The organism is Streptomyces sp. NPDC027962 (genome assembly GCF_055566095.1).
The window spans coordinates 1-56,290 of sequence record NZ_JBVHTA010000033.1 but is presented as its reverse complement, the minus strand read 5'-3'; the positions used below and the strand labels follow the sequence as shown (position 1 = coordinate 56,290).

Genomic DNA, 56,290 nt, shown 5'->3' with positions numbered 1-56,290 from the left:
GTGGCGCCGGGACCGGAGGTGGCCATGCACACCCCGACCTTGCCGGTGGCCTGGGCGTATCCGGTGGCCGCGTGCCCCGCGCCCTGCTCGTGACGGACCAGGACGTGGCGAACCTTCGAGGAGTCCATCATCGGGTCGTACGCCGGGAGGATCGCGCCGCCCGGAATGCCGAACACCGTGTCGGCCCCCACTTCCTCGAGAGAGCGAATGAGGGACTGCGCGCCCGTGACGTGTTCGACGGTGGCGGACGGCTGTCCGCCGCTACGGGCCCGCGGCTGCGGATGGTGGGCCCCGGAGGCCTGCTCGGTCATCGGCGTTCTCTTCTCGAAGCTGAGGGTTTTGAGAGGGTTTGGTACGCGTTCAATACGTGCCGGTGCAACAAAAAACCCCTCGTGCCGTGAGGCAGGCGAGGGGAGCGCGTCGGGAGGTGTCTGCAGAGCTGTCAGTGCGGCTCTGCTCAGCCGACGCGCTGGCCAAGTACGAGAATTCGGGTGCGCATGGCACTGACCCTCCCCCCGGCGCGGCATCACTGTCAAGCGGGTGGGACGCGCGTCTCATTATTTGAGCCATTCCGGGCAGAGGGAACGCCGCCCGTCAGCACCGGCACGGCCATGCCGTCGGGCACCGGATACTCGTCCCTGACCAGGGCACGGCGCAGCCTGTACTCGTCCAGCGGTCCGGAGAAGGCCATGCCCTGGCCGTGTGTGCAGCCCATGGCGCGCAGCGCCATCACCTGCTCCGGGACGTCCACGCCGTCCGCCACCGACTGCATGCCGAGATCGCCCGCGATCCGCAGCAGCCCGCTGGTGATCTTGTGCAGTCTCGCCGACTCGACGACGCCCTCCACCAGTCCTCTGTCCAGTTTCAGTACGTCCACCGGGAGCCGGCGCAGCGCGTTGATCGCCGCGTATCCGCTGCCGAAGCCGTCCAGGGCGATGCGTACGCCCAACCTGCGCAGGGCGGTCAACCGCTGCTCCAGCTCGTCGAAGGAGATCCGGGGGTCGCTGTCCGCGAGCTCGATGACCAGTGCGCCCGACGGCAGCCCGTGGCGCGTGAGCAGGGCCTCGATGGAGCCGAGCGGGAGCGATCTGTCCAGCAGGAGACGGGCCGACAGACGCACGGAGACCGGCGTCCTGCGCCCGGGTCCGCCGCGCTCCGCCGCCTGCCCGACGGCCTCCTCGAGCAGCCAGCGGCCGAGCTCGGCGGTCCGGTCGCCCTCGTCGGAGACCCGCAGGAACTCGGCCGGCGTGAACAGGATGCCCTGGGCGGAGCGCCAGCGGGCCTGCGCGGAGACCGCCGCGATCCGGCCGGTGGTGAGGCTCACGACCGGCTGGTGCAACAGCGCGAACTCGCCCTCGTGGAGCGCGCTGCGCAGCCGGGCGTCCAGTTCCGTGCGGCGGACGACCTCGGCCTGCATCTGGGGCACGTACAGCTCGACGCGGTCCTTGCCGGCGGCCTTGGCCCGGTACATGGCGAGGTCGGCGTTGCGCATGAGGTCAGTGGGGCTTATCGCGGGCTCGGCGAAGGCGACACCGATGGAGGCGGCGACCCGCACCTCGGCGCCGTCGACGCGGTACGGCTGGGAGAGCATCAGCCGCAGCCGGTCGGCGATCTCGTGGACCTGGGACTCGCGGGCGGACCGGTCGCGGGAGCCGTCGCCGACGATGAGCGCCGCGAACTCGTCGCCGCCGAGCCGGGCCGCCGTGTCCCCGGCCCGTACGGATTCGGCCAGTCGCCGCGCCGCCTGGATGAGCAGCTCGTCGCCCGCCTGATGGCCGAGCCGGTCGTTGACGCCCTTGAAGCCGTCCAGGTCGATGAAGAGCACCGCCGTGCCCTCGTCACCCGATCTGCGGCCGGTGAGCGCCCCTCTGACCCGCTTGGTGAACAGGGCCCTGTTGGGCAGGTCGGTGAGCGGGTCGTGCTCCGCGTTGTGCTGCAGCTGAGCCTGGAGCCGCACCCGCTCGGTGACGTCCCGGCTGTTGAAGATCAGGCCGCCGTGATGGCGGCTGACGGTCGACTCCACATTGAGCCACTCCCCCGAGCCCGACCGGAACCGGCACTCCATGCGGGTCGTGGACTCCTCCGAGGGAGAGGCCGCGAGGAAGCGGCGCAGCTCGTGCACGACGCGGCCGAGGTCCTCCGGGTGGATGAGCGAGGCCAGCTCGGAGCCGACCAGTTCCTCCGCGTCGCGGCCGTAGACCCCGGCGGCGGCGGGTGAGACGTAGCGCAGCACCCCTGAGGGCGCGGCGATCATGATGACGTCGCTCGACCCCTGGACCAGCGAACGGAAGTGGTTCTCCTTCTGCGCCAGTTCGTGGGTGAGGGCGATGTTGTCCAGGAGCATGATGCCCTGCCGTACGACGAGGGCGAGGACGACGGTGCACCCGGTGAGGACGACGACCCGGTCGACCCGGCGGCCCTCGATGACGTTGTAGAGGATGCCCAGCGTGCAGACGGCGGCGGCGAGGTACGGCGTGAGCGCGGAGAGCGAGCTCGTGACGGGGCGGCCCTGGTGCCTCGGACCCCTGGGCGGCCGGACGGTGTCTGACATCCTGCGCGCTCCCCAGGGGGCGTATGCGAGCAGCAGCGAGCCCGCGAACCAGCCGGCGTCGAGCAGCTGACCGGAGCGGTAGCTCTCGCGCAGCAGCGGTGAGGTGAAAAGGGCGTCGCACAACACGGTCAGCGCGAGGCCCGCGATGGCCGTGTTGACCGCGGACCGGTTGGCGGACGAGCGCCGGAAGTGCAGCGCGAGGATCATGCTGACCAGCACGATGTCCAGCAGCGGATATGCGAGAGCAAGCGCGGCCGGTGCGACGCTCTCGCCCTGGGCCTGGGCGGTGTGGGCGAGTGCCAGGCTCCAGGAGAGAGTGAGCAGCGAGCCGCCGATCAGCCAGGCGTCGAGCCCGAGGCAGACCCAGCCGGCCTTGGACACGGGCCGCTTGGCGAGGACCAGGAGTCCGACGATGGCGGGCGGGGCGAAGCACAGGAAGAACACGTCGGCCACGGACGGGCTCGGCACCTCGCGGCCGAGTACCGCCTCGTACCAGCCCCAGACGGCGTTCCCCGCGGCCGCCATGCCGGAGGAGATTGCGAACAGCAGCCAGGCGGGCCGGAAATGGCATTTCGCCGTGCGGGCGTAGAGGAGGCACGAGACGGCGGCGATCACGGCGGCGACGCTGAGGCCGAAATCGCCCATGATCACGGCCAGTTCGGGTGAGCCCCAGCCGAAGGCGGCCCCCACCCCGTACCCGGCGCACACGCCCGCCAGGGCGAGCTGGTGAACGAGCGCCGAGCCGCCGCGCGGCCCGGCGTCCTGGAGCATCAACGCTCCCGGCGCGCTCATCGCGCGCTCCAGGGGTGCGCCGCCTGCCCGGGCGGCGGAAGCTGCCTGCGCAGCGGAGCGCGCAGAGGTCGCGGACGGCTGCCCCGCCGCATCGGATCGTGGGTCCATCGGCCCTGCATCGCCCGTCGCCCCCCTCACGCCTGATCGACAATCAGTTCGCGCCACAGCACCACCCCTCGCACGGTGCAGCCCCCAGGTCGGGACGATACACCAATATCGTCACTCAGGGACATAGTCCCTCTACTCTCCGTGACGGACTGCGACGATCAAGGCACGCCATGCATTCGAGTGACTTCGGAGCGTATTCGCAACCGGAACCCCAAGCGCGTTATCCGGTCGTCACGACGACGTTGCGCAGGGCCTCCCCGGCCACGAACCGGCTGACCTGAGCGGCCAGCAGCCGCTTCGCGCGCGGCATGAACGCCGAGGTGGAGCCGCCGACATGGGGACTGATCAGGACTCCGGGCGCGTGCCAGAGCGGATGACCGGCGGGGAGCGGCTCGGGGTCCGTGACGTCGAGCGCGGCGGTGATCCGTCCGCTCTCCACCTCCGCGAGCAGGGCCTTTGTGTCGACGACCGGACCCCGGGAGACGTTGACCAAAAGCGCGCCGTCTTTCATCCGGCCCAGGAACCCGGCTCCCACCAGGCCTTTCGTCTGCTCGGTGAGCGGCGTGGACACGATCACCACGTCCGCGTCGGGGAGCAGGACCGGAAGGTCGGTGAGTGCGCGCACTTCGCCGCGCTCCGTTGTCCGGGCGGAGCGCGCGACGCGCGCCACCCGCGCGCACTCGAAGGGTACGAGCCGGTCCTCGATGGCGGCGCCGATGGAGCCGTAGCCGACGATGAGCACCGACTTGTCGGCGAGGGCCGGATAGAAACCGGCACGCCACACCTCGGCGTCCTGGCCGCGTACGAAACCGGGGATGCCGCGCAGGGAGGCCAGGGTCAGGGCCAGCGTGAGTTCGGCGGTGGAGGCCTCGTGGACACCCCTGGCATTGCACAGCCGTACACCGGCGGGCAGGGACGAAAGCCCTGGTTCCACATGGTCGATTCCTGCGGAGAGGGCCTGCACGACCCGTACGGACTTCATCGCGGCGAGCGGCCGTATGGCGACCTCCATGCCCTTCATGTAAGGGACCGCGTAGAAGACGCAGTCGGCGGGGTCGGCCGGGAACTCGGGTCCGCCGTCCCAGAAGCGGTAATTCAGGCCCGTCGCGGAAGGCGCGGGAAGCCCTTCGATCTCGTCGGCGGGAACGGGAAGCCACACGTCAGCAGTCATGGTCAGGAGGCTATGCGAAGGCCGGCGCGGCGCATTGGTTAGCTTTGTGGAGCGGCCGAGGGAGAGGTACGGGGAGTTGGAGCGCAGGTCAATCGGTGCGGCGGGCCTCGAAGTGGGCGCGGTGGGCCTCGGCTGCATGCCGATGAGCTGGGCGTACACCGGCTCCCAGCAGCGCGGGGAGCGGTCGCTTCGGACCGTCCACAGCGCTCTCGACTCCGGTGTCAGCCTGCTGGACACGGCCGACATGTACGGGCCGTTCACCAACGAGCTGCTGCTGGGGCGGGTGCTCAAGGAGCGACGGGCCGACGCCTTCGTTTCGACGAAGGTGGGTCTGCTGGTCGGCGACCAGCACATCGTCGCCAACGGCCGCCCCGGGTACGTGAAGCGGGCCTGCGACGCCTCGCTGCGCCGGCTGCAGACAGACGTGATCGACCTGTACCAGCTGCACCGCGCCGACCCCGAGGTTCCGGTCGAGGAGACCTGGGGCGCCATGGCGGAGCTGGTGGGCGCCGGCAAGGTGCGGGCGCTCGGAATGTGCGCGGTAGGTGCGCGGGCGCCGCGCCGCTCGGCGGGCGACCTGTACGAAGGAACGATCCGCCAACTGCAGCGGGTGCAGCAGGTGTTCCCGGTGAGCGCCGTACAGGCGGAGTTGTCGGTGTGGTCTCCGGAGGCGCTGGAGCGGCTGCTCCCGTGGTGCGAGGCACGCGGGGTGGGGTTCCTGGCCGCGATACCGTTGGGGAACGGGTTCCTGAGCGGGACGCTCACGCCGGGGCAGGGGTTCGAACCGGACGACGTGCGGGCGCGCCACCCACGGTTCACGGCGGAGATGATGGCGGCCAACCAGCCGGTGGTGGCGGGGCTGCGCAGGATCGCGCAGCGGCACGGCCCGGGGACGACTCCGGCGCGGGTGGCCCTGGCCTGGGTGCTGGGCGCAGGCCGGCATGTGGTGCCCGTGCCGGGGACGAAGCGTCCCGAGTGGGCGGTGGAGAACGCGGGCGCCACGGCGCTCCGGCTGACGCCGCACGATGTGGCGGAGATCGCGGCGCTGCCGACTGCGCGGGGCTCGTGGGATTGAGGCCACGGACCACCCCGGCACCGGCCCGGACGGTGGCGGGGCCGCCGTGGGCCTGTCGTTCGGATCGGGCGGGCCCGGCACGGTCCAGGCCTTCGGCCTTGCCCGCGCCGCGGGCTTGTCCGGGGCCGTGGGCTGGCCCGGGCCGCGGACTTGTCCGGGGCCGCGGACTTGGCTGCGACTTCTCGGCAAGATCGGGAACCTCGACGGCGGCTGCGGTGTAAGAAGGGCAGGAAGGCAGCTCCAGCCGCCGTCGAAGGGATCAGAACCGTGCACCGTCCTGCAGCAGCCGTCGTGGCCGCCGTCGCCCTCCTGTTCGCGGCCGGGTGCTCGTCGGGCGACAAGACGAACCCGGCCACTGCGACCTCGGACTCCTCCAAGGGGTCGGCCGCCCCTTCGACCCCGGCGTCGAGTGCCGCGCCGAGCCCCACGGGTCCGCCCGCGAAGGGGTCCGTGAAGGTCGTGTCCACCCTGACCGAGGATCTGAAGTCGCCCTGGGGCGTGGCGGCGCTGCCGGGCGGTGACCTGCTCGTCGCCTCGCGGGACGAGGGGACGATCAGCCGGGTCGACGCCGAGAGCGGCAAGAAGACCGAGATCGGCTCCGTGCCGGGGGTCGCTCCGGGCGGCGAAGGCGGCCTGATGGGCCTCGCCGTCTCCCCCTCCTTCGCCTCCGACAAGATGGTCTACGTCTACTTCACCACCGCCTCCGACAACCGCATCGCCCGTCTGCTGTACGACGAGCAGAAGCCGGCCGGGCAGCAGCTGGGGGCTCCGGACACCGTGCTCCGGGGCATTCCCAAGGGAGTCATCCACAACGGCGGACGGATCGCGTTCGGCCCCGACAAGATGCTGTACGCGGGCACGGGCGAGACCGGTGAGACGGGCCTCGCCCAGGACAAGGAGTCCCTGGGCGGCAAGATCCTCCGTATGACACCGGACGGACGGCCCGTCCACGGCAATCCGGACGCCGACTCCGTCGTCTACTCCTACGGCCACCGCAACGTGCAGGGGCTCGCCTGGGACTCCGAGAAGCGCCTGTGGGCGGCCGAGTTCGGGCAGGACACCTGGGACGAGCTCAATCTCGTCGAGCCCGGGAAGAACTACGGCTGGCCGGAGGTCGAGGGCAAGGCCGGCAGGGCCGGGTTCGTCGACCCGGTCGCCCAGTGGAAGACGGCGGACGCATCCCCGAGCGGCATCGCCTACGCCCAGGGATCGATCTGGATGGCAGGGCTGCGCGGCGAGCGCCTGTGGCGCATCCCGCTGGCCGGAGCGGAACCTTCCGCGGACCCCCGGCCGTTCCTCGAAGAGAAGTACGGCCGCCTGCGTACGGTCGTTTCGGCGGGCGGGGACAAGCTCTGGCTCGTCACCAGCGAGACGGACACCCGGGGCACCCCCGGGCCGGGCGACGACAAGATCCTCCGGCTGGAAGTGCGATAGGGCCTCTCAGCCGGCCTTGATCCGTACGAGAGGCCCTGAGAGGTGGTCGATCCGTGTTCAGCGCCTTCGAGGAAGTCTTCGCGCCCGGCCGCAAACACACCGATGACGAGCGCAACCGTCTCGCCCTGACCCGGGTCGACGTCGCCGACGGCGACCCGGGCCGCGGACCGATAGACCTCGCCTCGGGCAAGGTGACGGTCAGGGCATCGGCCGCCGGGCCGTCAGCAGGCCCGTCAGACGGCCCCGCCGTCGGCCGGGTCGGCGAAGAGACGGAGCCGGTGGGCGACGGCGGCGGCCTCGCCGCGGCCGGAGACTCCGAGCTTGGCGAGAATGTTGGAGACGTGGACGCTCGCCGTCTTGGGTGAGATGTACAGCTCCTCGGCTATCCGGCGGTTGGTGTGGCCGGCCGCGACCAGTCGCAGCACGTCCTGCTCACGGCGGGTGAGGCCGAGCGCCGGAGCGGCGGTCGCCGCCCCGGTCACGGCGCCGGCCGCGTCGTCCGCGCGGTCCGGGCCGCCGGTTCCCTCGCTGCCGCCGGTGCCTGCGCCGTCTGTGAGGGAGACGCGGGCGCGCCGGGCCAGCAGCGCGACGTCCTCGCCCAAGGGGCGCGCGCCGAGTTGCTCGGCGACGGTCCGGACCTGACGCAGCAGCCGGCCCGCGTGCGCGCGGTCCGGGTCACCCGTGCCGGCCCCGGCCAGGCGCAGCAGTGACTCCGCCCACCGCAGCCGCACTCTTGCCAGGTCGTAGGGGCGGTCCAGCGCCTCGAACGCCGCTCCCGCTTCCGCCCAGTCGGTGACCGCGTCCCCGTCGTCGGCGCACCGCAGCTCCGCACGTACCCACAGTTCATGAGCACGCCACACGGGCACCGAGGTCACCAGGCATTTCGCCGCCCTGCGGATGCGTTCGACCGCCGCCGCACGGCCCGGCTCCGCCGCGGGCAGCCCCCGGGTGTCGGTCTCGAGGCGCGCGGCGGCGAGAAGCAGGGGCCAGGCGAGGTGGTGGGTGCCGGGCGGGAATCCGGAGCCCATGGCGCGCTCAGCCTCCGCCCTCGCGTCGAACAGCCGCCCTTGCGCCGCGGCGATCTGCAGTGCGACCGTCGCCGCGGGCAGCGCGGTCTGGGGTACGCGGGTGACGGGGCCGAAGTGTTCCTTCGCGGCCTCCAGCAGGGTGGCGGCCGTCGACGTGTCTCCGCGGTGCACGGCGAGTGCCGCGAGCCAGACACCCGCGTACCCCCGGGGTTTGGGGCCGAGCGCGATGTTCAGGGCGATCGTGGCGGACTCCCGCATCTCGTCCCATCGGCCGAGGGACAGACAGGACTCGGCAAGGTTGACCCTGACCCACGCCTCGCTGTCCAGGAGGCCGTACTTCCGCGACTTCTTGATCCCCTGGGCGAGGATGGGCAATGCCTCCTTGGAGCGGCCGAGGCTCTCCAGTACGGACGGCAGATTCACATGAGCGCTGCCGATGTGCGCGGGCAGCCCGAGTGCGACGACACGGTCCCTGACGGCGTACATCTCCGCGAGCCCCGCGTCGATGTCCCCCGCGTCGACCATGAGGCCGCCGAGAGTGAGACGGGCACGCAGCTCGATGTCCTCCTCCCCGACCATCCGCGCGTACTGCACCGCCTGTTCAGCCGTGGCGAGGCTGCCGGGCCCCGGGTCGTAGCGCATCCCCCACACGGCTGCCTCCGCAAGCACCTCCGCATGGACCGCGGACGGCGGCAGACCGTGCACGAACTCCTGGGCGGCGCTGATCTCCGCCCAGCCGTCGCCGCGGCCCAGGGCCGAGATCAGCCGGGAGCGCTGGACCGAGAACCAGGCGGCACGCAGCAGGTCGTTCTCCGCCTCGGCCATCCGCTGACCGCGTTTGGCCGTCTTCAGGGCGCGCTCTCTGTCGCCGCAGAGCCGGCCGGCGACGACGGCTTCCGCCATCAGGTCGAGGAAACGCAGCGGTGTGGTGGCCGGATCGCAGCCGCACGCGGGGTATACCTCGGCGTGGTCGAGGGGCCGCAGCGCGGCGCGCACCTCGGCGGGGGCGCTGTCCCAGAGTTCCATCGCCCTCTCGAGCAGCCGCAGTTGCTCGGCGTAGGCATGGCGACGCCGAGCGCCGACCGAGGCTCTCAGCACCGCGGGGAGCGCCTTGGCGGCGTCGTTGGCGCGGTACCAGTAGGTGGCGAGGCGCGTCGCCCGCTCCTCCTCACGCACCAGTTCGGGCTGGGTCTCCAGGGCCTCGGCGTAAAGGCGGTTGAGTCGCGAGCGTTCCCCGGGCAGCAGGTCGTCACTCACGGCCTCGCGGGCCAGCGAGTGACGAAAACGGTAGCCGTCGCCGTCCGGTGCGGCCAGCAGGATGTTCGCGCCGACGGCGGTGCGCAGCGCCGCGATGAGGTCGTCCTCCGAGAGTCCGGCGACGGCGTGCAGCAGTCCGTGCTCGACGGTCGAGCCGCCCTCCGCGACAACCCGTGCCACGCGCTGCGCGTCCTCGGAAAGGGCCTCGATGCGTACGAGCAGGATGTCGCGCAGCGAGTCGGGCAGACCCGGGCAGTTGCCGCCGCTGAGGCCGGCGGCGAGCTCCTCGACGAAGAAGGCGTTGCCGTCGGACCGCTCGAAGACCTGGTCCACCAGCGCCGGGTCGGGCTCCGCGGCCAGGATTCCGGCCATCTGGCGTTGCACCTCCGCGCGGTTGAAGCGCGGTAGCTCGATCCGCTGGACGGTGCGCATCCGGTCGAGTTCGGCAAGGAAGGGGCGCAGCGGGTGGCGGCGGTGGACGTCGTCGGAGCGGTAGGTGGCGATCAGGACGAGCCGGCCGCGGCGCAGCGTGCGGAACAGGTAGGCGAGCAGATGCCGGGTGGAGGCTCCGGCCCAGTGCAGGTCCTCCAGCACCAGGACGACGGTGCGTCCGGCGGCGAGACGCTCCAGCAGTCGCGCGGTGAGTTCGAAGAGGCGGGCCATGCCGTCCTCGTCGTGCCTGCCGTGCTCGCCGCCCGCCGGCCCCAGTTCGGGCAGGAGCCGCGCCAGTTCCTGCTCCTGGTCTTCGGCGGCTGCGGCGAACTCCCCGGGGAGCCGCCGGTGCAGGGTGCGCAGTGCGGTCGAGAAGGCCGCGAACGGCAGCTCGTCCGCGCCGATCTCGACGCACCCGCCGACGGCGACGACCGCGCCCCGGCGGCACGCCTCGCCCAGCAGCTCCTCGACGAGCCGGGTCTTGCCGACGCCCGCCTCGCCGGAGACGAGCAGGGCCTGCGGCTCGCCCGGGCCGCCTCCGGCGCCGGGCGAGCCGCCGCCGGCGGCGCGGTCGAGCGCGTCGGTGAGAAGGGTCAGCTCACCGGCGCGGCCGACGAACACCGGGCTGACGGACCTGGTTTCCACACCGGGGAGCATCGCACAACCGTCCGGGGCTGGCTTGATCATTATTCGGTCGGGGCATGGTGCGGGTCATGCGGCCCTGGTGAACCGGCTGCTGTCCGGTGAACTCACCCGCCCCCCACCTTCGTTCCTGCCGGATGAACGCGCGGTGCGACGAGCGCGCGGTTTCCGCGGGACGCGGCGCTCCGCCTCGGCCTCGCGGAGCAGGTCGGCACGGCGCAGCTGCTGGATCTCGTAGTCGAACATCTCGTTCCTCCTTGTCGTCGGGGCTCTGCGGCCCCGTGGATGTCTCCACACTCCCGCCTCAGGGCGGACGGCCGCATCGGGCGACTGCCGGATCTTCGGGGGCCGGGGGGCCTTAGACGTCCGGGCGGGGGGTGCTTAGTCCCTGGCGGAGCCCGGGTGCTCGGTACCGGGACCCGGGGTGCCCGGTCCTGCGGGGGCCGGGGTGCCCGGTCCTGCGGGGGCCGGGGTGCCCGGTGCTTGGCCGGGCCCGGTTCCCGCCGGTTCAGGTGCGGGCCACGGTGTCGGGCGTCTGAGGCCGGGCGTCAGGGCGAGGGTGACCGCGGCCGAGGCGGCGGCCATCACGGTCATGGCGGTCGCGGACGAGGTGAACTGCGCGACGCCGCCGGCGACCGCCGCTGCGACGCCCTGCATCGTGAGCATTCCCGAGGAGTGCAGCCCGAAGGCATGACCGCTCAGCTCGCCGGGTGTCAGAGACATCAGGCGTTCCTGGAGCAGCAGACTCGCGGAGAAGCCGATCGATCCCACGGTCACGGCCGCGAGCGCCACCGGCAGGGCGGGGTGCAGTACGAAGATCAGGTACGGGGCGGCCAACAACAGCAGCAGCGGTGGTGCACCGAACCGTTCGCGCCAACGTCTGGGCACGAACCGGCCGGTCAGGGTGTCCCCCGCCAGCATGCCCACAGCCGCGAAGGCGAACAGCAGACCCGCGTGGCGCGGAGCGTAGGACACGAAGAGGGACTCGCAGCCGACGACGAGACCGCCTGGCACCCACAGGGCGAGGTAGACGCGCCGGCGCGGTTTCGCCGCCCACAGGCGGGCGTTGGTCCGCCAGGTCTCGCCCACGGACGGACGGCCCTTCGCACGCGGCGGGCGTCTCGCCAGGCCGACACGGGCGACGGCTGCGGCGACGGCGTACAGGGCGGCGCCGGCGAGCAGGGCACCGCGCGGCGTCAGGACGTTGACGAGTACGCCGCCGATCGCGTAAGCGCAGATCTGCAGGCTGCCCGCGCACATGTTTAGCACCGAACGGCCGAGCAGGTATCCCTCCGGGGGCAGGATCTCGGTGAGGAGGCCGTAGCGGACTCCGCCGCCGACCGAGCCGATCATGCCCTGCACCGCCAGGATCACGAAGATCGCCCACACAGGCAGCCCGGGCAGGGCCAGCACGGCGGTACCGACGGCGAAGGAGAGCGCCAGCCCCACGGTCGCGGCGCGCGGCGGCAGCCGGTCAGCCGCCGACAGCAGGACACTCGCGCCGATCATCTGCGCCAGTAGCGGGCCGAACATGCTGAGGGCGGCGAGCAGCGGCGACCGGGTCGCGCCGTAGACCATTGTGCCGAGGGCGAGTCCGCTCACCGTCAGCGCCGCCACGTGCGCGGCGGAGGCCGCAAGCAGCGGAACGAACTCCGGTGTCCGGAAGAGCTGTTGGTAGGTGCGCATGGACGGAGTGTCCGCAGCCGCCCGGGCGCGGAGTCAATGTTTCGCGCGGAGGCGAAACCGTGGGCTGGTGGTAGGACATGGGGGGCCGCTCGCGGCGGCTCAGGGCTCGTAGACGTACGGCGTCGTGGTGCACAGACGGACGAAACCGAGCCGTTCCAGGATGGGCCTGCTGTCCTCCGACGCGTCGACCTGCAGATAGCGGACGCCCTTGCCCGCGGCAATACGGGCCCGATGCGCCACCAGAGCACGGTAGATGCCTCGGCCCCGCCACGCGGCGAGGGTGCCGCCGCCCCAGAGACCGGCGAACTCCGTGCCCGGGTACAGCTCCATACGTGCCGAGGAGACGGGCAGGTCGCCCGCCATCGCGAGGGTGATGTCGAGTGTGTCGGGGGTACTGGCCAGCTGGGCCGTCAACTGCTCGCCCAGCCGGGCGCTGCCCGTGCCGAACGCCTGCTCGTGGACCTGTGCGACAAGGTCGATGCCTGCCTCGTCGGTCACCCTCTCCAGCCTTACCCCGTCGGGCAGTTCGACGCCGGTGGAGAGGGCGGCCACCTCGCCGACCATCACCGTCTCGTCCGGCTCGGGCGTGAACCCGGCGGCGAGCAGCCGCGCGCCGAGGTCGTGCGGCGTGTCGTAGCTGTACAGCTTCCATTCGAAAGGGCGGTCGAGGGCGGTGAAGTACCGCACCTGCTCGGCGATCACCGCGTCCGCGGCGTCCGGGCCGAGTGAGGACCAGACGACGCCGCTCCAGCCTCCGTCGGCGCCCGTCTGCCGCACCACGTCACCCGCCCGTTCGCCGGGAGAGGCGTCGCGGCGGAGCCGTCGGTCGAAGAGTGCGAGAGCGGCGTCCTGATCGCGGTGGTCCATCGGGGCATTGCAGCACCGGCTGGACCGGACGGCCATCGGTTTTCCGCGGGACGGGCCTCGGCCCGGGCGCCCCTCGGCTCGTCGGCCCGTGTGCGCGTCGGCTCGTGGGGCTATGAGCCGGACGGCGCCTGGTGCCTGTGCCACTCCGATGCCAGCACGGACCAGACCTGGGTGCTCTGCCACACCCCCTGATACAGGAAGTCCTCGCGGCGGGTGCCCTCGTGGGTCATGCCCAGTCGCCTGGCGACGTTGATGCTCGGCTCGTTCGCGGAGGAGACCTGCCACTCCACGCGGTGCAGTCCGCGCTCCCTCAGTGCCCAGTCGATGATCACGGTCACCGCGCGGGTCACCAGGCCCCGGCCGACGGCCGAGGGCTCCAGCCAGCAGCCGGCTTCGCAGGTGCCGCCGGCCGGATCCATGGTGCGGAACAGGACGCCGCCCACGAGGGTGCCGTCCAGCCAGATGCCGTAGATGCGTCCGGCGTCGGCGGCCGCCTTGTCCGCGTACGACTGAAGGAACTCCGCGGCCGAGGCGACATCCTTGGCGCGGTCCGGCAGCCCGATGTGCCGGCCGATGAAGTCGCGTCCACGCTCGATGTGGGCGAAGAACTCGTCGGCCTGCCAGGGTTCCAGCGGACGAAGTTCCGCTCCGTCGTCACCGAGGCTTGTCGCGAACACAGAGATCCTCCATGGGTCGTCGCGCGGGCGCGGATCACACGGCCACACGCACGGTCTGGCGCGCCGCACGGTCACGGTACGCGCACGGTCAGGGCGCGCCGCGCGGATCACGGCACGCGTTCGCCGTCCCCGACGGGGCGCTGCTCCGGGATCTTCGCATGCTCGGCGTCGCGGCATTCCGGCTTTTCGATGCTGATCCGCGGCAGCGCCCGGTCCAACCACCCGGGCAGCCACCAGTTCGCGCCGCCGAGCATGTGCATGAGGGCGGGCACCAGCAGGGTGCGCAGTACGAACGCGTCCAACGCCACGGCCGCGGCGAGCCCGATGCCGAACATGGCGATGACCCGGTCGCCGCTGAGCACGAACGCGAGGAACACGGAGATCATGATGACGGCGGCGGAGTTGATCACCCGGCTGGTCTCGGCCAGACCGACCCGTACCGCACGCCGGTTGTCGCCGGTCTCCAGCCACTCCTCGTACATCCGGCTGACCAGGAAGACCTGGTAGTCCATGGAGAGCCCGAAGAGCACGGACACCATGATGACGGGAAGGAAAGGCTCGATCGGTCCGGCGCTGCCGAGGGCCAGCAGTTCGCTTCCCCAGCCCCACTGGAAGATCGCGACGACGACGCCGAAGGCGGAGGCGACGGCGGCCACGTTCATCACGGCCGCCTTCAGCGGAATGCCGATGGACCGGAAGGCGAGGAGCAGCAGCAGGCAGCCGAGGGCGATCACGACGCCGACGAAGAGCGGCAGCTTTCCGACGATGACGTCGGCGAAGTCGTCGTAGCTCGCAGTGATCCCGCCGACGTGCACCCGCAGCGAGGTGCCGTCCGCGGCGGCCGGCAGGATGTCCGAACGCAGGTGGTCGACCAGCTCGCTCGTCGCCTTCGACTGCGGCGCCGACTCGGGCACGACGGTGAGCAGGGCGGTGTCACCGCTGCCGTTGAACGCGATCGGGCCCACCGAGGAGACACCGTCCGTGGCCTGGAGGTCCTCGCGGAGCCGGGCCATGGCCACCTGGTCGTCGGGGCCGTCCAGTTCGGCGACGAGCGTCAGTGGGCCGTTGACACCAGGGCCGAAGCCGTCCGCGAGCAGGTCGTACGCCTGGCGGGTGGTGGCGGAGGCGGGCCCGTTGCCCTGGTCGGAGGTGCCGAGGTGGAGCGAGAGCGTCGGCAGCGCGAGCACGACCATGACGGCCGAGGCGAGCGCGCCCAGCAGCTTCGGGTGGCGCTCGACGAAGGCGGACCAGCCTGCGGCGAAGCCGGTCGGCGGCTCGGGCTGCGGCCCGTGCGCCGCCAACCGGCGTCGCTCCGTGCGGCTCAGGGCCCGCATGCCGATGAACGACAGCAGGGCGGGCAGCAGCGTCACGGACGCGGCGACGGTGAGGACGACGGTGAGGGAAGCGGCGACCGCGACGCCGTTCAGGAAGCCGAGCCGCAGTATCAGCATGCCGAGGAGGGCGATACAGACGGTGGCGCCGGCGAAGACGACGGCGCGGCCCGTCGTGGCCACGGCTTCGCGGGCCGCTTCCGCCACCGGCAGGCCGCGTTTGAGGCCCTTGCGGTGTCTGGTGACGATGAACAGCGCGTAGTCGATACCGACGCCCAGACCGATCAACAGGCCAAGCATGGGTGCGAAGTCGGCGACGGTCATCACATGGCCGAGCAGCACTATGCCCGCGTAGGCGATGCCCACGGACACGAGGGCGGTGGCTATGGGCAGCACACCGGCGGCGAAGGAGCCGAAGGCGAGGAAGAGGACGACGGCCGCCACCGCGACACCGACGATCTCCGCGGCATGGCCCTCCGGCGCCTCGGTGAGCGCCACGGCGCTGCCGCCGAGTTCCACGTCGACGCCGTCGCCCTCGGCCGCCTTGGCGGTGTCGACGAGAGCCCTGGCCTGTGACTCGGCGATATCCGCTACCGGGTCGTCGAAGAGGACCACGGCGAAGGCGGTGCGGGAGTCCGGGCTGATCTGGGCGGCACTCGCACTGCCGTAGGGGCTCGCGACGGAGGCGATGCCGTCGAGTTCCGCGACGTCGTCGAGCATCAGGGACATGCGGGTCTCGATGTCGGGCGCGCGAACGCTGCCGGTGTCGGTGTGCCAGACGATGGTGTCGCTGTCACCGCCCCGCCCGTGGAAGCCTTCGTCGAGCAGGACGGTGGCACGGCCGGACTCGGTGCCCGGAACCTCGTAGTCGTCGGAGTACGCGGCCCCCGCCGAGACCGCCGCGGCCGCCGCACCGCCGAGGGTGAGCAGCCAGAGCAGGACGACGGCGAGGCGGTGCGCGACACACCACCGGGCGATTGCTGCCAACGGACCGGCTCCCCTGTGGTTCGTTGATCTTTGTTCGGGAACAGCCCGCAAAGAACTCATGACCTGTACAAAGAGATACTCTGACAGTCAATTTCGATCTTTTGCACCATCCGTGGCGTTAGTCACACGGGCGGGACGCATGCATGCGGCTCAGCCGGAGATGTCGGGCGGCCGTTCTGGCGACGGGAATCGGCCTTGGTCCACAAGTCCCGGGGAATTGTCGGTGCCGGCTGGCACCATGGCCGACATGGAAAACAGGGGGATCCACCAGACGGCCCTGACACCCGCGGACGCCGCGGAGTTCGCCCGCATGCTCCATGACGCCCCCGGTCCGCACCTCGGCCGCTCCCCCGTCCCGGTGCTCGTCCACGGCCCCGGAGCGTGGTCCGCCGAGCGGCGCGCCGCCCTCCAGACGGTGTACAACACGATCGTCGCCCGGATCGGTGAGCCCACGCTCTACGGCGGCGCCTCCGAAGCTCCCAGCGTTCGCTGGCGCGACGGCCGCCGGGTCGTGCTGCTCTCCGGGGACCGGCAGCAGGTGAGGCTGTCCGTCCATGACACGGCGACGTTGGAGAGCGAGGAGCACCGCGCCTTCGAGTGGGGCGGCGCGTGGTCCGGTGGCGAGCCTCACGACGTCGCCGCCCTGCCATACATATGGCAGTTGGACCGCAGCGGACCCGGGGAGCGTCCGACCTCCCGTCCGAACGGCCGGCTCGCCGCCGACCTCGCGCAGTTCCAGTACGGGCTGGAGCTGCTGCTCGCGGCGTGGGTGGAGCAGCTGCCGGTGCAGGTCGGCTCCGACTGGGCGAGCTTCTGCCTGACCAGTGCCGCCGACCGCGGCCGTCAACTGCTCGTCTCCTACAGCCTCGAGGACGGTCTGCACGCCTCGATCGACGACCGCGACTGCGAGGACAGCGAGGACCGGGCCCGTGTGATGCTCGCCCGCGGCTGGCAGAGCAGGGACCGCGGCTGGTGGCAGACGGACTTCACCCACCCCGAGCCCGCATGTGCCACGGCCCTGGCCGCCCTGGTCGTCACCGAGCTGCGCGCCCGGGGCACCCGGGCACCGGAGGAGCTGCGCGCACGGGACGTGAGCTGCAAGGACCGCGGCGAGTTGTGGCTACCGGGCCTGGGCATCCGGCACTGATCCGGAAGACCGACCCGCACCGCGGCCCTGCGCACTACTCGAAAGCGCCGACGAGCCCCATGACCGGCTGCGCCTGGCTGGTCACGGGGTCCAGCTCACCCGGCACCTCCGCCAGCCGGTTGAGACCGGCGAGCTGCTGGGAAGCGGTCGGCACCTCGCCGCGGTGCTCCGGCGCAACGGAGCCGGACGTGAGGGAGTCCACCGTGTCCGTGGCGGACAGCGTCCCGATCGGGAGCGGAGAAGGGGCCGCGCTCGCGGCGGGGGCGGCGAGAGCGGACGCACCGGTGGCGAGTGCGAGGGCGGCAAGTACACGTTGTGCTTTGGTCATGCCGTGACAACGGCCCGGCCCACGATCGGTCACGGTGAAGCAGGAGCACGAAGGGCGGCGCACACCGAGTGGTGTGCGCCGCCCCTCACATACGAACGGCCCTCAGCCGCGGCCGTCAGCCCTCGCCGACGCCCAGCTTCTCGAGGATCAGCTCCTTGACGCGCGCCGCGTCCGCCTGGCCTCGCGTGGTCTTCATGACCGCACCCACCAGCGCGCCGACCGCCGCGACCTTGCCGCCGCGGATCTTGTCCGCGATGGCCGCGTTGCCCGCGATGGCCTCGTCGACGGCCGCGCCGAGCGCGCCCTCGTCGGAAACGACCTTCAGACCGCGCTTCTCGACCACGGTGTCCGGGTCGCCCTCGCCGGCGAGCACGCCCTCGATGACCTGGCGGGCCAGCTTGTCGTTGAGCGAGCCCTCCTTGACCAGCGCGGTCACCCGGGCAACCTGCGCCGGGGTGATCGGCAGCGCGTCCAGCGCACGACCGGACTCATTGGCGCTGCGGGCCAGTTCGCCCATCCACCACTTGCGGGCCTGGTCGGCCGGTGCGCCCGCCTCGATCGTGGCGACGATCAGATCGACCGCGCCCGCGTTGAGGATGGACTGCATGTCGTGCTCGGAGACGCCCCACTCCTCGCGGAGCCGGTTGCGCCGCACCCGAGGCAGCTCCGGCAGCGTGGCGCGCAGCTCCTCGACCCACTCACGGGTCGGCGCGACGGGGACCAGGTCGGGCTCGGGGAAGTAGCGGTAGTCCTCCGCCTCCTCCTTGACCCGGCCGGACGTCGTGGAGCCGTCCTCCTCGTGGAAGTGACGGGTCTCCTGGACGATCGTGCCGCCGCCGCCGAGGACCGCGGCGTGCCGCTGGATCTCGAACCGGGCCGCACGCTCCACGCTGCGCAGCGAGTTGACGTTCTTGGTCTCGCTGCGGGTGCCGAACTTCTCGGTGCCGTTCGGGCGCAGCGACAGGTTCACGTCGCAGCGCATCTGGCCCATCTCCATGCGGGCCTCGGAGACGCCGAGGGCCCTGATGAGCTCGCGCAGCTCGGCGACATACGCCTTGGCGACCTCGGGGGCGCGCTCACCGGCGCCGACGATCGGCTTGGTGACGATCTCGATCAGCGGGATGCCGGCTCGGTTGTAGTCGAGCAGGGAGTGGGACGCGCCGTGGATACGGCCGGTGGCTCCGCCGACATGCGTCGACTTGCCGGTGTCCTCCTCCATGTGGGCACGCTCGATCTCCACGCGGAAGACCTCGCCGTCCTCGAGCTGGACGTCCAGATAGCCGTTGAAGGCGATCGGCTCGTCGTACTGCGAGGTCTGGAAGTTCTTCGGCATGTCCGGATAGAAGTAGTTCTTCCGGGCGAAGCGGCACCACTCGGCGATCTCGCAGTGCAGCGCCAGACCGATCTTGACGGCCGACTCGACGGCCACCGCGTTGACGGCCGGGAGCGAGCCGGGCATGCCGAGACAGGTCGGGCAGGTCTGCGAGTTGGGCTCTGCGCCCAGCTCGGTGGAACACCCGCAGAACATCTTGGTCTTGGTGCCGAGCTCGACATGGACCTCGAGGCCCATGACGGGGTCGTAGGACGCGAGAGCGTCCTCGTACGACACCAGTTCAGTGACGGTCACGATGAAACTTTCCCTCTCAGCCCAGCAGAACGTCGTCGTCGCCGAGCCGCTTCAGCTCGCGGTAGAGGATGGCCAGGCCGGTGACGATCGCGGCGGCGGACACGACGGCGTCGGCCAGCCGGAGCATGTCACCGTCCGAGCGGGCGAGCTTGGCCTGCTTGGCGACGCTGATCGCGCCGAACGCGGTGCTGCCGAGCGACACGTACAGCCCGGTCTTGGACTTCTTGAAGTTCTTGGCCTTCTTTGCCATGGCACTCATAGCGACGGAGCCTCCTCGAGCAGCGGGTGCCCCCACCTTTCCACGAAGGCCGCCTCGACGGCGGATCCGACCTTGTACAGGCGGTCGTCCTTCATGGCGGGGGCGATGATCTGCAGGCCGACGGGCAGGCCGTCCTCCGGCGCGAGACCACAGGGCAGCGACATCGCCGCGTTGCCTGCCAGGTTGGTCGGGATGGTGCACAGGTCGGCGAGGTACATCGCCATGGGGTCGTCGGCGCGCTCGCCGATCGGGAAGGCGGTCGTCGGTGTCGTCGGGGAGACGATCACGTCGACCTGCTCGAAGGCCTTCTCGAAGTCCCGCGTGATGAGCGTGCGGACCTTCTGGGCGGAGCCGTAGTACGCGTCGTAGTAGCCGGAGCTGAGCGCATACGTGCCGAGCATGATGCGGCGCTTGACCTCGTCGCCGAAGCCGGCCTCGCGGGTGAGGGCGGTGACCTCCTCCGCGGACTTCGTGCCGTCGTCGCCGACCCGGAGGCCGTAACGCATGGCGTCGAAGCGGGCCAGGTTCGAGGAGCACTCGGACGGCGCGATCAGGTAGTACGCGGAGAGCGCCAGGTCGAAGGACGGGCAGTCCAGCTCGACGATCTCGGCGCCGAGCTCCTTCAGCAGTTCGACCGACTCGTCGAAGCGCTGGACGACACCGGCCTGGTAGCCCTCGCCGCGGAACTGCTTGACGACACCGACGCGCATGCCCTCGACGCTGCCGCCCAGGGCGGCCTCGACGACCGGCGGGACGGGGGCGTCGATGGACGTCGAGTCGAGCGGGTCGTGTCCGGCGATGACCTCGTGCAGCAGTGCCGCGTCCAGCACCGTGCGGGCGCAGGGGCCACCCTGGTCGAGGGAGGACGAGAACGCCACCATGCCGTAGCGGGAGACCCCGCCGTAGGTGGGCTTGACGCCGACGGTGGCGGTGACGGCGGCGGGCTGGCGGATCGAGCCGCCGGTGTCCGTGCCGATGGCGAGCGGCGCCTGGTAGGAGGCGAGCGCGGCGCTGGAGCCGCCGCCGGAGCCACCGGGGATGCGGGTGAGGTCCCACGGGTTGCCCGTCGGGCCGTAAGCGCTGTTCTCGGTCGAGGACCCCATGGCGAACTCGTCCATGTTGGTCTTGCCGAGGATCACGACGTCGGCGGCCTTGAGACGCTTGGTGAGCGTCGCGTCGTACGGCGGGATCCAGCCCTCGAGGATCTTCGATCCGACGGTGGTCGGGATGCCCTCGGTGGTGAAGATGTCCTTGAGCGCGAGCGGCACACCGGCGAGGGGGCCGAGCTTCTCGCCCTGCGCGCGCTTCTCGTCGACGGCGCGGGCCTGCGCGAGGGCGCCTTCGCGGTCGACGTACAGGAAGGCGTGGACCTTCTCGTCGACGGCCTCGATACGGGCCAGGTGGGCCTCGGTGACCTCGACGGCCGTGAGCTCGCCGGAGGCGATCTTCGCGGCGGTCTGCGCGGCGGTGAGCTTGATGATGCTGTCCGTCATGTGATTAGTCCTCCCCCAGGATCTGCGGCACCTTGAAACGCTGCTGCTCCTGGGCCGGGGCGCCGGAGAGCGCCTGCTCTGGGGTGAGCGACGGACGGACCTCGTCCGCACGCATGACATTGGTCAGCGGCAGCGGGTGGGAGGTCGGCGGTACGTCTTGGTCGGCGACCTCGGAGACGCGGGCGACCGCGCCGATGATGTCGTCGAGCTGTCCGGCGAAGTGCTCGAGTTCGTCGCCGGACAGCTCCAGACGCGCCAGCCGGGCGAGGTGGGCGACCTCCTCGCGCGTGATGCCAGGCATGCAGCGATCCTCAGGGGTTGGGGGCTTCGGTTTTGCCCCAATCCTATGGGGTGCGGACTCGTCCCGAGGCAACGCCCGATTCATCCCCGCGCAAGCGGGGAGCAGAGTTGTCCGGCGCAGTGCTCGAGCTCGTCGTCCGGACCGTCCCCGCGTCGGCGGGGGAAGAGCGAAACCGACGTCGCCCCACCGGAGCACCCCCGGCTTCGCCCGACGGCTCCCGTCCGCGCCCGCCGACGCGGGGGGTCCACCGGGGCCTGGTCGGGTCGTGCCGGGCCACGACGACCACCCCCCTTGGGCGGCTACGTCACCGCGCGCCCCGAGGCGCGGTCCGCGCCGGACTGGGCCTCGGGCAGTTCGCCCGCGGGCAGGGCGGGCCGGTGCCAGCCCCGTTCGCCGCGGGCCAGCAGCCACGCCGTCGTCTCCTGCGGCGGCATCGCCGCGGCGACCAGCCAGCCCTGCACCGCATCGCATCGCAGGTCCCGCAGCCGCTCCCACGTCTCGTCGTCCTCGACGCCCTCCGCGACCACCAGCAGGCCGAGGGAGTGGGCCAGGTCCACGGTGCAGCGGACGATCTCCGCGTCTTCGGCGTCGACGGCGAGCCGGGCCACGAATGAGCGGTCGATCTTCAGCTCGCTGACCGGCAGCCGGCGCAGGTGCACCAGGGACGAATACCCGGTGCCGAAGTCGTCCAGCGACATCTTCACGCCGTGGTCGGCGAGCCCGGCCAGGGTGTCCGCGGCCCGCTGCGGGTCCTCCAGCAGCACGTGTTCCGTTATCTCCAGCTGGAGCGCGCCCGGCGGGACGCCGTGCCGGGCGAGCCGCGCCGCGACGGCGCCGGCGAAGCCGGGTGTGTGCACGTCGCGGGGCGAGACGTTGACGGCGACGGGGACGTAGAGGCCTTGCGCGCGCCACTTCGCGACCTGGGCGAGTGCCGTCTCCAGGACGTACTCGGTCAGGTGCGGCATCAGTCCGGAGGACTCCGCGATCGCGATGAACTCGTCCGGGGGGACGCGCCCGCGCTCCGGGTGCACCCAGCGGACGAGTGCCTCGAGGCCGGCGACGTGTCCGTCGAAGCGGACCTTGGGCTGGTAGTGGAGCTCGACCTCGCCGGCGTCCAGTGCCCGGCGCAGGTCGCCCAGCAGACCGAGCCGGTCGGGGGTGTTGCTGTCGCGCTTGGACTCGTACACCTCGACGCCCGTGCGGTCGCGCTTCGCCTGGTACATCGCGACGTCCGCGCGGCGCAGCAGCCCTTCGGCGTCCAGGGCGTGGTCGGGGAAGACGGCGAGTCCGGCGCTGGCCTCCAGGACGAGGGTGAGCCCGTCCAGGTCGAGGGGCGAGGACAGTTCGGCGACGAGGTGCCGGGCCACGCGCTGCGCCGAGGTCGTCGAGTCGGCCGTGGGCAGGAGTACGGCGAACTCGTCGCCGCCGAGCCGTGCGGCCTCCGCTCCGCGTGGCAGGGCGAGACGCAGCCGGTCGGCTATCTGGAGCAGCAGCCGGTCGCCCGCGAGATGGCCGAGTGTGTCGTTGACGGAACGGAAACGGTCGAGGTCGATCAGTACGAGCGCGGCCCGCGCGCCCCCGGCCTCCGCGTCCTCGAGCGCGGACCAGGTGCGCTCGAGCAGCCACTGGCGGTTGGGCAGGCCGGTCAGCGGATCCCGCAGCTGCTCCTCGGCCCTGGCCCTGGCTATCCACAGGGTCGAGTCCAGGGCGATCAGCGGGACGGCGAACAGGGGCAGCAGTAACGGCATGGCGACGGCGACGACGCAGATCAGCGGTGCGATGCCGACGAGGGCGACGGCGACGGCGCCCTGCCGGAGCAGGGCGGTTCGGGCCACGGTGGGCAGACCGCCACCCTGCGGGGCGAGCACGTACCAGAGCAGCAGGCGGTTGACGGCGAGGTAGGCGGTGGCGGCGAGGATCACCTCGGGCGCGGCCTCGAGTTCCCACTCGAGCGGGTCCCAGGGCCGCTCGACGGTGGGGACGACGTCGAACAGCGCGAGCGTGAGCCCGGCCGCACCGATGCCGAGGACGTCGACGGCGCCGTGCAGCACGCCCTGCCGTCGGCGGTGGCGGCAGGCGGCGCCGACCACCGCGACGACGGCGAGGCTGACGAGCGCCGCGGGGACCCAGCCGAACAGCAGCAGAGTGGCGAGGGTGAGCGCGGCGCCGGAGCCGGTGCCGCCCCACCAGCGGTCACGGCCGAGGGCGACGAGGTGGCCGACGATGATCCCGGTGAGGACTGCGAGCGACCAGCCGACGGTGGCGGAGGGGAAGAGCCCGTGGCCGTCGCGGACGGCACGGACGATTCCGATGACGAGCAGGAGGGCGGCGCACGCCACGACGACGGTCGGCAGGCCCGGTGCCCTGCCCGCCAGGGCCGCGAGTGCACGCGGCCGTGAAACCGGGGCGGCGCTCTCGGTCGGTTTCATTCCCGTCCCTCTCACAGCCGGCAGTGCCGATGCCTCGCGATGGCCTGGCTCCGTTGTCATGCCACCACGACCGAAACCCACCCCGCAGCCGTGCACGACAGGCGCACGTCTCAACAGTAGGCCGCAGGAGGCTCGGACGGGCATCGCTCTACAGCTCTTGCCCGAATGCGACCCGGCCACCCTTATACATCTGGTATGCGCTGAACGGGTGACCTGTACTGGGCGTTCCACCGGCGTTCGACGCGTCCGGATCCTGACCCTCGTGCTGCCGCGGTGCGCCGCGCGCGCCCCCTTCGAGCGCCCGTCCCAGCCCCTTTTGTCATGCCTCTTGCGTCACAGCCGCCTCACGTGCCGCATCCGGCCCCTGCTCGAGCAGCACGGCGAAGCCGGCCTCGTCCAGAACCGGCACCTTCAACTGCACTGCCTTGTCGTACTTGGAGCCGGGGTTGTCACCGACGACAACAAAGCTCGTCTTCTTCGATACGGAACCGGCCACTTTCGCTCCGAGGCTCTGGAGCGCTTCTTTTGCGCCATCCCTGGTGTGGTTCTCCAGCGTTCCGGTGACGACGACGGTCAGTCCCTCGAGCGGCCGGGGCCCCTCGTCCTCCCCCGAGCCCTGCTCCTCCATCCGGACGCCCGCCTCGCGCCACTTCCGCAGGATCTCGCGGTGCCAGTCCTCCTCGAACCACTGCTTGAGCGCAGCGGCGATGGTCGGTCCGACCCCGTCGACGGCCGCCAGCTCCTCCTGCGAGGCCTGCTCGATCCGCTCGATGGACCGGAATTCGCGGGCGAGCGCCTCCGCTGCCACCGGACCCACGTGACGGATCGACAGCCCGGTGATGATCCGCGCCAGGGGCCGCTCCTTGGCAGCCGCGATGTTCCCCAGCATCGCCACCGCGTTGCGCCGCGGACCGCCCTCCTTGTTGGCGAAGACCGTGACGATCTTGTCCTCGCCGGTCTTGGGATCGCGCTTGGGCAGACCGCTGTCCTGGTCGAGGACGTACGCCTTGATGGGCAGCAGCTGCTCCATCGTGAGATTGAAGAGGTCTCCCTCGTCGGTGAGCGGCGGGTCGGCCGGCTCCAGGGGGCGGGTGAGCGCGGCGGCGGCCACGTAGCCGAAGTTCTCGATGTCCAGGCTCTTGCGGCCCGCGAGATAGAACAGCCGCTCCCGCAACTGCGCAGGGCACGAGCGTGCGTTGGGGCAGCGGAGATCGACGTCGCCCTCCTTCATGGGCCGCAGCGCCGTCCCGCACTCCGGGCACTCGGCCGGCATGACGAACTCGCGCTCGCTGCCGTCCCGCAGGTCCACCACCGGTCCCAGGATCTCCGGGATCACGTCTCCGGCCTTGCGCAGCACCACCGTGTCACCGATCAGGACGCCCTTGGCCTTGACGACGTCCTGGTTGTGCAGGGTCGCGAACTCGACCTCGGAGCCCGCCACCGTCACCGGCTCGACCTGCGCGTACGGCGTGACGCGGCCGGTGCGGCCCACGCCGACCCGGATGTTGACCAGCTTGGTGTTGACCTCCTCCGGCGCGTACTTCCAGGCGATCGCCCAGCGCGGCGCGCGCGCGGTGGAACCGAGACGGCCCTGGAGCGGGATCTCGTCGAGCTTGACGACGACGCCGTCGATCTCGTGCTCCACGGAGTGGCGGTGCTCGCCGAAGTAGGCGATGAACTCCCGCACTTCGTCGAGCGAGCCGACCACCTTGTTGTGCTTCGCGGTGGGCAGCCCCCACTCGCGGAGCAGTTCGTACGCCTCGGAGAGCCGGTCGATGGCCAGGCCCTCGCGGGCGCCGATGCCGTGCACCACCATGTGCAGCGGGAGCTTGGCGGTGACTTTGGGGTCCTTCTGACGCAGCGAACCCGAGGCGGAGTTCCGCGGGTTGGCATACGGCTGCTCGCCGGCCTCGACCCGCCGGGCGTTCAGCTCCTGGAACTGCTCCATGGGGAAGTAGACCTCGCCCCGGATCTCCACGAGGTCGGGGATGCGGTCGCCCCCCAGCCGGTCGGGGATGTCGGCGATCGTGCGGACATTGGGAGTGATGTCCTCGCCGACCCGGCCGTCCCCGCGGGTCGCCGCACGGGTCAGCCTGCCCTTCTCGTAGGTGAGGTTGACCGCAAGGCCGTCGACCTTGAGCTCGCACAGGAAGTGGTATCCGGGTGCGCCGACCTCGCGGGCGACGCGCTCGGCCCAGGCGGCGAGCTCCGCGTCGTCGAAGGCATTGTCCAGGGAGAGCATCCGTTCGCGGTGCTCGACCTTGGTCAGATCCGTCTCGTAGTCGCCGGCGACCTTCTGGGTCGGCGAGTCGGGAGTGCGCAGCTCCGGATACTGCTCCTCGAGGGCTTCGACCTTGCGCAGGAGCGTGTCGAAGTCCGCGTCACTGATGACGGGGCTGTCCTTCACGTAGTACCGGAAGCGGTGCTCCTCGATCTGCTCGGCGAGGAGTGCGTGCTGCTCCCGTACGTCCGCGGGCAGGGTCGTCTGCTGTTCGCCGGCCACCGTTTTGTCCTCCCGTTATCCGTGCACCCGTTACTCAGGGTTGTCCGCGAGTGATTTCGCGGCACGGACGCAGTGGGCGAGCGCGGCGCGTGCATACGCGGGCGAGGCGCCCGCGAGCCCGCACGTCGGGGTGATCACCAGCGACTCCGCGAGAGTCCCCGGATTCAGCCCCAGCCTGCGCCACAGTGTCCGTACACCCTTGACGATATCGGCGCCCACTGACAATCCGGCCGACGCGTCGTCGGTCGAGGGGACAATGCCCGCGCAGAGCTTGGTGCCGGCCTCCACGGCCTCACCGATCGATTCCTCATCACGCTCGGTGACCAGACCGAAATCGAACGAGATCCCCTGCGCGCCGGCACGGCGCAGCAGTGCGAACGGCACGTCGGGTGCGCACGAGTGCACGATGACCGGCCCGTCCGCCTCCGCCATGACGTCCCGCAGTGCGCTCTCGACGACCTGGCGGTCCACCGCCCGGTAGGTGCGGTAGCCGCTGGCGGTCCTGATCTGCCCCCGCAGCACGGCGGTGAGGGACGGCTCGTCGAGCTGGAGCACCACGTGGGCGCCGGGCACCCGGCGGCGCACCTCGGCGAGGTGGTCGCGCACCCCCTCCGCGAGGGAGGCGGCAAGGTCGCGGCAGGCTCCCGTATCGCCGAGGAGCGCCTCGCCGCCCCGCAGCTCCAGCGCGGCGGCGAGGGTCCACGGGCCGACCGCCTGCACCTTCAGCGGCCCCTCGTAGCCCTGGGTGAACTCCTCCAGCGCGTCGAGGTCCTCGCCGAGCCAGGAGCGGGCCCGGCGGGTGTCGCGTCCCGGCCTGTCGTTGATCCGCCAGCCGCTCGGCTCGACGTGGGCGTACATCTCGACAAGGAGGCCGATGGTGCGGCCGATCATGTCGGCACCGGGCCCGCGTGCGGGCAGCTCGGCCAGGTGCACGAACTCCTCGAACGTCCCGGTGACGGTTTTCGCGGCCTCGCGTGCGTCGCCGCCCGGCATGGACCCCACGCCGGTGGCAGGTCCCCAGTGGAACTCGTTCTTCTCGCTCACCCGGGAAGCGTACGTGCCGCGGTGGTCAGCGCCCCGGCCGCACCGTCAGGTCGTTGATCTCGGCGTCGCGCGGCAGGTCCAGCGCGGCGAGGATCGCGGTGGCGACCGACTCGGGGTCGATCCAGCGGGAGGCGTCGTACTCCTTCCCCTCCTGGGAGTGCACCTTCGCCTGCATCGGGCTCGCGGTGCGCCCCGGGTAGACGGACGTCACCCGTACCCCGGCCGCATGCTCCTCGTGCCGGAGCGAGTCGGCGAGTGCCTTGAGGCCGTGCTTGGAGGCCGCGTACGCGCCCCACTGGGCGTGCGCATTGAGGCCGGCGCCGGAGTTGACGAACACCACATGCCCCTGGGCGGCGCGCAGTTGGGGCAGGAAGAGCCGGGTCAGTTCGGCGGGCGCGATCAGGTTGACGTTGAGCTGCTGGTGCCAGGTCTTGGGACGCAGCTCGGCGATCGGGCCGAGGTCGACGATGCCGGCGATGTGCAGCAGCGAATCCACGGTTTCCGGCATGGACTGGTGTCCGAGGGCCCAGGAGATGCGGTCGGGGTCCGCCAGGTCGGCGACGAGCGTGCCGGCTCCCGGGTAGCGCGCTTCGAGTTGCTTGGCGCGGCCCGCGTCGCGCGCCACGAGGAGGATGTCGTCGCCCCGCTCGTGGAGGCGGCGCGCGACGGCCGCGCCGATGCCGGATCCTGCGCCGGTGATCAGGTGGGTGGTCATGACCGCCATGGTCGCACTACTGGATGCCCGCGGACTCCTCCAGACAAGCCATCGCGCCCGCCCCATCCTCGGCGAAGAACACCAGCTCGGTGAGGGGCACCGGCAGGAAGCCCTCGTCGTTCCTCGGGGCCGTCGGCATACCGGAGGAGGCGGGTCCGGGCTCCGGCTGCTCCCGCTGTGGGCAGACATGGAGGCGTTGGCGCACACCCTGGCGTACGGCCACGAGGTGATGGGCAACGGGACGGTCCCGACGGACCTCCTCGCCTCCGTGGCCGCCCGCGTGATGGTCGTCGACGGCGGTGCGAGTCCCACCGGGATGCGGGAGGCCGCCCGCGCGGTGGCCGAGGCGCTGCCCCGCGGCCGGCACCGCACACTGACGGGCCAGACGCATGACGTGTCCCCGCATGTGCCGGCGCCGACGCTGGTGCGGTTCTTCACGTCGTCCTGAGCACGTTCACCGTCACAGCCGCCGCCTTCACCGTGCACGTGGGCGAAAACCCTTTGCCCGCAACGGGATTCGGCATGTCATGATCGCCGAATGACCTACGGAGGAGTCACGGCATGAGCCGGGTGACCGTCAATGGTGTCGCGATCCACTACGCCGACCAGGGGCCGGCCGACGGCCCGCCCGTCGTCCTCGTCCACGGGCACCCCTTCAACCGCACGCTCTGGGGACCCCAGGCCGAGGCGCTGAGCTCGGCCGGATACCGGGTCGTCTCGCCGGACCTACGGGGCTACGGCGAGAGCGAGGTGGTCCCCGGCAGGACCCTGCTCTCCGACTTCGCCGACGACATCGCGGGCCTCCTCGACCATCTCGGTCTGCGGCGCGTGATCGTCGGTGGCGTGTCCATGGGCGGGCAGATCGCGATGGCGTTCCAGAAGGCGTACGCGTCGCGGGCGCGGGCGCTTGTGCTCTGCGACACCTCTCCCGTGGCGGAGACCGAGGAGGGCAAGGCCTTCCGCAACGGCCTGGCCGACCGACTGCTCGCCGAGGGGATGGACGGGTACGCGGACGAGGTGATCGACAAGATGCTCGCCGCGTACAACGTCGCCAAGATGCCCGATGTCGCGGAGCGTGTGCTGACGATGATGCGCACCACCGACCCCGAGGGCGCGGCGGCGGCCCTCCGCGGCCGGGCCGAACGCCCGGACTACCGCGACACGCTCGCGTCCGTGCGGACGCCCGCACTGATCGTCGTCGGCGCGGACGACGCCTACACCCCGGTCGCCGACGCGGAGGCGATGCGGGAGCTGATCCCCCACGCCGAGCTCACGGTGATCGACGGCGCCGGGCACCTGCCAGGCGTGGAACAGCCCGAGCGGTTCAACGCGGCGCTGCTGAAGTTCCTCGGCGCGCAGGCGGCTTGGGACGGCGACGCTTAACGTCTGTCACGGCGGTCAAGTGCCGCCCTCCGCCGTACCGGTCACCCGCTTCGCCCCAACACCCCGCCACATCAGGCCGGTTCGTACACTTCGGTGGTGGAAGCCATGCACTGCACGCACTGCGGAGCCGCGCAGCTGGAACCCGGCTTCGTCGAGGACTCGGGGGAAGGCTCACGCGGCTACGCGCGGTGGATACAGGGCGCGCTGGAACGCGGGATGTTCGGCGGTGCGAGGCGGCTGGGCCGCCCGCGGTGGCAGATCGACGCGTACCGCTGCGCGAACTGCGGGCATCTCGAGCTTTTTGCGCACCACCCGGTGTGAGCGCGGCTCACCGTGCGGCGCTCACACCGGGTGGTGCGCCGCTCACTCTGCGGCCGGGGGTTCCTCGGCGCGAAGGACGAAGTCGGCACGGCCGAAGCGCACACCGTTGATCTGGAGCTCGATGGCGTGAACGCCCGGGTGGTAGCGCCTGGTCGTGATCCTTCGGAACGAATGGCCGCGTGAGAACTCCACGGATTCGCCGGGGGCGATGGTCCGCGTCGCCAGTTTGAAGGTCTTGCCGGTCTGTTTTCCGTTGGCCTTGAGGTGGTGCACCACGTAGTCGACGGCAACGTCGGCCGACTCCGTGCCGACGTTGATCACCCGGGCTGTGAAGTGCACGGACTCCCCTATCGCGGTGCTGTCCGCGCTCAGGACGGGCCCTTCGACGCCGAGTTGGGCGGGCGCCGCGAAGCCGAGGAGCAGCAGCGCCTCCGGATGCCCGTTCTTGATCAGAGTACGCAGACCGTGCCGTACGACCCGGGGTGTGTTGTCGTCGGGGGCGTTCAGCCACTGGGCGGCGGTAGCCACGACAAGGTCGGGACGGATCCTGCTGAGGTCGTTCAGGTGGTTGGCGACGGACCGGCGCACATACTCGCTGTCGTCGCGGTACAGGGCGTTGAGGATCGGCAGCGTGGAACCGGGGTCCGCGACAATCCCGCCGATCCGCCTGGCCCACGGCAGATACGGCCGTGTCCCCTCCGACGCCAGCCTCCGCACATGCAGGTCGGGGGAAGTGGTCCAGGTCGAGATCGTCCGCAGCGCGTGCTCGAGGTCGTTTTCCAACAGGGTCCGAATGGCGAACTCGCTGGTCAGCCGCGGGGTGAGCTCCGCCAGGAGGGCGAGGGCGTCGGCGAACGCCACCTCGGTGCCCTCGTCGACAGCCTTGAGGGCGACGGCACTGGTGACGGGCCAGATCAGCCAGCCGCCGAAGCCTTCGGGGTCCGCCGCGGCGGCGCGGCGGACCGTCGCGGCGAGCGTGGCGTAGCTCCCGGGGATGTCGTCGAGCAGGGCGTCGCGCAGCAGGTCGCTGCGTCGCCGCAGCGGGAGGGGCGCGAGAGCTGCCGCGGATGCCTCCAGCGCGGTGGGGCGGGCGCCGGGCACGGCTCGTGCCACGGCTCTCGCCAGCGCTTCGGCGGTGGACGCACCGATGAGCTCATCGGCGAACGGCATGGTCCCTCCCGGGCGGTACGGCGGCGCGGTGACACGGTGAGCGCAACCATAGGGCGGGCCACTGACAATGCCCCTCGCACCGTCTGTCCGGCCTCCCTCGACGTCCTGGGTAGGGTGAGCGCGGCAGAACATCGTGAACCGCAACGCAGAACATCGTGAACCGCAACAGGGAGCAGACGTGAGCGAGCCGACGGCCATCGCCCTGCAGCAGGAGATCGCCCGGGAGCTCCAGGTCACCGAGAGCTTCGAGGCCGGGCGGGAGATCGAACGCCGGGCGGCCTTCCTCACCGAGCAGCTGACGTCCACCGGTCTGCGCAGCCTGGTGCTCGGCATCAGCGGCGGCGTCGACTCGACCACCGCCGGCCGGCTGTGCCAGCTCGCTGTGGAGCGTGCCCGTGCCGCCGGGCACGAGGCACGGTTCTACGCGATGCGGCTGCCCTACGGGGCCCAGGCCGACGAGCACGACGCCCAGCTCGCGCTCTCCTTCATCCGGGCCGACCACGTACTGACCGTGGACATCAAGCCGGCGAGCGACGCCGCGCTCGCGGCCTCGCTGGCCGCCGACGTGAGCTTCCGCGACGCCGGGCACCAGGACTTCGTGCACGGCAACATCAAGGCCCGGCAGCGCATGATCGCCCAGTACGCGGTTGCCGGCGCGCACGACGGCCTGGTCGTCGGCACCGACCACGCGGCCGAGGCGGTCTCCGGCTTCTTCACCAAGTTCGGCGACGGCGCCGCCGACCTCGTCCCGCTGACCGGCCTGACCAAGCGCCGGGTGCGCGCCGTCGCGGACGCACTGGGGGCGCCTGTCTCTCTCGTGTGGAAGACCCCGACGGCCGACCTGGAGTCGCTCGACCCGGGCAGGGCCGACGAAGACGCGCTCGGGGTCACCTACGACGACATCGACGACTTCCTGGAAGGCAAGCCGGTGGACGAGCGGGCGTTCGAAACGATCGTCAGCCGCTACCGCTTCACCGACCACAAGCGCCGGCTGCCCATCGCCCCCTGACACCGAAGTCGAGCGGGTCACCACAGCAGCCATCCGCCATTCCGCCGGCCGCGGCCCCGGCCCCGGCCCCGGCTCACGATCCGCCGGGAACGGAACCCTAGGCGACCGCGGTCGCCCTCCGCGCCGTCGTCGCGATCGTCGCGGAGCCGACCACGCGGGTGCCGTCGTACAGCACGATCGCCTGGCCCGGGGCCACGCCCCGCACCGGCTCGGTGAAGGTCACCCGCAGTTCCGTGCCGTCGACGAGCTCCGCCGTGACCTGTGTCTCGCCACCATGGGCGCGGAGCTGAGCCGTGTACGTGCCGGGTCCGGACGGTGCCTCACCGCACCAGCGGGGCTTGATCGCGGTCAGGGCGGTGACGTCCAGCGCCTCCGCCGGGCCGACGGTCACGGTGTTGTTCACCGGGGAGATGTCGAGGACGTAGCGCGGCTTGCCGTCGGGGGCCGGGTGGCCGATGCGCAGGCCCTTGCGCTGGCCGATGGTGAAGCCGTACGCGCCGTCGTGACTGCCGAGCTTGGCGCCCGTCTCGTCGACGATGTCGCCCTCGGCCTTGCCCAGCCGGTTTGCCAGGAAGCCCTGGGTGTCGCCGTCGGCGATGAAGCAGATGTCGTGGCTGTCGGGCTTCTTCGCGACCGCGAGGCCCCGGCGTTCGGCCTCGGCCCGGATCTCGTCCTTGGTGGTGAGGGTGTCGCCGAGCGGGAACATCGCGTGGGCGAGCTGCTTCTCGTCGAGCACGCCCAGCACGTACGACTGGTCCTTCGCCATGTCGCTGGCGCGGTGCAGCTCGCGGGTGCCGTCCTCGCGGAGGACCACGGTGGCGTAGTGGCCGGTGCACACGGCGTCGAAGCCGAGCGCGAGCGCCTTGTCGAGCAGCGCCGCGAACTTGATCTTCTCGTTGCAGCGCAGGCACGGGTTGGGCGTGCGGCCGGCCTCGTACTCGGCGACGAAGTCCTCGACCACGTCCTCCCGGAACCGTTCGGCCAGGTCCCATACGTAGAAGGGGATGCCGATGACGTCCGCGGCACGGCGCGCGTCACGCGAGTCCTCGATCGTGCAACAGCCGCGCGCGCCGGTCCGGAACGACTGCGGATTGGCGGAGAGCGCCAGGTGCACGCCGGTGACGTCGTGACCCGCTTCGGCGGCGCGGGCGGCGGCGACGGCGGAGTCGACTCCGCCCGACATGGCGGCGAGGACACGGAGGGGGCGGGGGGAGATCTCAGTCATAGCGCTACCAGGGTACGGGCCCGGGGGAACCGAAAGCTCGCGAGTATGCGTTGTGACCGGCATGGGGAGCGACAACAAGCACGGCGGCGGCAAGAAGAGCGGTGTCAGGAAGGGCGGTGTGAGCCGGCGGGCCGTGCTGATCGGCGGCGGTGCGGCGATCGTGGGCGGAGGCGTTCTGGCCGAGGAGGAGATCCGCCGCCTCTGGCGCGGCATGCCCTGGGTGCGCACGCCGCGCAAGGAGGGCGAGATCGACCACGCCGGTGCCCAGTGGATCGCGGCGAACGCCTCCAACTGGCGGCTGGCCGACCGGCCGGACGACTACGACATCGACCGGGTGGTCATCCATGTCGTCCAGGGCAGCTACCCGACGGCCCTGAAGGTCTTCAAGGATCCGCTCCACGGTGCGGCGACCCATTACGTCGTGCGCAAGGACGGCCATGTGGCGCAGATGATCCGCGAGCTGGACGTCGCGTACCACGCCGGCAACCGCTCGTTCAACGAGCGCAGCATCGGCATCGAGCACGAGGGCTTCGTGGACCGGCCGCAGGATTTCACGGACGCGATGTACCGGTCGTCGGCGAAGCTGACGGCGGGCATCTGCGCCCGCTACGAGATACCGGTGAACCGCGAGCACGTCGTCGGCCACGTGGAGGTCCCGGGCACGGACCACACCGACCCGGGCCCGCACTGGGACTGGCCGACGTACATGAAGCTGGTCGCGGCTGCGATGCCGGAGGCCCGGCGAGCGGCCGAGGCAGCGGAGAGCGGCGCCTGAGCCGCCGCGTCCGGCGCCTTCGGGATCCGGACGGTCGGCCGACGCCCTCGCGTCGTCCGTTCGGCCGGCCAGGCCCGGACCGATCCCCCGCACCCGCCCGGCCACCGATCAGCAGCCCGGCTGCCCGGTCCGGCCGCCAGCACGACGCCGCAGCCACGCCGCCTCCGCAGGCGTAAGGTACGGGTCGGCCAGCTTGGCTTCGGTCACTTCCCGGACACGTCCCGCAGGATCGGTCCGACAGCCCTTGCGCACGCTGCTCACCAGTAGACCCCGCCCCAGGCGGGCGGCCAGTCCGGGGACCTCCGCGCAGCCGACGGTCACCATGGTCATCGCCACATCCGCAGCGGGATCACCAGCGCCCGCGTTGCGCCAGTCGATCACCACGGGGCCGCGCCGGGTCAGAAGCACGTTGCCCGGATGCAGGTCCAGATGCAGCACCCGGTCGTCACCTGCCGTCGCGAACCGCTGGGGCAGCCACTTCGGCGCCGGCAACGCATGCAACCGGTCGTGCAGGCCGCCCAACGTTCGGCCAAGGGATCCAACCCGCCACGGGCGCCGGGCCAGCACATCCAGCATCGTCGGCCCGGTCAGCCGCTCCAGGACCATGTCGGTACCGGTGATCTCGTACACCTTCGGCACGGGATACCCACAGGCCGCCAGATGCGTCATCAACCGCGCTTCCAGCTCCGTTGGTCCCCCCTGCCGATAACGCCGCAGCACCCTGGACTCGTCCAGGGCATACACGTCAGCGTCCCGCCCCTGCCCGATCAACTCCATGCAGGGCAGTCTGTCCTGACGGCGCACCAGCCGCCAACAGGGCGAACGTTGCCTGATGCGGCACTAGCTCAGGCCGGCGGTCCTGGCCCGTTCGACCGCCGGGCCGATGGCCTCCGCCACGGCGTCCACGTCGGCCTTCGTCGAGGTGTGGCCGAGGCTGAAGCGCAGGGTGCCGCGGGCCAGGTCGGGGGGCGTGCCGGTGGCGAGGAGGACGTGGCTGGGCTGGGCCACGCCGGCCGTGCAGGCGGAACCGGTGGAGCACTCGATGCCCTGGGCATCGAGCAGCAGGAGCAGCGAGTCGCCCTCGCAACCGGGGAAGCTGAAGTGCGCGTTGGCGGGCAGCCGGCCCCTGGGGTCGCCGCCGAGGATCGCGTCGGGGACGGCGGCGCGCACGGCGCGTACGAGGTCGTCGCGCAGGCCGCCGATGTCGCGGGCGAAGTCCTCGCGGCGCTCGGCGGCCAGCCGGCCGGCGACGGCGAAGGACGCGACGGCCGGTGCGTCGAGGGTGCCGGAGCGGACGTGGCGTTCCTGGCCGCCGCCGTGCAGCACGGGGACCGGGCTGTACTCGCGGCCGAGCAGCAGGGCGCCGATGCCGTACGGGCCGCCGATCTTGTGGCCGGACACGGTCATCGCGGCGAGCCCGGAGGCGGCGAAGTCGACGTCGAGCTGGCCGAAGGCCTGTACGGCGTCGGCGTGCAGCGGGACGTCGAACTCCGCTGCGACGTCGGCGAGTTCACGGACCGGCATGACGGTGCCGATCTCGTTGTTGGCCCACATGACGGTGGCGAAGGCCACATCGTCCGGGTTGCGTTCGACGGCCTCGCGCAGCGACTCGGGGTGGACCCGGCCGTAGGAGTCGACGGGCAGGTATTCGACCGTCGCGTCCTCGTGCTCACCGAGCCAGTCCACCGCGTCGAGGACGGCGTGGTGCTCGACGGGGGAGGCCAGTACACGGGTGCGGGCCGGGTCGGCGTCGCGGCGGGCCCAGTACAGGCCCTTGACGGCGAGGTTGTCGGCCTCCGTGCCACCCGAGGTGAAGACGACCTCGCTGGGCCTGGCGCCAAGGGCTTCTGCGAGGGTTTCGCGGGCCTCCTCGACGGTACGGCGGGCCCGGCGCCCGGCGGCGTGGAGCGCGGAGGCGTTGCCGGTGACGGCGAGCTGGGCGGTCATCGCCTCGATCGCCTCCGGCAGCATCGGAGTGGTCGCGGCGTGGTCGAGGTAAGCCATGGTGGCCCCGATTCTACGAGGCCCGGTGGGGGCACGGACGCGGCGCAGGGGTGCATGGTCGTCCCGAGTGCGCGCCGGGAGCGGCTCGGTCCCGGCGGGCGCAGCCGATGTCAGCCGCCGAAGCTCCAGACGACGGACCCGTTGACGGTCACGAGTACGGCGAGCAGCACGAGGTCGGCCACGCCGAGAGCGAGGCCGAGCAGCGCGCGGCCGCGGCGCTCGGTGCCGCGCCGCAGGGCGAGGGCCGCGAGCACGACGGCGGTCGGGCCGAGCACGATGTTCATCACGAGCAGTCCGACGAGGCCCAGCACGAACGCGGCGACGGCCATGCCGTCGGCGTCCTTGCGGCGTTCCTCGGCGAAGTTGTTCGTCGACGCATCGGCGGGGCCGTTCGCTGCTGTCGGCGCCTCGGCGGGGCTTTCCGTGTCGGGCGCGGTGTCGGGCGGGGCGCCGCTCCGGTGCTGCCGAGTCACGAGTTCGGCGAGTTGCATGACGTCTCTCCTTCCGGTGCCGGTACGAGGGGTCGTGCGGGGGTTCAGTTGCGGCGGGCGCGGCCGCGCTCGCGCACGGCGAAGACGAGCAGCCAGCAGCCGATGACGGAGGCGGCCACCAGCGAGACGGTGGCGGGGAGTTGGACCACGGCGCCCAGCATGATTCCCAGCAGGAGAAGTGCTGCTACAAGGGCGATCATCGTCATCCTTTCGGCGACTTCTTGGTGAACACTTGTAGATACGACTGTTCACTGACTGCCGAGTCTACTCTTCCCTTCTTCGGAGAACGGTTGTTTACTGAATGTCATGAGTCACACCGTGGGCATCCGCCAGGCCCAGAAGCAGAAGACGCGTCAGGCCCTCCTCGACGCGGCACTCGGGCTGCTGGAGGAGCAGAGCCTGAGCAGCCTCGGGCTGCGCGAGGTCACCCGGGCCGTGGGCGTCGCGCCGACCGCGTTCTACCGGCACTTCCGCGACATGGCCGATCTCGGTGTGGCGCTGGTGGAGGAGACGCTCGGCTCTCTGCACGTACCGATCGGCCAGGCGCTCCACAAGGACGGTGACGAGCAGCGCATCGATGAGGCGGTCGCCCTCATCGCCGAGCTGGTCCGCACGTCGCCGCTCCATGTGCGCTTCGTCGCGCGTGAGCGGCACGGCGGTGTCGCTCCGGTCCGCGCGGCGATAGCCGAACAGTTGCGCCGGTTCACCGACGAGGTCGTACAGGCCTTCGCCGACGAGCCGGAGTCGGCCGGCTGGAACGAGGAGGACCTGCGGATGCTCGCCGGCGTGTACGTCGACCACATGATTACCACGGGCTACGCCTTTCTCGAGGCGGGCCCGGAGGGTGCGGCGCGGGTCGCCGACACCGCGCGGCGCCGGCTCCGGCTGATCAGTCTGGGACGCCGCCACTGGCTGGACTGACGATCGCCGCCTCCCGGCCACCGGCGCGCGGCGGTTCGGCAGCCCGACCGCCGCCCCGGTACAGGTCCACGACCGCGGCCGCCGCCGCGGCGGTCTCGCGCGCCTCTGCCGGTTCCAGCACCTCGACGCTCTCGCCGAACGCAAGCAGCGTCCGCACCGCCCCCGGTGCGGGCAGTACGAGCGGCACCCGCGACCAGCCGTCACCGTGCGGCTCCGGCGGGCGGCCGTCGGCGGGTACGTGATGGAGACCCTGACCCACACCTGGGATCTGTCGCGGGCGCTCGGGCACCCGGTACCGCTGGACGAGGAACTGGCCCTCACCGCACTTCCGTTGGCCCATCAGGCGCTGCCCGCGGACCCGGCTCGGCGAGGAGGTGGTTCGCCGCGGTGCGCGAGGCCCCGGCGGACGCGGACGCCTACGGGCGGCCGGCGGCGTGGCTGGGCGCGAGGTGTGATCCGGTCCCGCGCCCCGAGGCGCCGGCGGGTCAGTCGCGGGGAGCCTTGGCCAACTGGCGGGACTGGGCGACCAGGCGGTCCGCGGAGTCCCAGACGTCCGCGTCCTCCTCGAGGAAGCCGCCCGCCAGGTTCCGCGTCGTGATCGAGACCCGCAGCGGCCCGGGGGCGGGGCGGCAACGGATGTGGGTGGTCAGTTCGACCGTCGGGGTCCAGCCCGCGAGCCCCAGCTCGAACGAGGTCGGCGGCAGCGCGTCCACCGTCAGCAGCAGAGACAGCGGGTCCGCGTCGCGCCCGTCCGCCAGGCCGAACCAGCCCCGCATCTCGCCCTTGCCGGAAGGGGCGCCGATCGCCCAGCCGACCGTCGTCGGGTCCAGCCTGATGTCCAGGCGCTCGGTGATCGCCGAGCTGCCCGGGATCGGGGCCGGGCCGTCGGACGGTCCGAAGCAGTGCTCCTGCGGCGGGATCGCCGGCGGCTTGGCGGTGGTGCGTACGTCGTCCGGGAGGGTGTCCAGATCGCCGTACGTGGCGAGCACACGGATGCGCTCGACCTCCGTCCCGTCCTCCTCGTACTGGAAGAGGGACGCCTGGCCGGTGGAGAGCGTGCGCCCGGTGCGCACGGTCTCGGTGCGGATCACCGCGGGGCCCGGCTGGGAGGCCGTGAGGTAGTGCGCCGACACCGAGAACGGGTCGGGGTGGGGCAGCGCGTCGCCGAGTGCCCGGCCCAGGAGCGCCAAGAGATACCCGCCGTTGACGGCGTGGATGATTGTCCAACCCGACGAGAGCGCCGCGTCGTAGACGCCCGTCTCGCGCAGGGTGATCGCGGTGTCGCGGTCGAACTCGCTGTCACCGATCGTCGCCTGAGCCACTGCTTCTGCCATGGCGGTACGGTACAACAAGTAACTACTAAGCGGTAGCTTTCTTGTTGCGGCAGGCCCGTGACCGCTCTCACCTGCCCTTACTCGCCTTCGGTGGCCTCTGAACGCCGGTTCCAGGCTCTCGGCGCCCGCCAGTGGTAGTGCATCGCCAGCAGCCGCAGAACGAAGGCCGTCATCGCCGCCAGCCCGCTGGTGAACGGGCCCAGGGTCTCGAACCGGATGCAGAGCACGACCATCGTCGCGCCGACCATCGCGGGCACCGCGTACAGGTCACGGTCCCAGCGCAGCAGCGACGGCACCTCGTTGGCCAGCACGTCGCGCAGCACACCGCCGCCGACGGCCGTGGCCAGACCGAGCGTCGCGGAGGCGGTGAGGCCGAGGCCGTACTCGTACGCCTTGGTCGTGCCGGTGACGCAGAAGAGGCCGAGGCCGGCCGCGTCGAATACGTTGACGGCGACCTGGATGCGCTCGACGTGCGGATGCAGGAAGAAGACCAGCGCCGTCGCCACCAGTGGTGTGACGAAGTACCCGAGGTCGGTGAAGGCCGCCGGCGGTACGGCCCCGATGATCAGGTCCCGCAGCAGCCCTCCACCCAGCGCCGTGACCTCGGCGAGGACCGCCATGCCGAACACGTCGAAGTTCTTGCGTACGGCGAGCAGCGCCCCGGAGATCGCGAAGACGAAGATCCCGACGAGCTCGAGGGCGTGCTGGACGGAGGGCGTGAACAGTTCTTGGAGCACCGGACAGTTCTACAACGCCCGGTGCTCCAAGATGCGCGCGAGTCCGTCAGGCGGTCCTGCTCGACTCCTCCTCGGAAGCGTCCGCCTCCGGAGCGTCAGCGGGGGCGTCCGCTGCGCGTGCCGTCGTCTCTGCCGCGTCGGCCGCCGGCTCCGGCTCCGATGCGTCGGCCTCGGACGTCTCGGGCCCGGGGTCCGGGGCGTCGACGGGCGCGTCCGCGTCGCCCTTCGCCGCCTCGGCCTTCGCGGGTGCCTCGTCCCCGGACGCCTGCACCGGCACCGTGGACTTCGGCTCGTCAGGGCCTTCCGCCTCGACGGCCTCGGTCTCCGTGACCGCCTCGATCCCCGTCGGCCGCGTCAGCTCGAGCGTTCCCGTCTCGATCTCGGCCGCGAAGTGGCAGGCCACCTTGTGCCCGTCTCCGACGTCCGTCAGCACCGGCCGCTCGACCGCGCACTTGTCCTGCGCCCAGGGGCACCGGGTGTGGAAGCGGCAGCCGGCCGGCGGGTTCGCCGGTGAGGGCAGGTCCCCCTGGAGCAGGATCCGCTCCCGGCGGTCCTCGACCTCCGGGTCGGGAACCGGCACCGCCGACATGAGCGCCTTGGTGTACGGGTGCTTGGGCCCCGCGTACAGCGCGTCGCTGGGCGCCTCCTCGACCAGGGAGCCCAGGTACATGACCCCGATGACGTCCGAGATGTGCCGGACGACGGCCAGATCGTGGGCGATGACGAGGTACGTCAGGCCCAGCGATTCCTGGAGCTCCTCCAGCAGGTTGATCACCTGCGCCTGCACGGACACGTCGAGCGCGGAGACCGGCTCGTCACAGATGATCACGTCGGGCTCGAGGACCAGTGCCCGGGCGATGCCGATGCGCTGACGCTGGCCGCCGGAGAACTCGTGCGGGTAGCGCGAGAGCGCGTTGGTCGGCAGACCGACCCTGGCGAGGATCTCCTTGATCTTCTCCCGGCGCTCGTTCTGGTCCTTGCCGATCCCGTGCGCGGCCATGCCCTCGCTGAGGATCGACTCGATGTTCTGCCGCGGGTTGAGGCTGCCGAGCGGGTCCTGGAAGACCATCTGGAGCCTGCGCCGGTACCGGCGCATCTCCTCGTCCGGCAGCTTGGCCAGGTCGGTGCCGTCGAAGACGACCTCTCCGGCGGTGATGTCCACGAGCCGCAGCACGCTACGGCCGAGCGTCGTCTTGCCGCAGCCCGACTCGCCCACGAGCCCGTACGTCTGGCCGGCCTCGACCTTGAGCGACACCCCGTCGACCGCGTAGACGTGGCCGACCGTGCGGTTGAAGAGAACGCCCTTCTTGACGGGGAAGTGGACCTTCACATCGTCGAGTTCGAGCAGGCTCATGCCGAGACCTCCGCCTTGGGCTTGGGAAGGACCGGGTTGACGCAGCGCACCTGGTGTCCGGCCGCGCGTGGTTCGGTCAGTTCGGGTGTGCCGGTCAGGCACTCCATCGTGTAGTGGTCGCAACGGGGCGCGAAGGCGCAGCCGTCGGCCCAGGCGATCCTGTCGTTGATGGATCCGCGGATGGGGCTGAGCGCTTCGCCGCGCGGTGCGTCGAGGCGCGGGATGGACCCGAGGAGACCGTGCGCATACGGGTGGGTGGGGTGCGCGAACAGCTCGCGGCGGCCCGCGGACTCCACCGCCCGGCCCGCGTACAGGACGTTGACCTGGTCGCAGAGGCCGGCCACCACACCCAGGTCGTGGGTGATCATCAGCAGGGCGGTGCCCTCCTGGTCGACCAGTTCCTTGAGCAGTTCCAGGATCTGCGCCTGGATGGTCACGTCGAGCGCCGTGGTCGGCTCGTCGGCGATCAGCATCCTGGGAGCACAGGCGACGGCCATGGCGATCAGCGCACGCTGGCGCATACCGCCGGAAAGCTGATGCGGGTACTCCTTGAGCCGCCGGGTGGGGTCGGGAATGCCGACCCGGTCCAGCAGGTGGGCGGCCTCCTTGCGGGCGGCCTCCCCCTTCAGGCCGCGGTGGCGCTGGAGGATCTCGGTGACCTGGACCCCGATGGGGACGACCGGGTTGAGCGAGGACAGCGGGTCCTGGAAGATCATCGCCAGCTGACTGCCGCGCATGTCCCGCATCGTGCGCGGGCTCATGCTCAGCAGGTCCTGGCCGTCGAATTCCGCGCGCCCGCCGACCTTGACGCCCTTGTGGGGCAGCAGGCCCATCAGGGCGAGCGAGGTCACGGACTTGCCGCAGCCCGACTCGCCCACGAGACCGACGACCTGGCCCTGGTCGACGTCGAAGGAGACGCCGTCGACGGCCGTGGAGTCCTTGCGGCCCTTGGCGGTGAAAGTGACGCTGAGTTCGTCAACAGAGAGCAGTGCCATGGGACTTCAGCCTCGCAGCTTCGGGTCGAGGGCTTCGCGCATGGCCTCGCCGAGCAGGGTGAAGCCGAGGGCGGTGATGATGATGCCGATGGCGGGGTAGGCCGCCATCATCGGCTCGTTGTCGAAGAACCGTTCGGCCTGGGCGAGCATGACGCCCCATTCGGGGATCGCCGGATCCGGGTTGCCGAGTCCCAGGTAGGACAGGGCCGCAGCCTCGATGATCGCGGTGGCGAGGCTGAGCGTCGCCTGGACGATCACGGGGCTGAGCGAGTTCGGCAGGATCTGCGTGAGGACGATGCGCTTCTTGCGGATGCCGAGCGCCTTGGCCGCGAGGACGTAGTCGGAGCTGCCCTGCACCAGCATGGAGCCGCGCAGCATTCGCGCGAAGATCGGAATCTGCACGACACCGACAGCGATCATCACCGTGGTCAGCGACTGGCCCATCACCGCGGCGATCGAAACCGCCAGCAGCAGCGACGGCAGCGACAGCATGATGTCGGTGAAGCGCATGATCACGGTGTCGACGCGCTCCCCTGCCCTGCCGCCGAGGGTCGCCGCGGCACCGGAGAAGACACCGATGAGCGCGCCGACGATCAGCCCGATGAGCATCGACACGACGCCGACCATCAGGGTCTGCCGGGCTCCCACGAGGATCCGGGAGAACATGTCGCGGCCCAGATGGTCGAGACCGAACCAGTTTCCGTCGCGTGCGCCGACGAACTCGCCCTTGTTGGCGAAGACCTCGCTACGCCATGTCTGGGCGGAGGGGCTGTACGGCGCGATCCACGGCCCGACGACCGCGAGGATCACGAACAGTCCGATGACGACCGCGCCGATGATCGCCATCTTGCTGGCACGGAGCCGGCGCATGGCCTCGCGCCAAAGGCTTGCGCCGCTGGTGGCCTCGGACGTCTGCATCAGCTCGGCGAGCCGATCGATCTTGTCGGCCTTCTTCGTCAAGGTCGTCACGTCAGTGCACCCGCACTCTCGGGTCGATGATGCTGTACGCGAGGTCGACCAGCAGGTTGATGAGGACGTACACCATCGCAATGAAGAGGATGAAGCCGACGAGCACCGGGTAGTCACGGGCGTCGATCGAGGTGCGGATGAAGGAGCCGATGCCTCCGAAGGAGAACACCGACTCGGTCAACACCGCTCCGGACAGCAGGCTTCCGGTCAGCAGACCGATAGCAGTGATCACCGGCAGCAGCGCGTTGCGCAGTACGTGGCGGCCACGGACGACCCGGTTGTTCAGCCCCTTGGACTCGGCGGTGCGGACGTAGTCCTCGCCGAGCACCTCCAGCACGCTGGCCCGGGTCATTCGGACGATGACGGCGAGCGGGATGGAGGAGAGCGCGATGGCGGGCAGGATCAGGTGGTGCAGCGCGTCCGCAGCTGCATCGAATTCGCCCGTCAGGAGACCGTCCAGGACACCGAACCCGGTCACAGTGGTGGCGTCCAGGCCGCTCTCGAGCCGTCCGTACGTCGGGAACAGCCCGAGTCGGACGGCGAAGAAGTTCTTCAGGAGCAGGGCCAGGAAGAACACCGGGATGCAGATGCCGATCAGCGACCCGGAGACGGAGGCGACGTCGAGCCAGCCACCGCGGCGCTTGGCCGCCAGGTAGCCGAGCGGGATCCCGACAACGATGGCAATCAGGATCGCGACGATGCTGAGTTCCACCGTGGCGGGGAATCGAGTCGCGAACTCGTCCCACACCGGCTGACCGGTCTGGGTGGACGTACCGAGGTCCAGTTCGAAGATGCGCTTGAGGAAGCGCCAGTACTGGACGTGGACGGGCTGGTCGAGCCCGAGGACCCGGTTGATGCGCGCCACTTCGGCTTCGGTCGCCCGCTCGCCCAGGATCGCTGAGGCGGGTCCGCCGGGCAGCCGGTTCAGCCAGAGGAAGAGCAGAACCGACAGGCCGAGCAGGGTGGGTATGAGCTGTAGCAGTCTTCGTACGACGAGTCGCAGCACCCCGCATGCCCCTTTCTTACGTGCGTTGATGCGGCTCCGCCCGGCCACCGGGATTCCGTGGCCGGGCGGACCCGCTGGTGTGCGATTACTTGAAGGAGACCTCGGCGAAGTTCTCCTGCGTCAGCGGGGAGACGTTCGGCGGGTTGACGTTCTTGGCGAAGGCGATCGCCGGCGGGGAAGCCGAGATCGGGACACCCGGGACGTACTCCATGATCGTCTCGTTGGCCTTCTTGTAGGCCTCGACGCGGCCCGCGGGGTCGGTGACCTTCGAGGCGGCGTTCACCGCGTCGAAGACCTTCTTGTCGTTGAAGCCCCACTGCTTGTCGGGCCCGGCGAACCAGGTGCCGATGAAGTTGTAGCCGTCGTTGAAGTCGCCGGTCCAGCCGAGCATGTGCAGGGCGCAGGAGCCGGACTCGGTGGCGTCCAGGTAGTCCGGGGCCCACTTCATGGCCTTCGGGGTGACCGTGATGCCGGCCTTCTCCAGGTCGGCCTTCATGCGCTCGAACATGTCCTGCGGTGCGGGCATGTACGGGCGGGTGACCTCGGTCGGGTAGCAGAACTCGATCTTGAGCTTCTCCTCACCCGCCGCCTTGAGGAGTTCCTTGGCCTTGGCCGTGTCGAACGGGTAGGTCTTCACCTTGTCCGAGAAACCGGCGACCGTGTCGGGCATGAACTGCGTCGCGACCTTGCCGCCTTCGGGCAGCTGGGTCTTGACGATGCCCTCACGGTCGATGGCGTGCGAGATGGCCTGCCGGACCTCGGGCTTCTTCAACGCCGGGTTCTTCGACTGCGTCATACCGACGTAGAAGATGTTGAAGACGTCACGGGTCGGGACCTCGTAACCCTCCTTCTCCAGCGTCTTCACATCGGCGGGCGCGACCAGGTCGTAGCCGTCGATGTCACCGGCCTGCAGCGCCTGGCGGCGGCCGGCCTCGGTGTCGATCGTGCGGAAGATCAGGTTCTTGACCTTGGCCTTCTCGCCCCAGTAGTCGTCGAAGCGCTCAAGGGAGACTTCCTTGTTGCCCTTGTTCCACTTCACGATCTTGTACGGGCCGGTGCCGGCGACCGTGCCGGCCTCCTGGCTGTACTCGGGGTACGTGATCGCGTCGCCCTTGGCGGTCGCGTCCTGCTTCTCGTACTCCTTGATGGCCTTCGGCGAGTGGATCGCCAGCGCCTGGAGGGAGAAGCCGCCGGGCAGGTTCGCCGAGGTTTCGTTGACCTCGATGACCGCCGTGTTCTCGTCCTTGGCCGTGCAGGACTTGTAGTTCGGCTTGGGGGCTTCCTTGTCCTCGTTCTTCGCGAAGCCGCCCATGATGGTCTGCCAGTAGTAGGAGACCGCGCTCGACTGGTAGGTGCCCTTCCAGTTGAACCAGTGGTCGTAGTTCGCGCAGACCGCGGCGGCGTTGAACGCCTCTCCGTCGTGGAACTTCACGCCCTTGCGCAGGTTGAACGTCCAGACCTTGCCGGCCGGGTCGCTCGACCACTTCTCGGCGAGGCCGCCGACGAGCTTGCTGCCGCCCGACTCGTGTTCGAGCAGGGCCTCGAAGGCCTGACGGGTGACCCGGAAGGTCTCACCGTCGCTCGCGAGCGCGGGGTCCAGAGAGCCGGGGTCACCGGCTCCGGCGAAGACGAAGGTGTCCTTGGCGCCCCCCTCGGCACCATCCTTGCCCCGCTCGCTGGAACAGCCGGTCGCGATCAGGCCGACAGCGACCGCCGCCGTGATCGCCCGGACTGCGCCGGACTTGAATATTCGCATTGGGTCCACCCCATGGTTCCGCCGTGTGGAGAGGTATTGACGGCCGAACACTACAGACGGGAGACACCTGGGAGAACAGTCCGGATAGCGGTGATACCTACTCGAGACCCGGACACTCAACAAACCGGGCAGATCCGGGACATCCTCACCGGACGGGTTAACACCCTTGACATCTGCCGGAGTTCATTCGCGCCATTCCCAGCTCAGCGGGTGTGCGGCGGAGGGTAGCCGTACCCGCCGCCGGCGGCCGGGGCTCCGGCGTGGGCGTCGCGATCGTAGAACGGACGGGCGTTGACCCGCATCCACATGGTGATCGGATCGAACTCGTCGGACATGGCGACGGTGGAGACCGGAAGCCCGTCCGGGACGGCGGCCACCGACTGCTGCATCATCGCGCGCACGGCGTCGACCGACTGCCTGCCGGTGTCGTAGAGGTCCAGGCCGATGGCCAGATACGCGGGCCCGATCGCGGGCTGCACCCAGGCGCGCCGCAGGGAGCGGATGGCGGGGGTGCGGTGGGCGTTCTGGGTGAGCAGGGCGTAGAACTGCGGGATCTCGATCGCCGGGTCGGAAAGCCGCAGCGGGCCCGCGGGCATCCGGTCCAGGCCCGTGGCGATACGGCGCAGATCGAGCCAGGGGATGCCGACGCCGCCGCCCGGCGCATGCGGATTGAGCCAGATTCCCCAGCGGTCCGGGTAGAGCGCGCGGGCGATGTCGCGGCCGGTGACGACCTCGTGCGCACGGGTCCAGCCGGAGACGGCGAGCTCCTGTGCGGAGGTGACGCACGGTGCGTAACAGACGCCGTCGACCTCCATGTTCCCGTACTGGGCATCGGGCGAACCGGGCTGCCCGTGCCACAGCAGCATCCAGATCCGGCCGCCCGCGGGGTCGGCAAGGGCGTGCAGCAGCGCCTCGTACGCGTCGTAGCGGCCGGGAGTCACCTGGCGCAGCATGTGCTCGACCTGCCCGGCCGCCGCGGTGCCTGACGCACTCACCCTGATTCCGCCCCTCTTGAGAACCCCGCCGTCTGTCACGGCCCCTGGTCGAGCCGTTCAGGCCATCAAACCAGGTTAATCGGGAGACCCGGCAAAGACTTGACCACTACGCGTGCTGCCGTTTATAGAAGGGCCGCACCCGCTCGAGCATCCAGTCGCCCACGGGGTCCCGGGCGACGTCGAGCAGCACGAGGTTGACCGGCCACGGCAGCTGGACCCGGCCGAGGGCCCTGCCGAGGGCGTCCATGGGGGCGTTACTGTCGGCGCCCTCCCAGGACGAGACCTGGACGCCGATGAACAGCGTCGGCGCGTCGCCCTCGATGGAGGCGAGCGCGCGGCGGGCGGTCAGAACGACACCGGCAGTCTCGAACTCACCGGCGGCTGCGGCAAGGAAGTCGACCGGCTCCTCCTTCCAGTCCGGCTCGAACAACCGCACGCGACCGCCGGAAGCGGGCACTCCCCCATGGCCTTCGGCATGGGAGGTGCCCCCATGAGGTGTCCGCCCCGCTCGGCACAGCTCGGCGACGGCCTGGGGAGGGAGGGGCACGCCGACCGCCCCGCCAGGGTTCACGGCGACGCCGAGCTGCGGCGGCAGACCGCGGGCGAATTCCCTGGCGGGCGCGACGGTGAACGACATGTGGGTGCCGACGCACTGGAGGAACTGCTGCTCGGAGCTGAAGACGGGGACGTAGGCGGCGCCGTCGATGTCCATGGTGGGGAGATCGAGGTTCGGGCTGTCCGGGGCGCCGCCGTTGGGCAGCGGGACCCATATCGGACTGCGTCCGAGCACCTCGACGAGGCGGCCTCCGGCGGCGGGGTTTCCGAGGGATGCGGCCAGCACCTCTTCGAGCTCGTTGCCGGGCCAGCCGGTGTGGGATGTCTCCATGGGGGTCGTCCTTCGTGCGGGGCGGTGCGCCGGCCCCGACCTTAGCGCCGGTGGCGGGGCGGCGACGCCTGCGGGGGCGCCGGGCCGCAGCTGCTGAGGCGCCGGGGCCGAGGCCCGCCCCCACCCCCGCCCGGATGTCCCCTACGCGAAACCCAGCCGCCTCAGCGACCCCGCCGACTCGCGGTCCAGTAGGACCGCCGACGCACAGCCTCCCGGCAGGCGTCCCGACTCCGCCGCTGCGACCAGGCGGCTCACCGCACGGCGATGGCGGGCGAACGCGTAGCCGGAGACGCCGCGGCCACGCTCGCGCTGGCCCGCTCTGGCGACTTGGGGGGTGACGTCCAGGAGCACCAGGTGCAGGGACGTGCCCCGCCGCCGCGTCTCGCGGGCGAGCCAGCGGCGGACCCACGCCTGCGTGCCGCAGTCGTGGACGACGACACTTTCACCCGAACGCAGGGCACGCCGGAGTCCGGCGTAGTGGGCCAGACGGACGAGGGGTCGGTAGACGGCGTACGGCAGAAGGCGGGGCATCCGGGCGTCCCAGCGGTCGCGGGTGTCCTGCGAGTCGATCCCCCGCTCCCGCACGGCGCGGCGCATCAGCGTGGACTTGCCGCTGCCGGGGAGGCCGGAGACGACCACCACGTCGCCCGCGGCGAAGACAAGGCTGTGCGGGCTGCTGCCCGGGCACTCCCTGAGGTCGCGCAGGACGGACTTGGCCGGCCGGACGCGTGCCGGCGCCCCGGTCCGGGCCGGAACTGCGGGCAGTCCCGGCTGGGCGGCCACCCCCGCGGTCGTGGCGTATGCACCGGTCGGCTGCAACGTCATGCCATCCCCCTTCGGGTCATCCCACACCCTTGCCCATGAAGTGTAAAGAATTGGTAATACGGCTCAAGCGATTTCAGGGCGGCCTCACGCTCCACTCTTCCCCGATGCGTGCAATGATGTGCGCGCCAACTGCATACCGGCCGCTTGAATCCGCGCGGGAGAGTCCCGGCCACATCTGTGGCGGGCGCCGAAGGAGCAAGTTCCTCCCTTGAATCTCTCAGGCCCCGTACCGCGTGCGATGAGGCAGATCTGAAAAGCGAGCCGCACGTGGCTCCACCCAAGGTGCAAGTCACGACTACCCGTACGCGGAGTCGGGGCGAACCTCTCAGGTTCCGATGACAGATGGGGAGGATTGTCCTCGCAGCCATGCCCTGGGAGCCACACCTATGAGCCACGCCCCCCGTCTGACCGCACTCGACGCCCTGCACAGGTCGCTGGGCGCGACCATGACCGATTTCGCCGGCTGGGACATGCCGCTGCGGTACGGCAGCGAGCGGGACGAGCACATCGCCGTCCGCACCAAGGCCGGCCTCTTCGACCTCTCCCACATGGGCGAGATCACCGTCACCGGCCCGCAGGCGGTCGACATGCTGAACCACGCGCTGGTCGGCAACATCGGCACCGTCGGCGTCGGCCGCGCCCGCTACACCATGATCTGCCAGGAGGACGGCGGCATCGTCGACGACCTGATCGTGTACCGGCTCCAGGAGCAGGAGTACATGGTCGTCGCCAACGCCGGCAACGCCCAGATCGTGCTGGACGCGCTGACCGAGCGCGCGGCCGGCTTCGACGCGACCGTCCGGGACGACCGTGACGCGTACGCGCTGATCGCCGTCCAGGGCCCGGAGTCCCCCGGCATCCTGAAGTCTCTCACCGACGCCGATCTGGACGGCCTGAAGTACTACGCGGGGCTGCCCGGCACGGTGGCGGGCGTGCCGGCGCTGATCGCCCGTACCGGCTACACCGGCGAGGACGGCTTCGAGCTGTTCGTCGAGCCGCAGCACGCGGAGAAGCTCTGGCAGGCGCTGATCGACGCGGGCGCACCGGCCGGCCTGATCCCGTGCGGCCTGTCCTGCCGTGACACGCTGCGTCTGGAGGCGGGCATGCCGCTGTACGGGCACGAGCTGACCACCGCGCTCACCCCGTTCGACGCGGGGCTCGGCCGGGTCGTGAAGTTCGAGAAGGACGGCGACTTCGTGGGGCGCGAGTCGCTCGCCGCCGCCGCGGAGCGGGCCGGGACGGCACCCCCGCGCAAGCTCGTGGGCCTCGTCGCCCGGGGCCGCCGCGTCCCGCGCGCCGGGATGCAGGTCGTCGCCGGCGGCCAGGTCGTCGGCGAGGTGACCTCCGGCGCGCCGAGCCCGACCCTCGGCAAGCCGATCGCCATGGCCTACGTGGACGCCGCGCACGCCGCGCCGGGCACCGAGGGCGTGAGTGTGGACATCCGCGGCACCCACGAGCCGTACGACGTCGTCGCGCTGCCGTTCTACAAGCGCCAGAAGTGATCCTCCGGTGCCGGAAGTGATCGTCGGCACCCTCTCCCCGTTCACCAGCACTCCCCCGCGTACAGGAGAATTCACGTCATGAGCAACCCCCAGCAGCTGCGCTACAGCAAGGAGCACGAGTGGCTGTCGACCGCCGAGGACGGCGTGTCGACGGTCGGCATCACGGAGCACGCGGCGAACGCGCTCGGCGACGTGGTGTACGTCCAGCTCCCCGAGGTCGGTGACACGGTGACCGCGGGCGAGACCTGCGGCGAGCTGGAGTCCACCAAGTCGGTCAGCGATCTGTACTCCCCGGTCAGCGGTGAGGTCACCGAGGCCAACGAGGACGTCGTCAACGACCCGTCGCTGGTGAACTCCGCCCCCTTCGAGGGCGGTTGGCTGTTCAAGGTGCGTGTCAGCGAGGAGCCGAAGGACCTGCTCTCCGCGGACGAGTACACCGATTTCGCCGGCTGACCAAGCGCTGACCAAGACCTTAGGGACCGAGTGATGTCGCTTCTCAACACCCCTCTTCACGAGCTGGACCCGGACGTCGCCGCCGCTGTCGACGCCGAGCTCCACCGTCAGCAGTCCACCCTCGAGATGATCGCCTCGGAGAACTTCGCTCCGGTCGCGGTCATGGAGGCCCAGGGCTCCGTCCTCACCAACAAGTACGCCGAGGGCTACCCGGGCCGCCGCTACTACGGCGGCTGCGAGCACGTCGACGTGGTCGAGCAGATCGCGATCGACCGCATCAAGGCGCTGTTCGGCGCGGAGCACGCCAACGTGCAGCCCCACTCGGGCGCGCAGGCGAACGCGGCTGCGATGTTCGCCCTGCTGAAGCCGGGCGACACGATCATGGGCCTGAACCTGGCCCACGGCGGTCACCTGACCCACGGCATGAAGATCAACTTCTCCGGCAAGCTCTACAACGTGGTCGCCTACCACGTCGACGACGCCACCGGCCAGGTCGACATGGCCGAGGTCGAGCGGCTGGCCAAGGAGTCCAAGCCGAAGCTGATCGTCGCCGGCTGGTCCGCCTACCCCCGTCAGCTGGACTTCGCCGCGTTCCGCCGGATCGCGGACGAGGTCGGCGCCTACCTGATGGTCGACATGGCCCACTTCGCGGGCCTGGTCGCCGCGGGTCTGCACCCCAACCCGGTGCCGCACGCCCACGTCGTCACCACCACCACGCACAAGACCCTCGGCGGTCCGCGCGGCGGTGTGATCCTGTCGACGCAGGAACTCGCCAAGAAGATCAACTCCGCGGTCTTCCCCGGCCAGCAGGGCGGCCCGCTCGAGCACGTCATCGCGGCCAAGGCGGTCTCCTTCAAGGTCGCGGCCTCCGAGGAGTTCAAGGAGCGCCAGCAGCGCACGCTGGACGGCGCCCGCATCCTCGCCGAGCGCCTGGTCCAGGCGGACGTCACCGAGCACGGCGTCTCCGTCCTGTCCGGCGGCACCGACGTGCACCTGGTCCTGGTGGACCTGCGCAACAGCGAGCTCGACGGGCAGCAGGCCGAGGACCGCCTCCACGAGGTCGGGATCACCGTCAACCGCAACGCCATCCCGAACGACCCCCGGCCCCCGATGGTCACCTCGGGCCTGCGGATCGGCACCCCGGCGCTCGCCACCCGCGGCTTCCAGGACGAGGACTTCCGCGAGGTCGCGGACATCATCGCCGAGGCGCTGAAGCCGTCGTACGACGTGCAGGCGCTGCGCGCCCGGGTGACCGCCCTGGCCACGAAGCACCCGCTCTACCCCGGTCTGTGACGGATCTCCCGTAACAGACCGGAGCGAAACAAAAGGGGCACCGCGCACACTGGACCGTGAGCGCGGTGCCCCGCACCACGTCGGCACCCCGCACTACGCACCCCGCACCCCGCACCCCGCACCCCGCACCCCGCACCCCGCACCCACGCAATGCCTCTGCACCACCCGGCAGACAACGGCGTCTACCACCCCCACAAGGAGTTCCCCGTGGCCCTCTCGGTCTTCGACCTGTTCTCGATCGGCATCGGCCCGTCCAGCTCCCACACGGTGGGCCCGATGCGCGCCGCCCGGATGTTCGCCCGCCGTCTGAAGAACGAGGGCCTGCTCGCCCACACCGCCTCAATACGCGCCGAGCTGTACGGCTCCCTGGGCGCGACCGGCCACGGCCACGGCACGCCGAAGGCCGTGCTGCTGGGCCTGGAGGGCAACTCCCCGCGCACGGTCGACGTCGAGAGCGCCGACGAGCAGGTCGAGCGGATCAAGGCGGACAAGCGGATCAACCTGCTCGGCGCCCACGAGATCGGCTTCGACTTCGACGAGGACCTCGTCCTGCACCGCCGCAAGGCCCTGCCGTACCACGCCAACGGCATGACGGTGATCGCCCGCGACGCCGAGGGCACCACGCTGCTGGAGAAGACGTACTACTCCGTCGGCGGCGGCTTCGTCGTCGACGAGGACGCCGTGGCGGGCGACAACCCGATCATCCCGGACGACACGGTGCTCAAGTATCCCTTCCGCACCGGTGACGAGCTGCTGCGGCTCACCAAGGAGACCGGTCTGTCGATCTCCGCACTGATGCTGGAGAACGAGAAGGCCTGGCGCACCGAGGACGAGATCCGCGAGGGCCTGCTGGAGATCTGGCGCGTCATGCAGGCGTGTGTCTCGCGCGGCATGGCCCGCGAGGGCATCCTCCCCGGCGGCCTCAAGGTCCGCCGCCGCGCCGCCACGACGGCTCGCAAGCTGCGCTCCGAGGGCGACCCGCAGGCGCTGGCCATGGAGTGGATCACGCTCTATGCGATGGCCGTCAACGAGGAGAACGCGGCCGGCGGCCGGGTCGTCACCGCCCCCACCAACGGCGCGGCGGGCATCATCCCGGCGGTCCTGCACTACTACATGAACTTCGTGCCGGGCGCCGACGAGGAGGGCATCGTCGACTTCCTGCTCGCCGCGGGCGCGATCGGCATGCTCTTCAAGGAGAACGCCTCCATCTCCGGCGCCGAGGTCGGCTGCCAGGGCGAGGTAGGCTCCGCCTGCTCGATGGCCGCCGGCGCGCTCGCCGAGGTCCTCGGCGGCTCCCCCGAGCAGGTCGAGAACGCCGCGGAGATCGGCATGGAGCACAACCTGGGCCTCACCTGCGACCCGGTCGGCGGCCTGGTCCAGATCCCGTGCATCGAGCGCAACGGCATGGCGGCGGTCAAGGCCGTCACCGCGGCCCGGATGGCGATGCGCGGCGACGGCAGCCACAAGGTGTCGCTCGACAAGGTCATCAAGACGATGAAGGACACCGGCGCGGACATGTCGGTGAAGTACAAGGAGACGGCGCGGGGCGGGCTCGCGGTGAACATCATCGAGTGCTGAGGCGGTAGGCCCTGACCAGCGCGTTCCCTTCTTTCAGCGCTGTCAGGGCCTTCCCTGCTTGCACGGCGGAAAGTCCCCGGAATCTCCCTGGGACAGACGTGAAAGTCCCTGGGATGTCCCTTGTACAGCCGTGGCTTCCGAGGCAAGCGTGAGTTCGTCACACCCACGGTGCACTTGAAGGCGACGTCCTCCACCGCCCAGGCGCCGACCCAGGCGGCCGACCAGCCGCTTCCCGCGGCGGCGGCCAGCGCGACAGCCGCGTACGTCAGGGGAAAGGCAAGCCCGTCGTTGAGGCCCGCCTCGCTGGTGAGGGCAAAGCGCACCTCGTCCTCGTCGTGCTCATCCTCGGTGGGCTCACCCACCCGCACCTCTGAGGCGAGCACCGGATCAGTCGGGGCGAGGACGGCGGCCAGCAGCAGGGCGGCTGCGGGCGACCAGTCCAGCAGCCACCACGCCGCAAGGGCGGTGGCCACGACGGTCAACATCATCGTGACGCCCAGCAGCCTCCAGGTCGCGCCCCACCGACGCCAGCCGACGGGTCGGTTGAGCGCCAGCCCGGCGCCCATCAGCGAGATGATCACTCCGATCTCGGTGATGTGTTCCGTCAGCCGCCGGTCTTCCACCGGATCGATCACAGGCAGCGGCAGGGGCAGCAGGTACACGCCTACGCCAGCCGCCAAGAACAGCAGGGGCATCGAGAGCGGACGTCCGGCCACCACCCGGGGGAGCACTGCTGCAAGCAGCGCTCCGGCTCCCAACCACGCGAACACCGCATCGGCGATTGTCACTGCGCTGTGCCTGTCCTTCCGCCGCACCACCCCGTGGCCCCGCGCTCATGCCGCACGGAACCGCGGCCAACTGTCTCCGGAGATCACATGCCCGCGTAAACCGGCGCGATCCCCGGCAGCGGCGGGAGAGCTGGTGCGTCCGGCTCGCGTCGCCCACGGCGAGGTCACCCTCGGCACCGCTTGGAGCCGCGCGGCGGTGCCCGGGTTCGGCGTCGTGGTGAGAGTGGCTGCTCGACTGCGGACGGCAGGGGTGCCCGGTCTCCGGACACGGCACGAGCACGCGGCCCTTGCATCCACGTCGAATCGAGACAAACCTGATAAGGGCGCCCGGATCACTCTTGTACGGCTGTTGCGCCTTCCCTTTGCCATGGCTCGGCCAAAAGACCACGCCCGCGCCGCATTCCCTCCACCGCCGTACGTCTCGCGTGCCGCGGAGGGGGTACTCGGGTACCGCGTTCTACCGGAGCCGGAGTCTGCGTGCCGCGAAACGGCGTGTCGGGAGGTGGCGGATGCAGTGGCCGACAGTGGTCCTCGGGCGCGAGTCATGGATTCGCCAGAGCAGGGAGGCGATCAGTATGAGTTCCGCGATGAACGAAGAACACGCGTTCGCCCGGATTGAACAGAGTCTCGCCCGCGAGGATCCCGAACTGGCACAACGCATCCACGCCATCAACAGCCAGTTCACCGACCTGTGCGACGAAGGGACAGCGCAGGCCGAGGAGCGGCAAACGGGCCGCTGCGACGGCCGGGCCGGGGACCGGACTGCGGACGAGGATCTCGTCGACCAGGCAGAGGACGGTGGCGACCAGCGCTCACGGAGCGCCGTGGCCGCGGTGGTACTTGCCGCCGTGGCCATTCTCGGACTGCTCCTTACAGCGATCCTGTCGTCACCCAGCGGCACACAGGCGCCGTTGCAGCCGAACGGGCTGGCCCCGCCCGCGGTTCTTGACGTCGCCGAGGAGCCGCCTTCACCCCGACAGGAGTCGAGATGACTGACGCCAAGCCCGTCATGGTCGGCGTCGACGACGCCGAGGACCAGGACGCCCTCGTCAGGTACGCCGCCCATCAGGCCGCACTGCGCGCCACCCCGCTGCACGTGGTGCACGCCGTCCGACAGCCCAGCCCTTTCGGGGACGCGGCAGAGAAGGATGCCGAAGCACGAGCGGCCGTGCGGCGGAGCGCGGCCCTGGTGGACCACTTCGAGACCATTGCACGGTCCGCGTTTCCGAACATCGTCGTCGCCGGAGAACTGCCCCTCGGCGACCCGGCCGGAACACTGGTCGAACGCTCGGCGGCGGCTTCACTCGTGGTGCTGGCGCACCGCGGCGGCGGCGGCTTCCCGCGCCTGCCTCTGGGATCGGTGAGCCTCCACGTGGCAACCCACGCCGAGTGCCCCGTGCTCGTCACCCGCCCGGGCCAAGACGCCGGCCCGCCGAGGAACGTCGTCATCGCCGGCGTCGACATCGTGCATTTCCGGCCCGAGGCGCTGGAGTTCGCATTCGCGGAGGCCGCCCGCCGGACCGCCCACCTGGAAGTCGTACACGCCATGTACCGCCCCCCACTGCTCCCCGGCCACAACGGTATGGACGAGTCGACTGCGAGTGAGTCCGAGAACAGCGCACGGCGCTTTCTCACCGGGCAGATCACCGAGTTCACCGGACGATACCCGGCGGTGCCTGTCGGCCTGCGTATCGACTGGGGAGCGCATCCGGCGACGAACTTGACGGAGCTGTCCAGGAAGGCGGACCTGCTCGTCGTCGGATCACGGGGCCGAGCGCGACTGCGCACACTGCTTCTCGGCTCCGTGACCAACGAAGTCCTGCACACGGCCCTGTGCCCCGTTGCCGTCGTTCCGGGACCAACGAAGGAAGGGTAGGCGGCCCTGGGCAGCCCGGGTGCATCCGCCGCCGAAGCCCACCCTCGGCAACGCCCTCAGCTCGACGGACAACGACACCCACGACCCACCCGCCGCAGCCGTCGTCCGCTGACGTTGCCGTCAGCGTTGCCGTCAAACGCCATATGGGCCCCGCCCGGAAGGACTTCCGGGCGGGGCCCATATGCATTGATCTGAACGGCCAGCGTCAGCGTAAGGCGAGAAACTCGCTCACCAGACGGCTACTCGGAAACGTTCAGCCCGATCAGCTCTGGCCGCTTCTCGGCGGGCCCCCAGTCCAAGATCTCACTGAGTTTCGTGGACAGGTTCGTGATATCGACTCCCGAATCACGCAGGTCTACTTCCACGAGAGCCGGGATTTCAAGAATCTCCGCGTCTTCAGCTGCGAACTCCAGGGCCAGTAGCGTGCCGTTAAGCCGCACGCGCCGCAAGCAGCCGTAAACCGTGAACCCCTGCTCGTTCGAGAGGTTATAGGAGTCCATTCCAGACTGCACTTCCTGCTCGTCTGGCTCAAAGGTGGATCGCTGGATCGAGAATGACCTCCGAACGCCAGCATCGTCGACCCCCCTGACGCCTACCTCAAGGGCCTCCTCATCCACGTAGTCCTCAAAGAACCCGACCTCTGTGGCGGTCAGTCTCATCGCTAGTGTCCTGAGTCGTTAATTCGTGTGCAGTAGGCGGCGAGGGTGTCGAGGATGTCGTCGGCGGTCTTCGTCCAGATGAACGGCTTGGGGTTCTTGTT

At 70.7% G+C, this 56,290-nt stretch carries 51 protein-coding genes, 3 pseudogenes and 1 riboswitch (1 of these 55 cut by a window edge); of the genes and pseudogenes, 16 read left to right on the top strand and 38 right to left on the bottom strand.

The genetic code is table 11. The annotated features are described in order from the left end of the window. The 3 genes from ACZ4SA_RS26600 to ACZ4SA_RS26590 all read right to left on the bottom strand — a co-directional run. On the bottom strand, positions 1-311 hold the 5' end (the start) of the coding sequence (locus tag ACZ4SA_RS26600) for an acetolactate synthase large subunit (RefSeq protein WP_468279192.1). It extends 1,543 nt beyond the left edge of the window; the window shows 311 of its 1,854 coding nt (coding positions 1-311); it begins with the start codon at positions 309-311; its stop codon lies beyond the left edge, outside the window. Between the two features lie 221 nt (positions 312-532). Beyond that, the gene (locus tag ACZ4SA_RS26595) at positions 533-3,343 is read right to left on the bottom strand and encodes a putative bifunctional diguanylate cyclase/phosphodiesterase (protein WP_468279189.1); all 2,811 of its coding nucleotides are present in this window, start codon (positions 3,341-3,343) and stop codon (positions 533-535) included. 328 nt (positions 3,344-3,671) lie between these two features. Continuing rightward, entirely contained in the window at positions 3,672-4,622 is a 951-nt protein-coding gene (locus ACZ4SA_RS26590) for a 2-hydroxyacid dehydrogenase (RefSeq protein WP_468279186.1), read from the bottom strand. A 76-nt stretch (positions 4,623-4,698) separates the two neighbouring features. Here ACZ4SA_RS26590 and ACZ4SA_RS26585 point away from each other — a divergent pair, with 76 nt between their 5' ends. From ACZ4SA_RS26585 to ACZ4SA_RS26575, 3 genes and pseudogenes are all read left to right on the top strand, one after another. Next, entirely contained in the window at positions 4,699-5,697 is a 999-nt protein-coding gene (locus tag ACZ4SA_RS26585; protein ID WP_468279183.1) for an aldo/keto reductase, read from the top strand. Positions 5,698-5,964: 267 nt separating this feature from the next. Beyond that, a complete protein-coding gene (locus ACZ4SA_RS26580) occupies positions 5,965-7,131 on the top strand; it encodes a PQQ-dependent sugar dehydrogenase (protein ID WP_468279180.1) in 1,167 nt (388 codons plus the stop codon). A gap of 53 nt (positions 7,132-7,184) precedes the next feature. Further along, positions 7,185-7,341: pseudogene (locus tag ACZ4SA_RS26575) on the top strand (DUF6191 domain-containing protein); the annotation flags it as partial. A 23-nt stretch (positions 7,342-7,364) separates the two neighbouring features. Here the strand turns inward: ACZ4SA_RS26575 and ACZ4SA_RS26570 are convergent. The 6 genes from ACZ4SA_RS26570 to ACZ4SA_RS26545 all read right to left on the bottom strand — a co-directional run bounded on the left by ACZ4SA_RS26570 (position 7,365) and on the right by ACZ4SA_RS26545 (position 16,038). Further along, entirely contained in the window at positions 7,365-10,505 is a 3,141-nt protein-coding gene (locus ACZ4SA_RS26570) for a helix-turn-helix transcriptional regulator (RefSeq protein ID WP_468279176.1), read from the bottom strand. Between the two features lie 54 nt (positions 10,506-10,559). Then, entirely contained in the window at positions 10,560-10,736 is a 177-nt protein-coding gene (locus ACZ4SA_RS26565) for a hypothetical protein (RefSeq protein ID WP_468279173.1), read from the bottom strand. Positions 10,737-10,871: 135 nt separating this feature from the next. After that, positions 10,872-12,176 (bottom strand): MFS transporter, encoded by a 1,305-nt coding sequence (locus tag ACZ4SA_RS26560; protein ID WP_468279170.1) that lies wholly within the window; start codon positions 12,174-12,176, stop codon positions 10,872-10,874. A gap of 99 nt (positions 12,177-12,275) precedes the next feature. Then, the gene (locus ACZ4SA_RS26555; RefSeq protein ID WP_468279167.1) at positions 12,276-13,043 is read right to left on the bottom strand and encodes a GNAT family N-acetyltransferase; all 768 of its coding nucleotides are present in this window, start codon (positions 13,041-13,043) and stop codon (positions 12,276-12,278) included. 110 nt (positions 13,044-13,153) lie between these two features. After that, entirely contained in the window at positions 13,154-13,720 is a 567-nt protein-coding gene (locus ACZ4SA_RS26550; RefSeq protein WP_468279164.1) for a GNAT family N-acetyltransferase, read from the bottom strand. Positions 13,721-13,827: 107 nt separating this feature from the next. Next, on the bottom strand, positions 13,828-16,038 hold the full coding sequence (locus tag ACZ4SA_RS26545) for an MMPL family transporter (protein WP_468279161.1): 2,211 nt from the start codon (positions 16,036-16,038) through the stop codon (positions 13,828-13,830). Positions 16,039-16,276: 238 nt separating this feature from the next. On the opposite strand from ACZ4SA_RS26545, the gene ACZ4SA_RS26540 reads away from it, so the two are divergent. Next, on the top strand, positions 16,277-17,185 hold the full coding sequence (locus ACZ4SA_RS26540) for a hypothetical protein (RefSeq protein ID WP_468279158.1): 909 nt from the start codon (positions 16,277-16,279) through the stop codon (positions 17,183-17,185). A gap of 34 nt (positions 17,186-17,219) precedes the next feature. On the opposite strand, the gene ACZ4SA_RS26535 is transcribed toward ACZ4SA_RS26540, so the two are convergent. From ACZ4SA_RS26535 to ACZ4SA_RS26490, 10 genes and pseudogenes are all read right to left on the bottom strand, one after another. Beyond that, a complete protein-coding gene (locus ACZ4SA_RS26535) occupies positions 17,220-17,513 on the bottom strand; it encodes a hypothetical protein (protein ID WP_468279155.1) in 294 nt (97 codons plus the stop codon). Between the two features lie 115 nt (positions 17,514-17,628). Next, the gene (gene gatB / locus ACZ4SA_RS26530) at positions 17,629-19,140 is read right to left on the bottom strand and encodes an Asp-tRNA(Asn)/Glu-tRNA(Gln) amidotransferase subunit GatB (RefSeq protein WP_468279152.1); all 1,512 of its coding nucleotides are present in this window, start codon (positions 19,138-19,140) and stop codon (positions 17,629-17,631) included. A gap of 16 nt (positions 19,141-19,156) precedes the next feature. Continuing rightward, the gene (locus tag ACZ4SA_RS26525; RefSeq protein ID WP_403856278.1) at positions 19,157-19,399 is read right to left on the bottom strand and encodes a hypothetical protein; all 243 of its coding nucleotides are present in this window, start codon (positions 19,397-19,399) and stop codon (positions 19,157-19,159) included. Then, positions 19,396-20,892: an Asp-tRNA(Asn)/Glu-tRNA(Gln) amidotransferase subunit GatA gene (gene gatA, locus ACZ4SA_RS26520; RefSeq protein WP_468279148.1), complete on the bottom strand. Its 1,497-nt coding sequence runs from the start codon at positions 20,890-20,892 to the stop codon at positions 19,396-19,398. The genes ACZ4SA_RS26525 and gatA overlap by 4 nt, the downstream gene beginning before the upstream one ends. 4 nt (positions 20,893-20,896) lie before the next feature. Continuing rightward, positions 20,897-21,193: an Asp-tRNA(Asn)/Glu-tRNA(Gln) amidotransferase subunit GatC gene (gatC, locus tag ACZ4SA_RS26515; protein ID WP_328396137.1), complete on the bottom strand. Its 297-nt coding sequence runs from the start codon at positions 21,191-21,193 to the stop codon at positions 20,897-20,899. A gap of 299 nt (positions 21,194-21,492) precedes the next feature. Further along, the gene (locus tag ACZ4SA_RS26510) at positions 21,493-23,622 is read right to left on the bottom strand and encodes a putative bifunctional diguanylate cyclase/phosphodiesterase (protein ID WP_468279144.1); all 2,130 of its coding nucleotides are present in this window, start codon (positions 23,620-23,622) and stop codon (positions 21,493-21,495) included. 319 nt (positions 23,623-23,941) lie between these two features. Then, positions 23,942-26,125: an NAD-dependent DNA ligase LigA gene (gene ligA / locus ACZ4SA_RS26505; protein WP_468279141.1), complete on the bottom strand. Its 2,184-nt coding sequence runs from the start codon at positions 26,123-26,125 to the stop codon at positions 23,942-23,944. A gap of 30 nt (positions 26,126-26,155) precedes the next feature. Continuing rightward, positions 26,156-27,169, bottom strand: a complete 1,014-nt coding sequence (locus ACZ4SA_RS26500; protein WP_468279138.1) for a methionine synthase — start codon at positions 27,167-27,169, stop codon at positions 26,156-26,158. 25 nt (positions 27,170-27,194) lie between these two features. Then, positions 27,195-27,884: an SDR family oxidoreductase gene (locus ACZ4SA_RS26495; RefSeq protein ID WP_468279135.1), complete on the bottom strand. Its 690-nt coding sequence runs from the start codon at positions 27,882-27,884 to the stop codon at positions 27,195-27,197. Positions 27,885-27,900: 16 nt separating this feature from the next. After that, a pseudogene (locus tag ACZ4SA_RS26490) lies at positions 27,901-28,002 on the bottom strand (LOG family protein); the annotation flags it as partial. Between the two features lie 78 nt (positions 28,003-28,080). On the opposite strand from ACZ4SA_RS26490, the gene ACZ4SA_RS26485 reads away from it, so the two are divergent. From ACZ4SA_RS26485 to ACZ4SA_RS26475, 3 genes are all read left to right on the top strand, one after another. Continuing rightward, complete coding sequence (locus tag ACZ4SA_RS26485) at positions 28,081-28,332, top strand: hypothetical protein (protein ID WP_468279132.1); 252 nt, start codon at positions 28,081-28,083, stop codon at positions 28,330-28,332. A 113-nt stretch (positions 28,333-28,445) separates the two neighbouring features. Next, positions 28,446-29,267, top strand: coding sequence for an alpha/beta fold hydrolase (locus ACZ4SA_RS26480; protein WP_468279129.1), 822 nt, complete (start codon positions 28,446-28,448; stop codon positions 29,265-29,267). Positions 29,268-29,372: 105 nt separating this feature from the next. Beyond that, complete coding sequence (locus ACZ4SA_RS26475) at positions 29,373-29,588, top strand: hypothetical protein (RefSeq protein ID WP_468279256.1); 216 nt, start codon at positions 29,373-29,375, stop codon at positions 29,586-29,588. Between the two features lie 42 nt (positions 29,589-29,630). Here the strand turns inward: ACZ4SA_RS26475 and ACZ4SA_RS26470 are convergent, their stop codons facing one another. Next, complete coding sequence (locus ACZ4SA_RS26470; protein ID WP_468279126.1) at positions 29,631-30,758, bottom strand: DNA alkylation repair protein; 1,128 nt, start codon at positions 30,756-30,758, stop codon at positions 29,631-29,633. A gap of 178 nt (positions 30,759-30,936) precedes the next feature. Here ACZ4SA_RS26470 and nadE point away from each other — a divergent pair, with 178 nt between their 5' ends. Beyond that, the gene (gene nadE / locus ACZ4SA_RS26465; RefSeq protein WP_468279123.1) at positions 30,937-31,767 is read left to right on the top strand and encodes an ammonia-dependent NAD(+) synthetase; all 831 of its coding nucleotides are present in this window, start codon (positions 30,937-30,939) and stop codon (positions 31,765-31,767) included. Positions 31,768-31,864: 97 nt separating this feature from the next. Here nadE and mnmA read toward each other — a convergent pair whose 3' ends face one another. Then, on the bottom strand, positions 31,865-32,992 hold the full coding sequence (mnmA, locus tag ACZ4SA_RS26460; protein ID WP_468279120.1) for a tRNA 2-thiouridine(34) synthase MnmA: 1,128 nt from the start codon (positions 32,990-32,992) through the stop codon (positions 31,865-31,867). 61 nt (positions 32,993-33,053) lie between these two features. Between mnmA and ACZ4SA_RS26455 the strand changes: the two genes are divergently transcribed. Further along, on the top strand, positions 33,054-33,767 hold the full coding sequence (locus tag ACZ4SA_RS26455) for an N-acetylmuramoyl-L-alanine amidase (protein WP_468279117.1): 714 nt from the start codon (positions 33,054-33,056) through the stop codon (positions 33,765-33,767). Positions 33,768-33,875: 108 nt separating this feature from the next. Here ACZ4SA_RS26455 and ACZ4SA_RS26450 read toward each other — a convergent pair whose 3' ends face one another. The 4 genes from ACZ4SA_RS26450 to ACZ4SA_RS26435 all read right to left on the bottom strand — a co-directional run bounded on the left by ACZ4SA_RS26450 (position 33,876) and on the right by ACZ4SA_RS26435 (position 36,462). Beyond that, a complete protein-coding gene (locus ACZ4SA_RS26450) occupies positions 33,876-34,544 on the bottom strand; it encodes a phosphotransferase (RefSeq protein WP_468279114.1) in 669 nt (222 codons plus the stop codon). 63 nt (positions 34,545-34,607) lie between these two features. Further along, a complete protein-coding gene (locus ACZ4SA_RS26445; protein ID WP_468279112.1) occupies positions 34,608-35,771 on the bottom strand; it encodes a cysteine desulfurase family protein in 1,164 nt (387 codons plus the stop codon). A gap of 110 nt (positions 35,772-35,881) precedes the next feature. Next, entirely contained in the window at positions 35,882-36,262 is a 381-nt protein-coding gene (locus ACZ4SA_RS26440; RefSeq protein WP_468279109.1) for a hypothetical protein, read from the bottom strand. 44 nt (positions 36,263-36,306) lie between these two features. Further along, complete coding sequence (locus tag ACZ4SA_RS26435) at positions 36,307-36,462, bottom strand: hypothetical protein (RefSeq protein ID WP_468279106.1); 156 nt, start codon at positions 36,460-36,462, stop codon at positions 36,307-36,309. Positions 36,463-36,568: 106 nt separating this feature from the next. Here ACZ4SA_RS26435 and ACZ4SA_RS26430 point away from each other — a divergent pair, with 106 nt between their 5' ends. Continuing rightward, positions 36,569-37,183, top strand: coding sequence for a TetR family transcriptional regulator (locus tag ACZ4SA_RS26430; RefSeq protein ID WP_468279103.1), 615 nt, complete (start codon positions 36,569-36,571; stop codon positions 37,181-37,183). Here ACZ4SA_RS26430 and ACZ4SA_RS26425 read toward each other — a convergent pair. The 11 genes from ACZ4SA_RS26425 to ACZ4SA_RS26375 all read right to left on the bottom strand — a co-directional run bounded on the left by ACZ4SA_RS26425 (position 37,152) and on the right by ACZ4SA_RS26375 (position 48,040). Beyond that, positions 37,152-37,523, bottom strand: a complete 372-nt coding sequence (locus ACZ4SA_RS26425) for a WCX domain-containing protein (protein ID WP_468279100.1) — start codon at positions 37,521-37,523, stop codon at positions 37,152-37,154. The genes ACZ4SA_RS26430 and ACZ4SA_RS26425 overlap by 32 nt on opposite strands. A gap of 145 nt (positions 37,524-37,668) precedes the next feature. Continuing rightward, a complete protein-coding gene (locus ACZ4SA_RS26420) occupies positions 37,669-38,517 on the bottom strand; it encodes a thioesterase family protein (protein ID WP_468279098.1) in 849 nt (282 codons plus the stop codon). 77 nt (positions 38,518-38,594) lie between these two features. Next, entirely contained in the window at positions 38,595-39,254 is a 660-nt protein-coding gene (locus ACZ4SA_RS26415; protein WP_468279095.1) for a trimeric intracellular cation channel family protein, read from the bottom strand. Positions 39,255-39,300: 46 nt separating this feature from the next. After that, positions 39,301-40,608 (bottom strand): ABC transporter ATP-binding protein, encoded by a 1,308-nt coding sequence (locus ACZ4SA_RS26410; protein ID WP_468279092.1) that lies wholly within the window; start codon positions 40,606-40,608, stop codon positions 39,301-39,303. Beyond that, a complete protein-coding gene (locus tag ACZ4SA_RS26405) occupies positions 40,605-41,603 on the bottom strand; it encodes an ABC transporter ATP-binding protein (protein ID WP_468279089.1) in 999 nt (332 codons plus the stop codon). The genes ACZ4SA_RS26410 and ACZ4SA_RS26405 overlap by 4 nt, the downstream gene beginning before the upstream one ends. 6 nt (positions 41,604-41,609) lie before the next feature. Further along, complete coding sequence (locus ACZ4SA_RS26400; protein WP_468279086.1) at positions 41,610-42,572, bottom strand: ABC transporter permease; 963 nt, start codon at positions 42,570-42,572, stop codon at positions 41,610-41,612. Position 42,573: 1 nt separating this feature from the next. Then, positions 42,574-43,578, bottom strand: a complete 1,005-nt coding sequence (locus ACZ4SA_RS26395) for an ABC transporter permease (protein ID WP_468279083.1) — start codon at positions 43,576-43,578, stop codon at positions 42,574-42,576. 85 nt (positions 43,579-43,663) lie between these two features. Further along, positions 43,664-45,334 carry an ABC transporter substrate-binding protein gene (locus ACZ4SA_RS26390; protein WP_468279080.1) on the bottom strand — a complete coding sequence of 557 codons (1,671 nt, stop codon included), beginning with the start codon at positions 45,332-45,334 and terminating at the stop codon, positions 43,664-43,666. Between the two features lie 203 nt (positions 45,335-45,537). Then, on the bottom strand, positions 45,538-46,329 hold the full coding sequence (locus ACZ4SA_RS26385; RefSeq protein ID WP_468279077.1) for an enhanced serine sensitivity protein SseB C-terminal domain-containing protein: 792 nt from the start codon (positions 46,327-46,329) through the stop codon (positions 45,538-45,540). A gap of 106 nt (positions 46,330-46,435) precedes the next feature. Continuing rightward, entirely contained in the window at positions 46,436-47,215 is a 780-nt protein-coding gene (locus tag ACZ4SA_RS26380; protein WP_468279073.1) for an enhanced serine sensitivity protein SseB, read from the bottom strand. A gap of 141 nt (positions 47,216-47,356) precedes the next feature. Then, positions 47,357-48,040 carry an AAA family ATPase gene (locus ACZ4SA_RS26375; protein ID WP_468279071.1) on the bottom strand — a complete coding sequence of 228 codons (684 nt, stop codon included), beginning with the start codon at positions 48,038-48,040 and terminating at the stop codon, positions 47,357-47,359. A gap of 145 nt (positions 48,041-48,185) precedes the next feature. Beyond that, a riboswitch (glycine riboswitch) is annotated at positions 48,186-48,282 on the top strand. Between the two features lie 144 nt (positions 48,283-48,426). Between ACZ4SA_RS26375 and gcvT the strand changes: the two genes are divergently transcribed. From gcvT to ACZ4SA_RS26355, 4 genes are all read left to right on the top strand, one after another. Then, positions 48,427-49,542, top strand: coding sequence for a glycine cleavage system aminomethyltransferase GcvT (gcvT, locus tag ACZ4SA_RS26370; protein WP_468279068.1), 1,116 nt, complete (start codon positions 48,427-48,429; stop codon positions 49,540-49,542). 78 nt (positions 49,543-49,620) lie between these two features. Beyond that, positions 49,621-49,995, top strand: a complete 375-nt coding sequence (gcvH, locus tag ACZ4SA_RS26365; RefSeq protein ID WP_468279065.1) for a glycine cleavage system protein GcvH — start codon at positions 49,621-49,623, stop codon at positions 49,993-49,995. A 33-nt stretch (positions 49,996-50,028) separates the two neighbouring features. Continuing rightward, positions 50,029-51,288, top strand: coding sequence for a serine hydroxymethyltransferase (glyA, locus tag ACZ4SA_RS26360; protein ID WP_468279062.1), 1,260 nt, complete (start codon positions 50,029-50,031; stop codon positions 51,286-51,288). 207 nt (positions 51,289-51,495) lie between these two features. Then, a complete protein-coding gene (locus ACZ4SA_RS26355; protein ID WP_468279253.1) occupies positions 51,496-52,866 on the top strand; it encodes an L-serine ammonia-lyase in 1,371 nt (456 codons plus the stop codon). A gap of 158 nt (positions 52,867-53,024) precedes the next feature. Here the strand turns inward: ACZ4SA_RS26355 and ACZ4SA_RS26350 are convergent. After that, positions 53,025-53,654: pseudogene (locus ACZ4SA_RS26350) on the bottom strand (cation:proton antiporter domain-containing protein); the annotation flags it as partial. 575 nt (positions 53,655-54,229) lie between these two features. On the opposite strand from ACZ4SA_RS26350, the gene ACZ4SA_RS26345 reads away from it, so the two are divergent. Both ACZ4SA_RS26345 and ACZ4SA_RS26340 read left to right on the top strand, forming a co-directional pair. Then, a complete protein-coding gene (locus ACZ4SA_RS26345; RefSeq protein WP_468279059.1) occupies positions 54,230-54,646 on the top strand; it encodes a hypothetical protein in 417 nt (138 codons plus the stop codon). After that, positions 54,643-55,530: a universal stress protein gene (locus tag ACZ4SA_RS26340; RefSeq protein WP_468279056.1), complete on the top strand. Its 888-nt coding sequence runs from the start codon at positions 54,643-54,645 to the stop codon at positions 55,528-55,530. The genes ACZ4SA_RS26345 and ACZ4SA_RS26340 overlap by 4 nt, the downstream gene beginning before the upstream one ends. 239 nt (positions 55,531-55,769) lie before the next feature. Here ACZ4SA_RS26340 and ACZ4SA_RS26335 read toward each other — a convergent pair whose 3' ends face one another. After that, entirely contained in the window at positions 55,770-56,189 is a 420-nt protein-coding gene (locus ACZ4SA_RS26335; protein ID WP_468279053.1) for an Imm10 family immunity protein, read from the bottom strand. Positions 56,190-56,290 lie beyond the last annotated feature (101 nt).

What these genes read in the sequence shown, in the direction of transcription:
- ACZ4SA_RS26390 (WP_468279080.1), bottom strand. Translation starts at nt 45,334, where the DNA reads ATGCGAATATTCAAGTCCGGCGCAGTCCGGGCGATCACGGCGGCGGTC.
- ACZ4SA_RS26425 (WP_468279100.1), bottom strand. Translation starts at nt 37,523, where the DNA reads ATGGGCCAACGGAAGTGCGGTGAGGGCCAGTTCCTCGTCCAGCGGTAC.
- ACZ4SA_RS26565 (WP_468279173.1), bottom strand. Translation starts at nt 10,736, where the DNA reads ATGTTCGACTACGAGATCCAGCAGCTGCGCCGTGCCGACCTGCTCCGC.
- ACZ4SA_RS26455 (WP_468279117.1), top strand. Translation starts at nt 33,054, where the DNA reads ATGGGGAGCGACAACAAGCACGGCGGCGGCAAGAAGAGCGGTGTCAGG.
- mnmA (WP_468279120.1), bottom strand. Translation starts at nt 32,992, where the DNA reads ATGACTGAGATCTCCCCCCGCCCCCTCCGTGTCCTCGCCGCCATGTCG.
- ACZ4SA_RS26335 (WP_468279053.1), bottom strand. Translation starts at nt 56,189, where the DNA reads ATGAGACTGACCGCCACAGAGGTCGGGTTCTTTGAGGACTACGTGGAT.
- ACZ4SA_RS26345 (WP_468279059.1), top strand. Translation starts at nt 54,230, where the DNA reads ATGAGTTCCGCGATGAACGAAGAACACGCGTTCGCCCGGATTGAACAG.
- gcvT (WP_468279068.1), top strand. Translation starts at nt 48,427, where the DNA reads ATGAGCCACGCCCCCCGTCTGACCGCACTCGACGCCCTGCACAGGTCG.
- gatA (WP_468279148.1), bottom strand. Translation starts at nt 20,892, where the DNA reads ATGACGGACAGCATCATCAAGCTCACCGCCGCGCAGACCGCCGCGAAG.
- ACZ4SA_RS26380 (WP_468279073.1), bottom strand. Translation starts at nt 47,215, where the DNA reads ATGGAGACATCCCACACCGGCTGGCCCGGCAACGAGCTCGAAGAGGTG.
- ACZ4SA_RS26525 (WP_403856278.1), bottom strand. Translation starts at nt 19,399, where the DNA reads ATGAGTGCCATGGCAAAGAAGGCCAAGAACTTCAAGAAGTCCAAGACC.
- ACZ4SA_RS26410 (WP_468279092.1), bottom strand. Translation starts at nt 40,608, where the DNA reads ATGAGCCTGCTCGAACTCGACGATGTGAAGGTCCACTTCCCCGTCAAG.
- gatC (WP_328396137.1), bottom strand. Translation starts at nt 21,193, where the DNA reads ATGCCTGGCATCACGCGCGAGGAGGTCGCCCACCTCGCCCGGCTGGCG.
- ACZ4SA_RS26510 (WP_468279144.1), bottom strand. Translation starts at nt 23,622, where the DNA reads ATGAAACCGACCGAGAGCGCCGCCCCGGTTTCACGGCCGCGTGCACTC.
- ACZ4SA_RS26595 (WP_468279189.1), bottom strand. Translation starts at nt 3,343, where the DNA reads ATGAGCGCGCCGGGAGCGTTGATGCTCCAGGACGCCGGGCCGCGCGGC.
- ACZ4SA_RS26475 (WP_468279256.1), top strand. Translation starts at nt 29,373, where the DNA reads ATGCACTGCACGCACTGCGGAGCCGCGCAGCTGGAACCCGGCTTCGTC.
- ACZ4SA_RS26450 (WP_468279114.1), bottom strand. Translation starts at nt 34,544, where the DNA reads ATGGAGTTGATCGGGCAGGGGCGGGACGCTGACGTGTATGCCCTGGAC.
- ACZ4SA_RS26590 (WP_468279186.1), bottom strand. Translation starts at nt 4,622, where the DNA reads ATGACTGCTGACGTGTGGCTTCCCGTTCCCGCCGACGAGATCGAAGGG.
- ACZ4SA_RS26535 (WP_468279155.1), bottom strand. Translation starts at nt 17,513, where the DNA reads ATGACCAAAGCACAACGTGTACTTGCCGCCCTCGCACTCGCCACCGGT.
- ACZ4SA_RS26555 (WP_468279167.1), bottom strand. Translation starts at nt 13,043, where the DNA reads ATGGACCACCGCGATCAGGACGCCGCTCTCGCACTCTTCGACCGACGG.
- ACZ4SA_RS26445 (WP_468279112.1), bottom strand. Translation starts at nt 35,771, where the DNA reads ATGGCTTACCTCGACCACGCCGCGACCACTCCGATGCTGCCGGAGGCG.
- ACZ4SA_RS26340 (WP_468279056.1), top strand. Translation starts at nt 54,643, where the DNA reads ATGACTGACGCCAAGCCCGTCATGGTCGGCGTCGACGACGCCGAGGAC.
- ACZ4SA_RS26420 (WP_468279098.1), bottom strand. Translation starts at nt 38,517, where the DNA reads ATGGCAGAAGCAGTGGCTCAGGCGACGATCGGTGACAGCGAGTTCGAC.
- ACZ4SA_RS26540 (WP_468279158.1), top strand. Translation starts at nt 16,277, where the DNA reads ATGGCCGACATGGAAAACAGGGGGATCCACCAGACGGCCCTGACACCC.
- ACZ4SA_RS26435 (WP_468279106.1), bottom strand. Translation starts at nt 36,462, where the DNA reads ATGATCGCCCTTGTAGCAGCACTTCTCCTGCTGGGAATCATGCTGGGC.
- ACZ4SA_RS26405 (WP_468279089.1), bottom strand. Translation starts at nt 41,603, where the DNA reads ATGGCACTGCTCTCTGTTGACGAACTCAGCGTCACTTTCACCGCCAAG.
- ACZ4SA_RS26495 (WP_468279135.1), bottom strand. Translation starts at nt 27,884, where the DNA reads ATGACCACCCACCTGATCACCGGCGCAGGATCCGGCATCGGCGCGGCC.
- ACZ4SA_RS26430 (WP_468279103.1), top strand. Translation starts at nt 36,569, where the DNA reads ATGAGTCACACCGTGGGCATCCGCCAGGCCCAGAAGCAGAAGACGCGT.
- ACZ4SA_RS26570 (WP_468279176.1), bottom strand. Translation starts at nt 10,505, where the DNA reads ATGCTCCCCGGTGTGGAAACCAGGTCCGTCAGCCCGGTGTTCGTCGGC.
- ACZ4SA_RS26480 (WP_468279129.1), top strand. Translation starts at nt 28,446, where the DNA reads ATGAGCCGGGTGACCGTCAATGGTGTCGCGATCCACTACGCCGACCAG.
- ACZ4SA_RS26375 (WP_468279071.1), bottom strand. Translation starts at nt 48,040, where the DNA reads ATGACGTTGCAGCCGACCGGTGCATACGCCACGACCGCGGGGGTGGCC.
- ACZ4SA_RS26560 (WP_468279170.1), bottom strand. Translation starts at nt 12,176, where the DNA reads ATGCGCACCTACCAACAGCTCTTCCGGACACCGGAGTTCGTTCCGCTG.
- ACZ4SA_RS26470 (WP_468279126.1), bottom strand. Translation starts at nt 30,758, where the DNA reads ATGCCGTTCGCCGATGAGCTCATCGGTGCGTCCACCGCCGAAGCGCTG.
- glyA (WP_468279062.1), top strand. Translation starts at nt 50,029, where the DNA reads ATGTCGCTTCTCAACACCCCTCTTCACGAGCTGGACCCGGACGTCGCC.
- gcvH (WP_468279065.1), top strand. Translation starts at nt 49,621, where the DNA reads ATGAGCAACCCCCAGCAGCTGCGCTACAGCAAGGAGCACGAGTGGCTG.
- ACZ4SA_RS26440 (WP_468279109.1), bottom strand. Translation starts at nt 36,262, where the DNA reads ATGCAACTCGCCGAACTCGTGACTCGGCAGCACCGGAGCGGCGCCCCG.